Here is a 56,892-nt window from a genome sequence, read left to right on the forward strand (position 1 = left end):
TGGACCCTCGGTGGGCGGGAGGCCGTCCCCGCCTGCTCAGCCCTGACGACGAGGACTTCGTCGTCCGGACGGCCGCCACCCGCCCCACCAAGCTCGGCCAGCCCTTCACCCGCTGGTCGATCCGCAAGCTCGCCGCTTACCTGCGGAAGATACACGGACGCATCATCCGCGTCGGCCGGGAAACGTTACGCTGCCTGCTGTTGCGCCGCGGTATCACCTTCCAGCGCACCAAGACCTGGAAGGAATCGCCCGACCCGGATCGCGACGCCAAGCTCGACCGCATCGAGCAAGTGCTGGACCGTTTCCCCGACCGCGTCTTCGCCTTCGACGAGTTCGGGCCGCTGGGGATCCGGCCCACCGCGGGCTCCTGCTGGGCCAAGCAGGGCAAGCCCGACCGCCTGCCGGCGACCTACCGCCGCACCCACGGCGTCACCTACTTCCACGGCTGCTACTCCGTCGGCGACGACCGCCTCTGGGGCGTCAACCACCGCCGCCAAGGCACCGCCAACACTCTGGCCGCGCTGAAGTCGATCCGCGCTGCCCGACCCGACGGCGCCCCGATCTACATCATCCTGGACAACCTCTCCGCCCACACCGGCGCGTACATCCGCCGCTGGGCGAAGAAGAACAAGGTCGAGCTGTGTTTCACCCCGACCTACGCTTCCTGGGCCAACCCGATCGAGCCCCACTTCGGTCCGCTGCGCCAGTTCACCCTGGCCAACTCCAACCACCGCAGCCATCCCGCGCAGACCCGGGCCCTGCACGCCTATCTGCGCTGGCGCAACACCAACGCCCGCCACCCCGACGTACTCGCCGCCCAACGCAAGGAACGCGCCCGCATCCGCAGCGAGAAAGGCATCCGCTGGGGCGGACGCCCCGTCGCCGCCGCAGCCTGATCAAACGATCCCAGCGGAGAACGTCAGATCCTCGCACTACGGGCGATGCGGTACAGCACGTTCGGACGCAGTGGCCCTTCGGGCTCGGTGGGGTCGTCGAAGTCGTCGGCCGGGTTCCGGGTCATGCCGATCCGGCGCATCACCGCCTGGGAACGAAGGTTGGTGGCCGTTGTGACAGCGAGGATCTCAGGAAGCTCAAGAGCGTCGAAGCCGTGGGCCAGGACTGTCAGCGCAGCTTCGGTAGCGTAGCCCTGGCCCCAGGCCGAGCGGGCGAGCCGCCAGCCGATCTCCACTCCTGTGAACGGCATGTGGTCGTCCACTTCATCCAAGCCTGCGAAGCCGATGAACTCGCCCGTGGCCTCCTCCTCAACCGCCCACCACCCGTAGCCTCGCTGGTCGAACTCGGCCTGAAATCGCGACACGGAGGCATCGCTTTGTTCGCGGGTAAGCAGGTCACCCAAGTGCTCCCGGACCTCGGGATCGGCATTCATCGCCGCCCATGGTTCAAGGTCGGAGTCACGCCATCGGCGCAAGATGAGGCGATCGGTGCGCAGTTCAGCCATGCAGCCCAGCCAACATGAGCTCTGTGCCCGAGGCAATCACTTTTCTTCTGCGTGACACCGCCACCCAGAAACACAGATCCGCTCTCAGGGTGAACGAAGCGACCATCGACCCGGCGAACCTATGCGGTCAGAGCATTAGGCGATCGGACTTCGGGGCCTGGAAGCCACAAAAGCCATCCCCGGCCACCCCGGTTATCCACAGAGGGTCGCCTCCACAACTCCGGTTATCCACAGAACCCCGCTCGGCTCCCCGCCCCCAAGCCCGATCGCAAGATCCTGGGGCCTCCGTTCCGCACGTCGCAGGAGGCCCACATGACCCCCCACTCCGCCCCGACCCGCCGCTTCGGCCTGGCCCCCCGCTCCGCCCTGCCCCGCCGCTTCGGCTTGACCTTCCACTCTGACCTGGGTACTCGCTTCAGCCCGGCCACCCGCCCCGCCCCGACCCCTCACCCCGACCTGGGAATCCGCTCCAGCCCAGCCACCCACTCCGGCCTGAACATCCGCTCCAGCTCGGCCACTAGCCCCGCCGCGAGCACCAGCCCCGCTCTGAACACCCGCTCTGCCCTGGACCCTCGCCCCGCCCTGACTCTCCGCCCTGTTCTTACCGGGCTCGCGGTCGGAGGAGGCACGCTCGCGGCGCTCCTCGCATTCCCCAACACGGCTGTCGCCGCGAGCACCAGCGCGACCTCACTCAAGCCACCAACCAATCAGTGCTTCCACCTGATCGCCCTACCCACCAAACCCGTGAACGGCGCACGCGATACGAGCCCCGTGAATGCCGGACGCGATACGAGCCTCGCTAACGGCGGACGCAATACGAGCCCCGCGAACAGCGGACACGATACGAGGCTCTCCCAGGACGTCGCGCCAGAGACACTTTTGGCCCTGCCTCCTGAGGGCGTGGACCATTTTGATGGCGCAGACAATCCCGGTGGCGCGGACCAGCAGCCCATCTATGTCCTCATCCCCCTACCCCCAAAAGCCTGCCCCGCCCTCAACCCTCCGGCCACAATCCCCGGAGACCCCGGAGACCCCGGAGACCCCGGAGACCCCGGAGACCCCGGAGACCCCCGAGACACACCGCCCAAGCCAAGACCCACCAAGCCTGGAATCAAGCCTAGGACTAAGCCCCGGACCAAGGGCGACATCGCGGCGGCAGCCGCCATCGACCAGTTGGGCACCCCGTTCTCGTGGGGCGGCGGCACCCCGTCAGGCCCCACCACAGGCATAGGCAGGGGAGCCCACACCAAGGGCTTTGACTGCAGCGGCCTGACCCTCTACGCCTGGTCCAAAGCCGGCACAAGGCTCGGTCACTACACAGGCACCCAGTTCCGCCAGGGCCGCAGAGTCACACTCGGCGAGCTACGCAAGGGCGACCTGGTCTTCTTCGGTGGCGGCACCGGCGACCCCACACACGTCGGCCTAAACCTCGGGGGCGGCGTAATGATCCACGCCCCCAAAACCGGCGACGTGGTCAGAAGAACCCCGTTCCTGACCTCCACCTACTATCGCCCCCTATACCGAGGCGCCGTACGCCCAGGCTGACCCCGACAGCCGAGAGCACCCCCGAGCCACCCCTGGCCCTCACCACCGCACGAGGACCAGTTCTTGTTTTCGGGCCGCACCCATCCCCCGGATTCGCCGGGTGCGGCCCGGCTCCTCAAGCACGAGCGCAGACTTTGACCAACTTCTCGACCAGAGGCGCGAGCAACTCCTGATCCTCGGGCCTGCCCGGCTCATACTCCACGATCCCCAGCCCTGCCACTTCGAACCGCTCCGCCACCGCGCTGACCAGTCCAAGCAACCCATCAGGTCGCATCCCGCCCGGCGCCGGCGTCCCCACGCTGGCGAACACCTCCGGATCCAGTACATCAAGATCGATATGTAGATAGACGACCTTCTCCTCGAATCCACGCTCCTTCGGAAAGCCGCCCCGCTCCCGATCGAAACCAGCTGAAGCGATCGCATCGACCAGCGTCGCGGAGTCCGGCATGCCCAGGTGGCACACCCCACTCGCCTCAACGAACGCACCCTCGGCCGGATCGAGATCCCGCACCCCGGCGAGCACGATCTGCCACGGACGGACCGGTTCCTCTGGCACCAGCCCCTCCGGTCCTTCACCGGTGAGGGCCCGCAGCACCATCCCGTGAAACGCCCCAGAGGGTGAGGAGGACGGCGTATTGAGATCCCCATGAGCATCGAACCAGACGACCACCAGCCGATCCCCGTACGTTCGCCGAGCCGCCGCCACCGGCTCCAACTCGACCCCGCAATCACCTCCAGCAGTGACCATGAGCCCCTCGCCCACTTGCGACATCACCGCCCGCACTCGAGAAGCCGTGATAACCAGATCATCATCGACTTGCACACGCAGTCGCCGCCTCGCAGGCACCATCCCGGCCACCAACTGGGCCCCCTCCCGAAGCCGCTCCGCCGTAGCAGACCCCGACCCCCGCCACTGCGGCACCTCAACAACCGTCACTTCCGACAAAACGCCCTCTTTCTCTCCAAAAGGCCTTATTTCCCCCAATCTAACGTCGTCAAGGTCGAGTCACTTGGCGCCATACTTCACGCGGTCTGTGCCTTCCGGGTGGTGTCCCGCCGAGCAGCGAATCAACGATGTAGTGACACGTCATCTACCAGGCCGCATGAGGGGCTGGTTTTCGGTCGCTGAACACACCTGGGACCGCGATCGCCCGCGACGCGCTCACCCCGGTAACGGGCGACTGTTACGCACGGTTCCGTGGGAGCTCAAGGCTGCGATTGTTACGCACGGTTCCGTGGGAGCTCAGGGCTGCGATGTCCTGGGTCGCCCGACCTTCTGATCTTCACATCTTCTTAGTCGGCGCTGATGGTGATCTATCGCATAGTTGAGGACCGGTGGCGGGATTCGGCACGGTCGGCACCCCGCATCCGGCCTTGATCGGTGCCGCCGGGACGACTAGCCTGATCGCCGAGTTGCTGGAAGGCGGGGCCGAGGCGATCACCTCGGGCGGGAAGAGCCCCGACCACGATGAGCTGCTCGACCACGATGAGCTGCTCGACCACGACGCCATGGAGTTCGGGACCGACTGACGATGAGCGCGGAAGAGGATTTCAAGCAGGTCGGCGCCGAGCTTGCCGACCTAGGTGTACGGATCTCCAGGATGATGGGGAGTCCCGCGCTCAAAGATCAGGCGGGGAAGGTGTTCGCGAGCCTGCAGCGCGACGGCGCGATGGTGTTCCGGCTGGTCAGGGACACCCCCGAACACGCAGCCGCGCTCCAGCTGGCCGGGGCGTTCCTGTTCGACCCCTCGGAGCAGGGCAGGGTGATGAAGGACTGGGTGGTCGTGCCCCACTCCTCGGTCGAGAAATGGACGGATCTGGCCGAGGCTGCCCTCAGCCGTCCCCGCTGATCATTGGGCCACGTCGACGGTGTGGCGGCGGGCGCCCGAGTCGGGCAGGACGCGGAGCACGGCCGTCGGCGAGGTTGGCTTGCCGCTAGCGCAGCCACCTCAGAGCTGCGTCGGCGCAGTCCTCGGGGCTGCTGTTGAAGGCGATGGCCGCGTTGGGCGCGTGCTGCCGGACCAGGTTGACCGCCTTCTCGAAGAGTTCGAGCAACGGCTCGTGCTTGCGGATGCCGCCCCCGATCACCACGCAGACGTAGTCTTTGCGGGTCAGGGCCTCCACGATCGCTCCTTCGGGGTTCTCGTCAAGTGCCAACAGGCACCAGTCGGCCTCGATACCATGATCGTCGAAACGGGCCTGACCGCGTGCCATCGCCGCCTGAACTGGCTCCGGATCCCAGCCCTGGATCTTGGCGGGATCGAGGCCGACCACCAGTACTTGTGCCACTGTCACGCGTCCTCCTTCTCAAAGAACGTTCTGCCAGCGCGATGGTTGAAGGTGATGTCTGGGCGCATCCAACATTGTCGACCTCCTCCAGAGGGCGCCACGTTATCCCGATCTTGCCACGCGCTTCTCGACATGCTCTCGTCAGAGTGGCAGGACATCGCGCCAGATGCTGGGTACTGAGTCGGCTGCGGCTGTAAGCCCGCATGGACACCTCAGGCCAGGGCCGAGATCTCGATCCGGGTGTGGTCGGTGGGGTCCACCAGGCACGACAGCACGACGTTCCCCCGCTCCAGGTGTTCCCCCATGGACGAGCTGAGCCGGGCTGTGCGCTCGATCTCGTACGGGCTGCCGCCCTGAGGGGTTACGCGAAGCCGCAGCAGCCAGATGTAACGTCCGTTGAACTTGTTGGACGTCTCCTCAATCCTCAGGACCGCCGCGTTGCACGGCACCGCGACCGCGCGCTCCTCCGGCGTGAAGGTTCGCAGCGCGGCGGATTCCATGCTCGCGAACGAGATGGAGCCCATGGCGAGCAGCCCCGCGCCCAGGAGGAGGAACATCGCGCTGACGTACGCCCCGACCCGGGTGTGCGGCTTTCGCCGCAACACGAGGAACAACACCACGGCCACGATCACTGCGATCACGGCGAGTGTCCCGAAGACGATCGATGGCATCGTTCTTCCTCACGCTGAGAGGCGGAGCCTGGCAGCCGGCCTTGTCCGTTCCGATGTCGATAGTTGATCAGATGTCGCTTGCATGGTGGCTGCAGCCCGCATGATCGCGTAGCTCCTCTCGTCTGCGGCACTCGCGCGACATTCCGCCAAGCGGGCCGGAGGAGCCCTCAGCGCAATGGCAACGCCGGCGACTGGCACCGCGGTCGCGGGCGTCCGCCCCGCGAGTGAACATTTCGGCCGCCGCGCGTCTGCTGGAGCCGCACCCGTTACCAGCCGGTCTCGGCGGCGGCATCGTCGTCCTGTTCCAGGCCAGAGGAGAGCTGCCTATGTCGCGTCGATCCGAGCAGAGCGCCGCCGCATGCGCCAGCTACGCCGCCTGCCTGGCGTCCGGTTACGCCGCCTGCCTGGCGTCCAGCTACGCCGACCGCGTGGCCCAGACGCTCGCCGTGCCCGTCGATGACCTGACCGGCCCGACAGCAGGCAGCATCGTGGTGAGGTCCATCGCCGCGTACCTCGTCGATCAAAGTCCATCCCTCATCGGCGACGTCTCCACGCGCCATGGCGATGGTCTACCAGGATCGCCGACCGCAGCGCCGGAGAATCGCCCCCTCGGGTACGGGTGTTGCATCGGTCCCGTACAGGCGTCACCACTTCTGCCGAGAATCATGTGAGCGGGAAGCGAGCCCCTATAGGCTCGAGTGTCCTCGACAAGCTCGAGAAGAGTCCTCAACCTCGGCAAACGACGAAAGTGACAGAAGATCGATGAGCTCGGTTACCGTACGGGTGCCCGCGAAGGTCAACGTGCAGCTATCCGTCGGACCGCTTCGGGAAGACGGCTATCACGACCTGGTCAACGTCTTCCACGCCGTATCGATCTTCGACGAAGTGGTCGCCAACGAGTCCGAGTCGATCACTGTCACGGTGGGGGGCAACTGGGCGGACCGGGTCCCGATCGATAACGAGAACCTGGCGATTCAGGCCGCGAGAGCCCTGGCCAAGCACGCGGGCCGCACCTATGGCGCGGCGTTGGTGATCCACAAGGCGATCCCCGTGGCCGGTGGCATGGCCGGGGGAAGCGCGGACGCGGCGGGGGCTCTGGTGGCGTGCAACGAGTTGTGGGGGCTTGGCCTGCCGTTCGACGACCTCATGGAGATCGCCGGCGACCTGGGAAGTGACGTACCCTTCTCGCTGCTCGGAGGCACGGCGGTGGGGATCGGGCGGGGTGAGCAGCTCAGCGAGTTGCCGACCGGCGGCCGGTTTCACTGGGTGTTCGCGGTGGCGGAGGGCGGACTGTCGACGGCCGCCGTCTATGCCGAGTGCGACCGGCTTCGTGCCGCGACCGGTGCGGAGACCCCCTGGCCGCAGCTGAGCGACCCTCTGCTGGAGGCGCTCGGCGCCGGGGACGCCCGCAAGCTGGGCGCGTACCTCACCAACGACCTCCAGCCCGCTGCCCTGACGCTCCGCCCTCAGCTGGCCGACACCCTCGAAGCCGGTCGCCAGTACGGCGCGCTCGGCGCGATCGTCTCCGGCTCCGGTCCGACCTGCGCCTTCCTCGCGACCGACGCCGCCCACGCCGACCGCCTGGCCGCCGCCCTCACCACGTCCGGCATCACCCGCACCGCGATCCCCGCTCACGGCCCTGTCCCAGGCGCCGTGGTGGTCTGACGTCATCGTTCGGCCGGGCGGTTCGTTGGACAGCTCGATCTCGACGGCCAGGTCACCCAGAACCTCCTCCTCCAGCCCCTAGGTGCGGCGGATGCAGGCCCGCCCCTAGCCGGCTGCTGGCCCGGGGCTGGTCCGAGCTGGTCCGGGCTGGTCCGGGGCTGGTCCGGGGCTGTTGGTAATGACTTTCTCAGGTCGGGAGCCAGGGGTGAGAGGCGGATGCCTGTGCCGCGACCCAGGGCGGTCGGATGGACCGCCGCCCTGGGTCTCGCTGCCGTCAGCCTGCTTCCGAGGTGATCAGGAGCGTTGGCCGGGCTGGTTCACGATCTTGGCTTCGAGCTGGGCGGTCAGGCCCACCGTGCCCGCCTTGAAGGTCTCCTTGCTGCCGCCGGCCCACTTGTAGGTCCGGTCCTTCAGCCGCGTCGAGTTGGTGCCCAGGTAGCGGAAAGTCTCCGGGTCCAGGATCAGGTAGCTGCGCGCCTCGGCGTCGGTGAGGCTGAACGCCACGCCTCGCCGTCCGTCGGCGACGGGCACATCCTGGGTCACCGTCATGCCCTTGATCGTGGGCAGCGCGCGGAAGAGCGCGGCCCGTACATCGGGGGCGAGCCACTGCTCGGTCATGAGCTGATTGATCTCCATGAAAAGCATCTCGGGCGGGACATGGCCGTTCAGCTCCTGCGGCCCCCGGCGGTCCTCGTCGAGGATGGCCGCCTTGATCTTGGTAATCACTCCGGCCGGGGTGACAGGGGGTTTGGCCAGCTCGGCCGGGTTCATGACCGCGCTGCCCTGGAACATCAACTTGCCGCCCTGGTACCAGGCCGACCGCTTGCCGTCCACGCTGGTCCACCGTTCCCAGGTGTCGCGCTGGTCTCGGTCGACGTCCCCTTCGACGCCGGCCAGCTGCAGTTCCTTGGTGTAGAGCCACTGGCCGGGGTCCGGGGCGGGCGTGGGGTCGTTCTCGGCCGCACGGGCGGCGCGCTCGCCCAGCTCGGCCACACCGGCCACGGGCGCCATGGCCGGCTGGTCCCTGAGCGCCACGACGGTCCCGCCGACGACCAGGGCCAGCGCCGCGGCCACAGCGAGCCGCCAGCCGAGCCTTCTCGCGCGGGTCGCGGTCGGCTTCCGTACGGCCCCCGGCTCGTGGATCGCCGACACTGGTCGTGCGGCTCCCGGCTCGTGGATCGCCGTCATCAGCCGTGCCCTGGCCGCATCCGCGGCTTCGGCGGTCATCGCCGGGGTGTTCCGGCGAAACTCCTTGATCGCGTTCATCACAGCTCCTCGCCCCCGAGCACGTTCCTGGCCTTCTTCCGCGCCCGGTGCAGCCGTGACCGTACGGTCCCCACCGAGATGTCCAGCGCCCGCGCCACCTCCTCGTACGACATGTCCTCCCATGCCACCAGCAGCAGCACGTCCCGATGCCCACGTGGCAGGGACGCCAGCGCCCCCGCCAGCTCACGATCCCTGCCCTGCGCCGTCACCCGGCGCGTCACGGTGTCGGCCAACTCCTCAGGCAGAGGGTCCACCCCGGTACGACTCAGCGCCCGCAGCAGTCGCTCCTCCTGCCGCCGATGCTTGGCGATCAACGTGGTGGCGATGCCGTACAGCCAGGGCCTGGCCAGCGTGAACGACGTGTCGTACGTCCCGCGCCTGCGGAAGGCGGCCAGGAACGTCTCGGCCACGATGTCGTCGGCGGCCTGCGTGCCGAGCCGCCGCGCCGCGTACAGGTGGATCTGCTTGGCGTAGCGGTCGAAAAGCGCGGCGAACTGCTCTGGGTCGTGCGCCGAACGACGGATCAGTTCTCCGTCGTCGATCTCGACAGTCTCAGCACTCAACGCCTCTCCTCCGTGAGTAGGTGGTTCACCGTGCTGTCTCCCGAAGGGCGTCACCCAGTTCCCAAGACACGTGGTTCCCGAAAGTCGTGACGCGGCGGAGCACGTGACGTCGCCGCCCGCAGGTGCCAGGCAATATCCCTTGCGGAGATGGGCGTGTCCAACGACCGCTCGTCTTCACCATGCCGGCCTCGTCGGCCGTCATCGTCCTGCTCCTGGTCCCGTCGCACCGTGCCAACTACCGCAAGTGGCGCAGCCGAAGGCGCCTGTCAAAGAATCGCGCTCCAACTTGTCAAGATCATCCCGACGCGCAATCATGAACGCCCGTGACGAAAAAGATCATTTCCACCGGTATCGGCATCGTTCTCGGGGCCGCCGCCCTCGTCGGCGTCAACGCCTCCCCCGCAGCCGCGGCGCTCAGCTGCTCCAAGACCGCGAGCACCGACCACTCCGTGAGCGTCAAGTGCACCGGCGGGCTTGGGACCTACTTCCGGGCCTACGGCTACTTCTGCTCCACCTCGAACTGCCAGTGGCAGCCGGGCAATCTGGTCAGAATGGGCGGCACGAGCAAGGCCACCAGTAACGGTTACTACAGCGGCGAGTGGGACAGGCACCAATGCGACAAGGCTGACGAATGCTGAGCCACCGGGCCTGGGCCTGTCTTCGAGGTCCGGGCCCGAAGGCGCTCTCGACCCGCTGATCCGCGCTACGTCGAGCGCCTCGAAGCCCGCCGCGGAGGTCCGCGCGGGGTGGGTGCTAGACGAGTGTTCCGAATATCTGCGGACATGGGGGGAGTGTGTCCGTGATCGCTGTTCTTCGTCGGCTTTCACGTTGACTTGCTCGCCCCATAGGTCGGGAGCACCGGGCCGGTCTGGGGTGTGCGGGCATGGTGATATCAGTGCATTAGGGCTGTTTTCGGGTGCTGCGCCCGGCGGGTGGTGGGTGTGAGGTCGACCGGGTGGTGGGTGTGAGGTCGGGCGGGTGACGGGTGTGAGGTCGGCCTGGTGCCGTCACCACAGCGCCTTTGAGGCCGATACCCTGGTAGGGCCATGAATCTGGTAAATCTCGAGTCTGTTTCCCATGCCTACGGGCCCAAACCGCTGCTCAACGACGTCTCCCTCGGGGTCGAGGTCGGCGAGCGCATAGGTGTCGTCGGACGTAACGGCGGCGGCAAGACCACGCTGCTGTCGGTGATCGCGGCGGACGTACGCCCGGACAGCGGCCGGGTCACCCATACCCGGGGGCTGCGGGTGGGCGTGCTGTCGCAGCATGACGCGCTCGATCCGGCGATGCCCATCCGGGAGATCGTGCTGGGTGAGAAGGCTGAGCACGAGTGGGCGGGGGATCAGGGCGTCCGCGAGATTCTCGGCAACCTCATCGGCGATCTCGATCTCGACGCCAAGGCGGGGGATCTGTCCGGTGGCGAGCGGCGGCGCACCGCGCTGGCCCAGCTGCTCATCGATGAGCACGACCTGATCATGCTCGACGAGCCCACGAACCATCTCGACATCGAGGCCATCGCCTGGCTGGCCGGTCATCTGGCCGGTCGCAAGAGCGCGCTGGTGGTCGTGACGCACGACCGGTGGTTCCTCGACGCGGTCTCCACCAGGACCTGGGAGGTCGTGGACGGGAGGGTCGAGCGATATGAGGGCGGTTACGCCGCTTACGTGCTCGCGAAGGCGGAGCGGGCGCGCATCGCCCAGGCCGCCGAGGAACGCCGCCAGAACCTGATGCGCAAGGAGATCGCCTGGCTGCGGCGCGGCCCGCCCGCCCGCACGTCGAAGCCGAAGTTCAGGGTGGAGGCCGCGCAGGCGCTGATCGCCGACGAGCCGCCGGCGCGGGAGAGCGTGGAGCTGCTGAGGTTCGCGGCGGTGCGGCTCGGCAAGACCGTCTACGACCTCGAAGACGTCACCCTGCACGCCGGTGGCCCCGGCAGCGGGCCGCTGGTGCTCGACGACTGCACCTGGCAGTTCGGGCCGGGCGACCGGGTCGGGCTGATCGGCGTCAACGGCTCCGGCAAGTCGTCCGTGCTCCGGCTGCTCGCCGACTCGGTCCAGCAGGACTCGGGGCGGATGATCAGGGGCAAGACGGTACGCCTGGCGCACCTGTCGCAGGAGCTGGCCGAGCTCGACCCCACCCGCCGGGTGTTGGAGACGGTCGAGGAGGTCCGCAAGTACATCCAGGTCGGCAAGAAGGAGTGGTCCGCCTCCCAGCTGCTCGAACGCCTGGGCTTCAAGGGCGAGGCGCAGTGGAAGGTCGTCGGCGACCTGTCGGGTGGCGAGCGGCGGCGGCTGCAGCTGCTCAGGCTCCTCATGGACGACCCCAATGTGCTGCTGCTCGACGAGCCGACCAACGATCTCGACATCGAGACGCTGAACGAGCTCGAAGACCTCCTCGACGGCTGGCCCGGCACCCTCATCCTGGTGAGCCACGACCGCTACTTCCTCGAACGCGTCACGGACAAATGTGTGGCGCTGTTGGGCAACGGCAAGCTCTCCTTCCTTCCGGGGGGCGTGGACGAATACCTGTCCCGCCGGGCCCAAGGCACCGCCCTGACGGCCCGGACGACCTCACCCCAGTCGTCGGCTCCCGCACCGATCCAGCCCGCGGCCCCTCAGGAGGGCATGTCGGCAAAGGAAGAACGCGAGCTGCGCAAGGAGCTCAACCGCCTCGAACGCCAGCTCGACCGGCTGGGCGACCAGGAAGCCAAGCTCCACGCGGCAATGGCGGACGCGGCCAGCGACTACGCCAAACTGGGCTCCCTGGACACCCAGCTCAGGGAGATCCTCGACCAGAAGGACACGGTCGAGGCCGAGTGGCTCGAACTCGCCGACCGCCTGGGCGACTGAAGCAGCCTGAACCGCAATGCGGCGTCAGGAGTCGAACGGGGCGAGGAGGGTGCGGAGCAGGGCGGAGAGGGTGCGTTGGTCGGTCAGGGGCAGGCCGGCGAGGAGGTCGTGCTCGCGCCGCAACAGCCCGGCGAACGCCGCGTCCACCCGCGCCAGTCCGCTCTCCGTCAGCGACACCAGCACCCCTCGCCGATCCTCCGGATCCGGCCGGCGCCGCACCAGGCCCGCCTGGGCGAGCCGGTCGATGCGGTTGGTCATCGTGCCCGACGTGACCAGGGTGGCCCGGATCAGGGCTCCGGGACTCAGCTCGTACGGCTTGCCCGCGCGCCGCAGCGCTGTCAGCACGTCGAACTCCCAGGGCTCCAGAGCGTGCTCGGCGAACGCCGCCCGCCTGGCCCGGTCGAGATGTTTAGCCAGGCGGGACACCCGCGACAGCACCTGAAGGGGCTCGACGTCGAGGTCCGGACGCTCTGTCCGCCAGGCCGCCACCAGCCGGTCGACCTCGTCCTGCGGCTCCTCGTTCATGACACCGCCTCGCCATGAGATCGCCAGGTCGGGGGGAGCGCATCCTGCGTCATGGTCAGAGTGTACTGTCTTGACATCGAGATACATATCTCGATATCAATTATCTCTATGTCGAGAGATATCTGGGATCCCACCATATACGCCAGGTACACCGACGAGCGATCACGCCCGTTCTTCGAGCTGACCGCCAGAATCGGCGCCGACAATCCTGATTATGTCGTGGACGCCGGCTGCGGCACCGGCGAACTCACCCTCGAACTCGCCCGCCGCTGGCCCCAGGCTACCGTGGAGGGCTTCGACGCCTCCCCAGCCATGATCACCAAGGCGCGCCAGCACCAGCAGCAGCGGTTCTGGGTCTCGGATGTCACCACCTGGCGGCCCGACCGGCCGGTGGACGTGCTGGTCTCCAACGCCGTCCTGCAATGGGTGCCCACGCACCGCGACGTCCTTGAGCACTGGGTCGACGCGCTCAACCCCGGCGGCTGGCTGGCCTTCCAGGTGCCCGGCAACTTCGACGCCCCCAGCCACGTGGCGATCCGTGAGCTCTGCGCCGCGCCCGAGTGGTCCGATCGGCTCGGCGACCTCAACCGGGGCCGCCCGGTGGACGACCCCATCGACTACGTCGACTTCCTGAGCGGCTGCCGGGTCGACGCCTGGGAGACGACATACGTCCACCTCCTCCAGAGCGACAACGGCGACAACGCGGTACTGAACTGGATCTCCGGCACCGCCCTGCGCCCGGTCTTCGACCGGCTGGACCCCGACGAGCAGAAGAAGTTCACCGCCGAGCTGGGGCAGCGGCTCGACGAGGTCTATCCGGCCAGGCCGTACGGTACGCCGTTCCCGTTCCGACGCGTCTTCGTGGTGGCGCAGAAATGATCACTGGCCTGCATCACGTCCAGCTCGCCGCGCCCGCGGGGAGCGAGCCGCTGCTGAGGGAGTTCTACGGCGGAGTCCTCGGGCTCCAGGGGGTGCCAAAACCGCCTGAACTGGACAAACGCGGCGGGGTCTGGTTTCGTGGCCGCGGGGTTGAGGTGCATCTCGGCATCGAGGACGACTTTCGGCCCGCCAGGAAGGCGCACCCGGCGTTCCTGGTGGACGACCTCGGCGCCTTCAGCACGGAACGACCCGACGACCTGTTCCCCGGCTACCGCCGGATCTACCTCATGGACCCGGTGGGGAATCGAATCGAGCTCCTCCAAGGCGTGTGAAGTTCGTCCAGCGGTGGCATGATTGTCCAAATCGGCCAAGGCTGTGAGGTGCTGTGGGCATCGAAATCGAGGACAAGTTCGACGTTCCCTCCGACTACGCGATACCCGACCTGAGCAAGCTGGCAGAGATCGCGGGCCCGAAGAGTTACCAGCTCGTGGCGCTCTACTACGACACGCCCGACCTGCGGCTGGCCACCCGGGGCATCACGCTCCGGCGAAGACGCGGCGGTGACGACGCCGGCTGGCATCTGAAGCTGCCCAAGGCCAAGGGCGTACGCCAGGAGATCACCCACCCGCTCACCCGGAGCACGAAGGTAGTGCCCGCCGAGCTGGCCGAGCTCGTCCGCGCCTACACCCGCGGCGCGGAGCTCCAGGTGGTGGCCGAGCTCGACACCCGCCGGACCGTGACGCTGCTGCACGACGGCCCGACCGGGCTCGTCGAGATCGCCGACGACCGCGTCAAGGGCACGGTCTTCGATGCCGAAGAATCAGCAGGCGGGCCGCGGGTCGTACGGTGGCGTGAGGTCGAGGCGGAGCTGCTGGAAGGCGACCAAGCCCTGCTCGCCAAGGTCGGCAAACGGCTCAGGAAGGCCGGCGCCACCCCGTCGGAGTCGGCCAGCAAGCTCGCCAGGCTCCTCGAACCGCCACCTGTCGCCCATGCCCCCACGAAGGACGGCTCGGCCGGCCAGACCGTCATGGACTACCTGGCGGGCCAGGTGACGGCCCTCCTCTCACAAGATCCCCGCGTACGGCGAGCGGAACATGACGCCGTCCATCAGATGCGCGTCGCCTCCCGGCGGCTGCGGAGCGCGCTCAGGGCGTTCGGCGGCATCATCACCGGCACGAAGCGGGTCCAGGACGAGCTCCGCTGGCTGGCCACGGTCCTCGGCGAGGCGCGTGACCTGGAGGTGATCAGGGCCAGGTTCGCCCGCGAGCTGGCGGCGCTGGCCCCCGAGCTGGTCACCGGCCGCATCCTGGCCAGGCTCGGCGACGACCTGCACGCCCGCGAGCTGGAGGCGTACGAGCGCATCAAGGACACGCTCAGTGGCGAGCGCTACTACGCGCTGCTCGACGCCCTCGACGCGTTGACGGCCGCCCCGAAGCTGACCAAGGCCGCGGCGGAGCCGGCGCACGACAAGCTCAGCGACGTGGCCGCCGAGAACTGGGACCGGGTGGCCAAGATCTATGACACCGCCCAGGCGATCTCGGACCTCGAACGCCGCGAGCTCGCCATGCACGATGTCCGCAAGGCGGCCAAACGCGCCCGCTACACCGCCGAGGCCCTCCAGCCCACGCTCGGCAAGAGCATGGTCAAGCTGGCCAAGCACGCCGCGGCCGTACAGGAGGTGCTCGGCACCCATCAGGACGGTGTGGTGGCGCAGGAGACGCTGGCCAAGGAGGCGGAGGCCGCGCGGCAGGCGGGTGAGGACACCTTCACCTATGGCCTGCTCATCGGCCTCGAACGGGGCACGGCGGAGCGAGCACACGCGGACTTCCCCAAGGTCTGGGCCGAGACGGCGCGAGCCATTAGGAAACTACTATGAGTGACTTACCAGTCATACCTTTCGAACGACAGGACGCCCTGGAGGTCCCCGCGGCCTATCGGGAGCTGCGGGCCGAGAAGGGCATCACCAGGGTACGCACCCGGGTGGGCGACGAGATCTGGCTGGTCAGCGGCTATGAGGACGCCCGCAAGCTGTTCGCCGACCCCCGGCTCGGGCGTTCGCACCCCGAGCCGGAGAAGGCCGCCCGCGTCTCCGGCTCCGCGCTGCTCGGCGGGCCCCTGGGCGAGAGCGCGACCGAGAAGGCCAACAACGAGCGGATGCGCCGGCTGCTCATGCCCTCCTTCTCCGCCCGCCGGATGAAGGCCCTCAGCGACCACGTGGGCACCTTGGTGGACGAGCGGCTGGACCACCTGGCCACTCTGACGCCGCCCGCCGACCTGCACGCCGAGCTGTCCTTCCCGCTGCCCGTGCTGGTCATCTGCCAGCTGCTCGGCGTCCCCTTCGAGGACCGGGACTACTTCAGCGGCGTCTCCAGCCGGATGGGCGACGTCGCGGACGAGGCCAAGGGCATGGCGGCGCGCGAGGAGCTGGGCGCGTACATGGCCGGGCTCATCGAGCGCAAGCGGCACGAGCCCGGCGAGGACGTCTTGTCTGATCTGGCCGGGGTGCTGGACGACGACGGCAGTGTGGCGCAGCTGGCCGGCGGGCTGCTGTTCGCCGGGCACGAGACCACGGTGAACCGCATCGACTACGGCGTACTGTTCCTGGAGGCCAACCCCGACCAGCGCGCGCTGCTCAAGGCCGATCCCGGACGGGCGCCCGCCGCCGTCGAGGAGATCCTGCGCATGGCCTCGCCCAGCCTGCACGGTCTGCCCCGCTACGCCCACGGCGACATCGAGATCGGCGAGGTAACGATCCGCCGGGGCGAGGCCGTGCTGATCATGCCCGGCGCCGCCAACAGGGACGAGCGGATCTACTCCGACCCCGACACCTTCGACGTCGGCCGGAAGTCCCTGGACCCGCACCTGAGCTTCGGGTACGGCCCGCGCTACTGCATCGGCGCCAGCCTGGCCAGGGTCGAGCTCGAAGGCGTGTTCAGCCGGCTCTACCAGCGCTTCCCGGACCTGCGCGTGGCCGTGCCGCTGGATCAGCTCCGCCGCAACGAGGGCCGGATCACGGAAGGCGTTGCCGAACTGCCAGTCACCTGGTGACTGTCAGGTCGGGTATCGCTCCACGCTGACGACCCGCTCGCCCAGCCGGTGCAGGACGGCGAACGCCCCCTTGCGCAGCTGCACGTCCTTGCCGCTGAGCGAGCGGATCAGTTCGGGCAGCACCTTGCCGTGGCTGGACACGGCCGCCGCCGTCCTGAGCTCCCCGACCAGCGCGGGCGTCTTGTCCGAGTCCTGATCTTCCTCGCTGAGCAGCGGCTCGGTCCTGATGTCCCTGCCGTACGGCTGGAGCGTCTGTACGCATCGGAGGCTGGGCGAGCTGACCAGGACCTCGGGACGGTAGGCGGGCAGTACCCGGGCAATGGTCTGCGCCTGGGCCCTGCCGTCCGTGTCGAGGGGGCGCAGGGCGTCATCACCCTGCCACGCCTGCCTGGAGCCGGCGGAGCCATGCCGGACCAGGACAAGAGGGACGGTGGCCAGCGGCGCCGCCTCCAGCGAGTGGAGCAGTCCCGCGTCCCATTCCCAGGTCAGCAGCTCGCGGGCACGGTCGAGCGGCAGCCAGCGCAGCTCGTCCACCTCGTCGCCGGGGGCGAACGCCTCGCTCTCGTCCGTGGCCTGGGCCGCCCAGTAGTCGACCCGCTTGAGCCGGTCCGTGATCAGGTAGTGGACGGGCGGCAGGGCGCGGCCGAGCGTCGTGACCAGGCCGGTCTCCTCGCGCACCTCGCGCAGCGCGGCGACGATCACGTGCTCGCCCTGCTTCAGCTTGCCCTTGGGAAAGGTCCAGTCGTCGTAGGCCGGGCGGTGGATGACCGCCACCTCGGGGTGGCGCTCGTCACCGCGCCACACCACGGCTCCGGCCGCGCGGAGCGGGTCAGTCATCAACGCTCCTCCAGCGGCGGGTGCCGATCAGAATGCTCTGCAGGTCCTCGCCCGGATGTCGCACCCAGGTGCCGTCGGAGTTCAGCAGCCACGCGCTCGTCGTGTCGGCGGTGGCGCGGTCCATCAGGTCGATGAGGTACGCCCGGTGCTGCTGGCTGGTCACCTTGACCAGGGCCTCGACCCGGCGTTCCAGGTTGCGGCGCATCAGGTCGGCGCTGCCGATCCACACCTCGGGCCGCCGGCCCAGCCCGAACTCGTAGATGCGGGAGTGCTCCAGGAAACGCCCCAGCACCGACCGTACGCGGATGTTCTCCGACAGGTCCGGGATGCCAGGGCGGAGGGTGCAGATACCCCGCACCCACAGATCCACCTGCACACCGGCCCGGGACGCCCGGTAGAGGGCGTCGATGAGCGGCTCGTCCACGAGGGAGTTCGTCTTGATCCTGATGCGCGCGGGACGGCCCGCCTCCTGGTGCGCGATCTCCCGCTCGATCCTGGCCATCAGGCCGCCGCGCAGCGAGTGCGGGGCGACGAGCAGCCTGCGGTAGGCCGAGTGGTTGGAGTAGCCGGTCAGGTGGATGAACAGGTCCGTGATGTCCTCGCCGACCAGCGGGTCCGCGGTGAGCAGGCCGATGTCCTCGTAGTGCCTGGCCGTCTTGGGGTTGTAGTTGCCGGTTCCGATGTGGCAGTAGCGGCGCAGCTCGCCTGACGGCTCCTGCCGGACGACCAGGGCCAGCTTGCAGTGGGTCTTGAGCCCGACCACGCCGTAGACGACGTGGCAGCCGGCCTTCTCCAGCTTGCGCGCCCACTCGATGTTGGCGTGCTCGTCGAAGCGGGCCTTGATCTCCACCACCACGACGACCTGCTTGCCCGACTCGGCCGCGTCGATCAACGCGTCGACGATCGGGGACTCGCCGCTGGTCCGGTAGAGCGTCTGCTTGATCGCCAGGACGTTCGGGTCCTCGGCCGCCGCCTCGATGAAGCGCTGCACGCTGGTGGCGAAGGAGTCGTACGGGTGGTGCAGGAGCACGTCCCGCTCGCGCAGCGCGGCGAAGATGTCGTCGTCGGCCAGCACGGCCTCGGCGGGGACGAACGGCCGATAGCTCAGCTCGGCCCGGTCCAGGTCGGCGAGGGCGTGCAGCCCGGTCAGGTCGAGCGGCCCGGCGAGCTGGTAGATCTCGTGCGGCGCGACTTCGAGCTCCTCGACGAGCAGGTCGAGCACCTCGGGCGTGATGGTGTCCTCGACCTCCAGCCGCACGGCCGGGCCGAAGCGGCGGTTCTTCAGCTCCCGCTCCAGCGCCTGCATGAGGTTCTCGGTGATGTCCTCGTCGACGTCGAGGTCCTCGTTGCGGGTCACCCTGAAGGCGTGGTGCTGGACGATCTCCATGCCCTTGAAGAGCTGGCCCAGATGGGCCGCGATGACATCCTCCAGCGGGACGAATCTGTCCTTGGAGGCGGTGACGAACCTCGGCAGCTGCGAGGGCACCTTGACCCGGGCGAACACGGTGTGATCGTTAGCCGGATTCCGCACCAGGACCGCCAGGTTAAGGCTGAGTCCCGAAATATAGGGGAACGGGTGTGCGGGGTCGACGGCCAGCGGCGTCAGCACCGGCCGGATCCGCTCCCTGAACAGTTTGCGCAGCTCCGTGCGCTCCTCGCGGCCCAGGTCGTCCCATCTGACGATCTCGATGCCCTCGGTGGCCAGCTGCGGGCAGACCTGCTCGTGGAAGACGGCCGCGTGCCGCTTGGCCAGCGTGTGGGAGATCGCGGCGATCCGGGCCAGCTCCTCGCGCGGTTTCAGCCCGCTCTTCGTCCTGAGCAGCAGTCCGGTGGCCATCCGCCGTTTCAGCCCGGCCACGCGTACCCGGAAGAACTCATCCAGGTTGCTGGCGAAGATGGCCAGGAACCGCACCCGTTCGAGGAGAGGGAGAGAGGAGTCTTCGGCCAGTTCCAGCACACGTTCGTTGAACTGTAGCCAGCTCTCCTCACGGTTGAGGAACCTCTCCTGCGGCAGGGGAAGGTCACTCTCGGGGTGAAGCGGTTCCGCGGACATATGAGAAATATGCCCCATTTGGTTGAACAGAACGTGAACTAAGCGGCAACGGCTTATTCCACCTGGTCAGGTTGCTCCAACCGGGCCGCGCGCTCGACCAGCCGGGCCTCCCGCTGGCGCAGTTTCTCCTCGCGCTCGCGGGCCTTCTCGGCCTCCTTCAGCACCCGCTCGCGCTCCTTCAGCTCGCGGACCCTGGCCTTCTCCGCCTCTTTGAGCTCCCGCTGGCGGGCCTTCTCGGCCTCCTTGAGCTCCTTGTCGCGGGCCTTCTCCAGCTCGCGCAGCTCCTTCTCGCTGGCGCGTGGCACGGCGACGACGGGGTGGGCGCGTCCTGTCGCCGTGATGGCCGGCTGCGGGTTGAGCCCGGTCAGGCCGTTCCAGGCCAGGTTCACCACGTGGGCGGCGACCTCCTCGCGGCCCGGCTTGCGCACGTCGAGCCACCACTGGCCGGTCAGGGCCACCATGCCGACGAGCATCTGCGCGTACATCGGCGCCAGTTTGGGGTCGTAGCCGCGGGAGACGAACTCGTCGGCGAGTACGTCCTCGACCTGGCTGGCGATCTCGCTGATCAGGCTCGCGAACGTGCCCGTGCCCGAGGCGGCGTGCGAGTCGCGCACCAGGATGCGGAAGCCCTCGCTGCTCTCCTCGATGTAGTGGAGCAGCGCCAGGGCCGCCCGCTCCAGCTTGATCAGCGAGTGGGAGGCGGAGAGCGCCTCGGTGATCATGCTGAGCAGCTTCTGCATCTCCCGGTCGACCACGACCGCGTAGACGCCCTCTTTGCCGCCGAAGTGTTCGTAGACCACCGGCTTCGAGACCTGGGCCGTTGCCGCTATCTCCTCGATGGAGGTCCCGTCGAACCCCTTCTCGGCGAAGAGGGTGCGGCTGATCTGGATCAGCTGCTCTCTTCGCTCTCTGCCGGTCATCCGCCTGCGAGATCTGGGTTCGGTCACGGTTTCCATAATGGCGGTGCTCGAAGAAGAGCCCGTCATCAACGGACTGGTCATCAACGAGCCGGAATCAGCCAATGCGCTTCGCCGCCAGGCGTTCGGGGGTCGGCCAGCGCACGTCGTGGACCCAGCCGAGCCGCTCGAAGATCCTGATGACGCCGGCGCTGAGGTCGATCTGACCCTTCAGCGCGCCGTGCCTGGCGCAGGTGGGGTCGGAGTGGTGCAGGTTGTGCCACGACTCGCCGAAGGAGGGGATGGCCAGCCACCACACGTTGCGCGACTTGTCGCGGACCTGGAAGTCCTCCTCACCGAACACGTGGCAGATCGAGTTGATCGACCAGGTCACGTGGTGCAGCAGGCCGATGCGGACCAGCGAGCCCCAGAACAGCGCGGTCAGCGCGCCCTGCCAGGACCAGGTGACCAGGCCGCCGAGGATGCCGGGCAGCAGGAGCGAGGTGAGGGCCAGCGGGCCGAACCACTTGTGCAGCTTGACGACGTCTTCGTCCTTGACCAGGTCGGGGGCGTACTTCTCGCGGTTGGTGCGGTCGGCGTCGAACATCCAGCCCATGTGCGCGTACAGCAGGCCCTTGGACAGCGACTTGAAGCCGGGGCCGAAGCGCCACGGCGAATGCGGGTCGCCCTCCTTGTCGGAGAACTTGTGGTGCTTGCGGTGCGTGGCCACCCAGTCGAGCACGGACATCTCCAGCGAGAGGCTGCCCGCGATGCCCAGCGCGATCTTCAGGGGCCGCTTGGCCTTGAACGAGCCGTGCGTGAAGAAGCGGTGCAGGCCGACGGTCACGCCGAGCCCGCTCACCACATAGAAGACGAACGCGATGACGATGTCGCTCCAGCCGAGACCCCATCCCCACGCGAACGGCACCGCGGCCACGATCGCGATGAGGGGGAGCCCCACCACGAGGGCGAAGGTGATGAGTTCGGCCTTGGTCCGGGGCTCGGGTTCGACGTCGGGCTTCGGTCCTGGGGAGGTGCGCTCGGTGATAACGGTCATGGGCTACCTCTCACGACATGTATGAGGATGAATGTCCTGGCTACGCCACCGTAACCTACGCCATCGTAAGTTAGTAAGACCTAAGCGGCGAGTGTGGCGAAGGCGACTTCTGTCCTATGAGAGGAGTAGCTTCTGTGCCTTGCGGCTTTTCGGGCGGTCTGTTATGTGGCGCGCGCGTGGGCCAGGGATCGGTATCGTAGGAGTGCGTCGGACGCTCAGGTGTCCGATTTAGTCCCGGATCGTCTAATCGGCAGGACAAGTGGTTTTGGTCCACTTTGTAGGGGTTCGAGTCCTCTTCCGGGAGCTTGGAGGCACTCCCCGCCGCTAGCGCGCGAGTGTCGGTTGGGTATCCTCACGGTGTCGGGAGGGTGGCGGTGCGACAGCTGCCGCCCCGAACCGCCCAGCCACAGGGAGCCCCAGTCCGTGAGTGTGCCGCGCCCGGCCGCAGTCATCGTCCTCGCCGCAGGCGAGGGCACCCGGATGAAGAGCCAGACCCCCAAAGTCCTGCATGAGATGTGCGGCCGCACCCTGGTCGACCACATGCTCACCGCCGCTCGCGACCTCGGTCCCGAACGGCTCATCGTCGTCATCGGCCATGCCTCCGAACGGGTCGGCGCGCACCTGGCGGAGACGAGCCCCGACGCGCGCGCCGTCGTCCAGCGTGAGCAGCGCGGCACCGGCCACGCCGTCCGCACCGTGCTCGAAGAGCTCGGCACGATCGCCGGCACCGTCCTCGTCACCTACGGAGACGTGCCGCTGCTGCGTACGGAGACCCTCGCCGAGCTGCTCCACCGGCACACGGGTGACGGCAACGCGGTCACCGTGCTGACGGCCGAGGTGCCCGACCCGACCGGCTACGGGCGCATCATCCGCGACTCCGGCGGCGCCGTCCTGGAGATCGTGGAGGAGAAGGACGCCACCCCGGAGCAGCGCGCCATCACGGAGATGAACTCCGGCATCTACGCCTTCGACGGTCTGTTGCTCGCCGACGCCATCAAGCGGGTCTCGACCGACAATTCGCAGGGCGAGGAATACCTCACCGACGTGCTGGCCATCCTGCGGGAGGACGGCCACCGGGTCGGCGCGCACGCCGCCGCCGACTTCACCGAGGTCGAGGGCGTCAACGACCGGGTGCAGCTGGCCGTCGCCCGCAAGGTGCTCAACCAGCGGCTGCTCGAGGGCCACATGCGCGCCGGAGTCACGATCATCGACCCGGCCAGCACGTGGATCGACGTCGGCGTCGAGATCGAGCCCGACGCGGTCGTCCACCCCGGCACGCAGCTGCACGGCCATACCGTCATCGAGGCCGGAGCGGAGGTCGGGCCGGGCTCCACGCTCACCGACACCAAGGTCGGCGCGGGCGCGGTCGTGCGCAACGCGGTCTGCGACCACGCCGTGGTCGGCCCGGAAGCGAGCGTCGGCCCCTACGCCTACCTGCGCCCCGGCACCGTGCTCGGGCACAAGTCCAAGGCGGGCACGTTCGTCGAGATGAAGAACACCCAGGTCGGCGACCGGTCGAAGGTGCCGCACCTGTCGTACGCGGGCGACGCCACGATCGGCGAGGACGTCAACATCGGCGCGGCCGTGATCTTCGTCAACTACGACGGCGTCAACAAACATCGCAGCACGGTGCGCGACGGCGCGTTCGTCGGCTGCGACTCCATGCTCGTCGCCCCCGTGACCGTGGGCGACGGCGCGTACACCGCGGCCGGTTCGGTCATCGACGGCGACGTCCCTCCGGGCGCTATCGGCGTGGCCAGGGCGCGACAGCGCAACATCGAGAAATGGGTCTTGCGCAGGCGCGCGGGCACGAAGTCGGCTGCGGCGGCCGAAAAGGCGCTGGCCGAGCAAGAACAGCAGGAGAGTGGCGCATGACCGAGCTTGCCGAGGTCATCAGTAACAACCGCACCGTGGTCACGAGACCGACGAAGGAGATCTCATGACCAGCATCAAGCAGCCAGGCGAGAAGAACCTCATGCTCTTCTCCGGCCGGGCCTACCCGGAGCTCGCCGAGGAGGTCGCCGAGCACGTCGGCGTCTCCCTCACGCCCACCAAGCTGATCGACTTCGCCAACGGCGAGATCTACGCCCGCTACCTCGAATCCGTCCGCGGCTGCGACGCCTTCGTGATCCAGAGCCACACCGGGCCCATCAACCAATGGATCATGGAGCAGCTCATCATGGTCGACGCGCTGAAGCGGGCCTCCGCCAAGCGCATCACCGTGGTCATGCCGTTCTTCGGCTACGCCCGGCAGGACAAGAAGAGCCGGGGCCGCGAGCCGATCACGGCCCGGCTGATGGCCGACCTGTTCAAGACCGCGGGCGCCGACCGGCTCATGTCGATAGACCTGCACACCTCGCAGATCCAGGGCTTCTTCGACGGCCCGGTCGACCACCTGTTCGCCATGCCGGTGCTCGAGAGCTACCTGAAGAACCGGCTCGACCTGGCCAACACCACGATCGTCTCGCCCGACACCGGCCGGGTCCGGCTGTCGGAGCGCTGGGCCGACACGCTCGGCACGCCGCTGGCCTTCATCCACAAGCGCCGCGACCTCGACGTGGCCAACTCGGTGAAGGTCAACGAGGTCGTCGGCAAGGTGCGGGGCCGCACCTGTGTGCTGATCGACGACATGATCGACACCGCGGGCACCATCTGCAAGGCCGCCGACGCCCTCTACGAGCAGGGCGCCACCAACGTGATCACCGCCGCCACCCACGCGGTGTTCTCCGATCCCGCGGTCGACCGGCTGAAGAACTCCCGGATCTCCGAGGTCATCGTCACCAACACCCTGCCGTTGTCCCAGGCCAACAGGTTCGACAAGCTCACCGTCCTGTCGATCGCACCGCTGATCGCGCGCGCGATCACCGAGGTCTTCACCGACGGGTCGGTCACCAGCCTGTTCGAGGGCGACACCTGAGCCGGTAGACTTTTACGGTTGCGTTCGTAACGCCTTCCGCTAGGGCGGGTGAGGGGGAACGCAAATCCCGCAAAGCATCCCTAGGAGATGTCGTGTCTGAAGTACGTATCGCCGCCGAGCCGCGCACCACGTTCGGCAAGGGCGCCGCTCGCAAGATCCGTCGTGACAACAAGGTGCCCGCGGTCCTCTACGGCCACGGCACCGACCCCAAGCACCTGACGCTGCCCGGCCACGAGGTGCTCCTCGCGCTGCGCACCGCCAACGTGCTGATCCACCTCAAGGGCGACGGCGTCGACGAGCTCGCGCTGCCCAAGGGCGTTCAGCGCGACCCGATCAAGGGCTTCGTCGAGCACGTCGACCTGCTCCTGGTCCGGCGGGGCGAGAAGGTCACCGTCGACATCCCGGTCACCACGGTCGGCGCCGTCAACTCCGAGGGCCTGCTCGACCAGCAGCTCGTCTCCGTCTCGGTCGAGGCCGAGGCCACCCACATCCCGACCGGCGTCGAGGTCGACGTCGAGGGTCTGGTGATCGGCACCGTGATCACCGCCGCGGACCTCAAGCTGCCTGAGGGCTCCACGCTGATCGCCGAGGGCGAGACCGTCATCCTCCAGGTCATCCCCAAGCCGGTCGAGGAGCCCACCGAGGCCGAGGCCGAGGCCGCCGAGGCTGCCGCGACCGCCACGGTCACCGAGGAAGCCGGCGAGTAACCACCGCTGTTCGGCGACGGGGCAGCCGGTTGGCTGCCCCGTTTCGCTTGAGGGAGACACATGGACCGCTGGTTGATCGTCGGGCTCGGCAACCCGGGCGCCGAATACGCCGGCAACAGGCACAACGCGGGCTTCATGGTGCTCGACGAGCTGGCCGCCAGGGCCGGCGGGCGGTTCAAGGCGCACCGGAGCCGGGCCGAGGTCCTGGAGTCCAGTCGCGCGGTGCTGGCCAAGCCGCTGACGTACATGAACCTTTCGGGCGGCCCGCTCAAGGCACTGTCCGACTTCTACAAGCTCGGCCCCGACCGGCTGATCGTGGTCCACGACGAGCTCGACGTCCCCTACGGCGCGCTGCGCGCCAAGTTCGGCGGCGGCGACAACGGCCACAACGGGCTGAAGTCGATCACCAAGGTGCTCGGCACCCGCGACTACCTGCGGGTCCGCTTCGGCATCGGGCGCCCGCCCGGCCGCATGGACCCAGCCGCGTACGTGCTCAAGGACTTCGCCACAGCCGAGCGCAAGGACCTGGGCTTCCTGGTCGACCGGGCGGCCGACGTGGTGGAGTCGCTGATGGAGCGTGGGCTCGAGACCACGCAGAACGAGTTCCACCGCGCCGATCTGCACATTTCCGGCCCTCCTCGCTGACCATCGCATAGAGGCGTTCGCGGTTTCCCACGCGTCGCTCAGCGCTACGATCTGGTGACTGTCTGTTGATCATCGGTCACGTGGAGGATTCGTGCGCGACGGCGATGGGCTGCTGACCGCTGTCCGGTCCGGCCACGCCAGGTCCGGGCGGCCCAGTCCGCACCTGCCCCCTTGGATACGCGCCTACCGTGTGCGCACCATGCTCGGCGACTTCCTGTGCGCGGGGGCGGCGTCCGGGTTCGCGTTCTTCGCCAGGTTCGGCGGTGTCACCGCCTACGCCGCGCCGTACCTCATGGTCAGTATGATCCTGCCGGTGCTGTGGATCTGCACGGTCGCCTTCAACCGGGCCTACGAGCCGCGCATGCTCGGCATCGGCTCCGAGGAGTTCCGCCGCGTCGTGCAGTGCGGCGTCGCGCTGACCGCCGCGACGGCCATCGGCTCCTACGTGACCAAGACCGACATCGCCCGCGGCTACGTGGTCCTCGCCCTGCCGCTGGTGACACTCCTCACTCTTTTCTGCAGGTACGCCCTGCGCCGCTCGCTCCACCGGCGCCGGGCGGCGGGCGCGTGCATGCGCAAGGTGGTGGCCGTCGGGCACGCCTCCGCGATCGCCGAGCTGGTCCACCTGTTCCGCAGGGAGCCCTATCACGGCATGGAGGTCGTGGCCGCCTGCCTGCCCGACGACGCGCCCGGTGAACGGGTCGGGGAGGTGCCCGTCGCGGGCGGCTTCAGCGACGTGTCGATCGTGGTCGACCAGTCCGGCGCCGACACCGTGGCCGTGCTCGCCTGCCCCGAGATGGACGGCCAGGCGCTGCGGCGGCTGGCCTGGCGGCTGGAGCGCACCCGCACCGACCTGGTGGTCGCCCCGGCGCTGATGGACGTGGCCGGGCCGCGCACGATGATCCGGCCGGCCGCCGGGCTGCCGCTGCTGCACGTCGAGCACCCCGAGCTGGCGGGGGTCAGGCAGCTGGTCAAGAACGGTTTCGATCGGGTGGTGGCCGCCCTGCTGCTGGTGTGCCTGGCTCCGTTGCTGGGCGGGCTGGCGCTGGCCGTACGCGTGACCAGTCCCGGGGCGGCGCTGTTCAAGCAGATCAGGGTCGGCAAGGACGGCCGGCCTTTCATGATCGTGAAGTTCCGCACGATGCGGCGCGGCTCGGAGCAGCAGAAGATCACCCTCGTCAGCGACAGTGATGGTGTGCTGTTCAAGGTCCGCAACGATCCCCGGGTGACGCCGCTCGGCACGCTGATGCGGCGGCACTCGCTCGACGAGCTGCCGCAGCTCATCAACGTCGTGCTCGGGCACATGTCGCTGGTCGGGCCGCGCCCGCCGCTGCCGGAGGAGGTCGCCCGCTACGGCGACGACGTCCGCCGGAGGCTGCTGGTCCGACCTGGTTTGACCGGTCTATGGCAAGTCAGCGGAAGATCCGACTTGTCCTGGGAGGAATCGGTCCGCCTCGACCTGCGTTACGTGGAGAACTGGTCTCTCATGCTGGATCTACAGATTCTTTGGAAAACCTGGTCGGCCGTCGCCCGCGGGCAAGGAGCTTATTGATGACGATTCGGGACGACCATGCCCTCGCTGCCGATCTGGCGACGGAGGCTGGCGAGCGGTTGCTGGAGGTTCGCCGGCGTACCGGTTTCGCCGACGCGTCCGCGTTGCGGGCCGAGGGCGACCGTAGCGCGCACGTCTTCCTGATGGAGTCGCTGGCCCGGCTGCGGCCGAGCGACTGCGTGCTCTCCGAGGAGGCCACCCGCGAGGAACGCCTCGACCCACGCAGGCAGAGCGCCTCACGGGTGTGGATCGTCGACCCGCTCGACGGCACCCGCGAGTTCTCCGAGGAGGGCCGGTCCGACTGGGCCGTCCACGTGGCGCTCTGGGAGCAGGGCGCGCTGAGCGCGGGCGCGGTGGCGCTGCCCGCCCAGGGCCGCACCCTCACCACCGCCGAGCCGCCCACGCTGCCCACCTTTGACAAGGGCCGCTTCCGCATCGCGGTCAGCCGCACCAGGCCGCCCGAGTTCGTCCAGAAACTGGCCTATCTGGTCGGCGCCGACCTCGTGCCGATCGGGTCGGCCGGGGCGAAGATCTCCGCCGTGCTCACCGGAGAGGTCGAGGCGTACGTGCACGCCGGCGGCCAGTACGAGTGGGATTCGGCCGCGCCCGTCGCCGTCGCGCAGGCGGCCGGGGCCCACGCCAGCCGCATCGACGGCTCGCCGCTGACCTACAACCAAGCCGACCCCTCACTACCAGATATCCTTGTTTCCCTACCTGACTTGGCGTCTGCCCTGCTCGCCGGGATTCGGGACCTGCATCGCTGAAGGCCGGAGGAAGCCCCTATGCTCCAGCGCGACTACACGACGTCGCAGCTCGACGTACTCGAAGCCGAGGCCATTCACATCATGCGTGAAGTGGCGGCGGAGTTCGAGCGCCCCTGTCTGCTCTTCTCGGGCGGCAAGGACTCCATCGTCATGCTGCGGATCGCCGAGAAGGCGTTCTGGCCGGCACCGATCCCGTTCCCGCTGATGCACGTCGACACCGGCCACAACTTCGACGAGGTCATCGAGTTCCGTGACCGCCGTTCCGAGGAGCTGGGCGCCCGCCTGGTCGTGGCCAGCGTGCAGGATTCGATCGACGCCGGGCGCGTGGTCGAGGAGACGGGCCGCCGCGCCTCGCGCAACCGCCTGCAGACCACCACGCTGCTCGACGCGATCGAGGACCAGGAGTTCGACGCCGTCTTCGGCGGTGCCCGGCGTGACGAGGAGAAGGCCCGCGCCAAGGAGCGGGTCTTCTCCTTCCGCGACGACTTCGGCCAGTGGGACCCCAAGAACCAGCGCCCCGAGCTGTGGAACCTCTACAACGCGCGGATCCGCAAGGGCGAGCACATCCGGGTCTTCCCGCTGTCCAACTGGACCGAGCTCGACATCTGGGACTACATCCGGCGCGAGGGCATCGAGATCCCGTCCATCTACTTCTCCCACACCCGCAAGGTCTTCGAGCGCGACGGCATGCTGCTGCCCGACTCCGAGGTCGTCAAGCGGGGCGATGACGAGCCGCTGTTCGAGGCGGTGGTGCGCTATCGCACAGTGGGCGACATGACCTGCACCGGGGCCGTGCAGTCCACGGCCGCCACGGTCGAGGAGATCATCGAGGAGATCGCGGTCACCCGGATCACCGAGCGCGGGGCCACCAGGGCCGACGACCGCGCCTCGGAGGCCGCCATGGAGGATCGCAAGCGGGAAGGCTACTTCTAAACCCATGGACATTCTGCGTTTCGCGACCGCGGGAAGTGTCGACGACGGCAAGTCCACCCTGATCGGCCGCCTGCTCTTCGACTCCAAGGCGATCTTCGAGGACCAGCTGGAAGCGGTCGAGCGCACCTCGCGCGACCGCGGCACCGAATACACCGACCTGTCGCTGCTCACCGACGGCCTGCGGGCCGAGCGGGAGCAGGGCATCACGATCGACGTGGCCTACCGCTACTTCGCGACGCCGCGCCGCAAGTTCATCATCGCCGACACGCCCGGCCACATCCAGTACACCCGCAACATGGTCACCGGCGCCTCCACCGCCGACCTGGCGATCATCCTCATCGACGCGCGCAAGGGCGTCCTTGAGCAGTCGAGGCGGCACGCCTTCCTGACCACGCTCCTGCGGGTCCCCCACCTGGTCCTGGCCGTCAACAAGATGGACCTGGTCGACTACTCCGAGGAGCGCTTCGAGGAGATCCGCGAGGAGTTCACGGCCTTCGCCTCGAAGCTCAACGTGGCCGACCTGACGTTCATCCCCATCTCGGCGCTCAACGGCGACAACGTGGTCTCCCGGTCCGAGAACATGCCCTGGTACCACGGCTCGTCCCTGCTGCACCACCTGGAGAACGTCCACATCGCCTCCGACCGCAACCTGGTCGACGTGCGCTTCCCCGTCCAATACGTGATCCGCCCGCAGCGGGCCACCGACCACGCCTTCCACGACTACCGCGGCTACGCGGGGCAGGTGGCGGGCGGCGTGCTCAAGCCCGGCGACGAGGTCGTCCACCTCCCCTCGGGCCTGGCCACCCGGATCGCCTCGATCGACACCTTCGACGGGCCGGTGGAGGAGGCGTTCCCGCCCATGTCGGTGACGCTCCGCTTCGAGGACGACATCGACATCTCGCGCGGCGACATGATCGCCCGGCCCAACAACCAGCCGCAGGTCGCGCAGGAGATCGACGCCATGATCTGCTGGATGGCCGACAGCGCCAAGCTGGCGCCGCGCTCCAAGCTCGTGATCAAACACACGACGCGGACCGCTCGGGCGCTCGTCCGTGACCTGCACTATCGGCTCGACGTCAACACGCTGCACCGCGACGAGACGGCCACCTCGCTGTCGCTCAACGAGATCGGGCGGGTGTCGTTGCGGATCACCCAGCCGTTGTTCGTGGACGACTACTCGCGTAACCGGCTGACCGGTGGGTTCATCCTGGTGGACGAGTCCACGAACGCGACCGTCGGGGCCGGCATGATCATGGATCTGCGGTAGCCGACTGATTCATGGCGGGCGTCCGGCGGGCTGGGCGCCCGTGTCGGCGCGCCTGCGGCTAAGGGTTTGGCACAAGCGTCCGGTGGGCCGGGCGCTCGCATCCGCGCCCGTGGCTGAGGGGCTGACGCGGGTGTCCGCCTGGGCTGTGACGGATTGGCGCAGGTGACTCGGGGGCTTAGGTAGATCCTTTGTCGTTTCGCGGATGCGATGATTACTCTCCGCGCTAGCCTCTCCACGTTCCGTATCCGTGACGTGAAGGCCATTCCCCCGTGACGCACCGTTCGACCGCCTACCAGGTGGTCTACCTGGGCGGCCTCGGCCGTAGCGGCACCACGCTGCTCGAGAGACTGCTCGGCGAGATCCCCGGCGTGGCACCCCTCGGCGAGGTCGTACACCTCTGGGCCCGAGGCGTACTGGCCGGCGAGCCATGCGGCTGTGGCGAGCCCTTCCCCGCCTGCCCGTTCTGGCGCGAGGTCGGCGAGACCGCGTTCGGCGGATGGACGCAGGACCTGGCCGAACGCGTCCTCACCCTGCGACACCGCGTCGACCGCACCCGCAGGATCCCCCGCATCGCTCACCCGGAGCTGGCGGAGTACGCCGGCACCTACCAGCGCCTCTACGACGCAGCGGCCAAGACCGCCGGCGCGACGGTCGTGATCGACTCCGGCAAACACGCCTCCCTGGCCTTCTGCCTGGCGGCGGCCGGAGTGGACGTGCAGGTGGTCCACGTGGTCAGAGACCCGCGAGCCGTCGCCCACTCCTGGCGCAAGACCGTCGAACGCCCTGAGGACGGCCGCCCGATGACCCGCTGGGGCTCCGCCCGCACGGCAGCCCACTGGACGGCCCAGAACCTCGCCCTGGACCTCCTCGCCGCCCGCGGGGTCCCGGTGACGAGACTCCGTTACGAGGACCTCCTGGCCGACCCAGCGGCCGCTCTGGCGACATTGGCCGACATCCTGGGCCTGGGCACGGCGCTGCCGTTCCTGACCGGCACGACCGCCCACCTGACCACCGCCCACACCGCCTCGGGCAACCCCATGCGCTTCACCGTCGGCCCGGTCGAACTGCGACGGGACGACGCGTGGCACTCCGGCCTCCCGCGCCACCACCGGCACCTGGTCACGGCCCTCACCTGGCCGCTCAGGTCTCGGTACGGCTATGGGGAGGCGGCGGCATGAGCGGGCCTGGTGCGGACGGGCCTTGGGTGGTCGGTATTCGTGCGGTCGGGTCTCGTGCGGACGGACCTTGGGTGGTCGGTATTCGTGCGGTCGGGTCTCAGGTGGTCGGGTCCCGTGCGGTCGGGTCTCGTGTGTTCGAGTCTCGTGAAGCCGAGCCCTGGATGGTCGGGCCTCGTGAACTGGTTGCCGACGCGGCAGCGTGGGCCGTACCTCTCGAAGTGGGGGTCGCATGAGTGCGTCCGTCGGCGTGGTGATCCCCACTCGGGGTGACCGGCCCGAACAGCTGCGGGCGGCCGCCCGTGCCGTCCTGACCCAGGACTACCCCGGCCGGATCTCGCTGGTCATCGTCGTCGACGGTGGCGATCCCGCCGCAGTCGCCGAGCAGGTGGCCGACGTGGTGACGCCGGGCGCCGCCACGAACGCCCGCCACCGCGTACTCGTCCTGCCCAACGCTCTCAGCGCCGGGCTGCCGGGCGCGCGTAACACCGGCATCTCCGCGTGCGACACCGATCTGATCGCCTTCTGCGACGACGACGACGTGTGGCTGCCGGGCAAGCTGGCCGCGCAGCAGCAGGCGATCGAGGATGGCGCCGAGTTCGTCAGTTGCGGCATCGAGGTCGAGTACGGCGTGCGCCGGGTGCCGAGGCTCGCGGGCAGCGACACGGTCACGGCGGCCGACCTGGTGCGTTCGCGCATGGTGATGGTGCACTCGTCGACGTTCTTGTTCAAGCGTGGCGCCCTGTGGGTGGACGAGAGCGCCCCGGCCGGCCAGAACGAGGACTGGGATCTGGCCCTGCGCGCGGCCAAGCGGCATCCGATCGCGAACGTCGATCGCCCACTTGTACGTATCCGTTGGGGCAATTCCCACTATGTCGCCTGCTGGGCCGACCGCATCGCCGGGCTGGAGTGGATGCTCGCCCGACACCCCGAACTGGCCGTGGATCCGCGCGGCGCGGCGCGGGTCTACGGCCAGCTCGCCTTCCACCACGCCGCGCTGGGGCGGCGCCGTGAGGCCGGTCGCTGGGCCCTGCGCACGTTCGCCGAGCGCATCGGCGAACCACGCGCCCCGATCGCCCTCGCCGTCGCCGTCGGGCTGATCTCCGCGCCGGCGGTGCTCGCCCTGCTCCACGATCGGGGGCACGGCATTTGAGCGCGGTTACGGCGGGCGTCGTTGCAGCGGGCGTCGTCACGGCGGCCAGGGTCTCGGCGGGCGTCCTCTCGGGGGATGTGTTCTCGGCGGGCGTGGCCGCGGCGGGTGTCGTCACAGAGAGCCCCGGCGCAGGGCTTGATGCAGGGAACCGCGATGTGGGGTTCGGTGCAGGGAGCCGCGGCGCGGGGCTCGGTGCAGGGAGTCCCGATGTCGACCCCGTCACACGGGGGCCGGATATCGGGGTTTGACACGGGTGGGGTTCATGGGGACGCGGGGAAAGGGGCCGGGGATGGTTGGGGAGCAGGCGAGGCCGGTGCGGGTGCTGGTCGGGGGTGTTGCCGTCGATCCGCTGACCGAGCGCCAGGTCGTCGAGCACGTCGATGGTGAGCTGGGCGCGGGGAGGGGTGGGCGGATCGTGACGCCGAACGTCGACATCTGCCGCGCCGTCGCGAAGGACGTCAAACTCCGTCACCTCGTCAACTCCGCGGACCTCGTCGTGGCCGACGGGATGCCGCTGGTGTGGGCGTCGCGGCTGCTCGGCACGCCGATACCCGAGCGGGTCACCGGGGCCGACCTGATCTGGTCGTTGAGCAAGCTGGCCGCTCGCCGAGGGTGGCCCGTCTATCTCCTGGGTGGCCCGCCGGGGGTGGCCGCGTCCGCCGCTCATGAGCTCACCGCCTGCTATCCCACGCTTCAGGTCTGCGGAGTGGACGCGCCGCCCTACCGGTTCGAGAGCGGTGCCGGTGAGCGTGAGCGGGTGCGACGGAAGGTCGTGGGGGCGGAGCCGAAGATGGTGTTCGTCGGGCTCGGGTTTCCGCGGCAGGACCGGCTGATCGCGCGGCTTAGCAAGGATCTGCCGGGGGCGTGGTTCGTGGGGTGCGGGTCGGCGATCGCGTTCGCGGCCGGTACGGTGCCCAGGGCGCCCGAGTGGATGCGGGGCGCGGGGCTGGAGTGGGCGTTCCGGCTGGTGAGCGAGCCCGGTCGGCTGGCCAGGCGCTACCTGGTCGACGACCTGCCGTTCGCGGCCCGGTTGCTGGGCGACTGCCTGAGAGCACGGGCCTCGTCGGGAAATACCCAGGACTCGTCGGGAGGCGCACGCGACTCGTCGGGGAGCGCACGCGAATAGGTCGGCCAGGCGACGGTCTCGCTTCCTCAGGGACCCGTACAGACCGCACAGACCTTTCAGGCCCGTCTTACGCCCGGTCCGGTCCCGCGCAGACCCGTCCAGGACACCTTGGTTCGGCCCAGACTCGCCGAGACCAGGCCCGCCCAGACCGGCCCAGACCAGACCCGCCCAGGCCCGCTCAATGGCAGGAGCGGTGGCTGGCTGGCCCACGGTTCCGGCGGGACGAGTTCGCCGGTGGGCTCATTCAGCGCAGGTGAGCTCCCGTACGCGGGCCGCTTCCGCCCGCGTCAGGCCGAGGGTGGCCGTTTCGAGGGCGCGGCGTGAGTTCATGGGCCGGAAGGCCGTGCGGGACAGGCCCGACCAGGCGAAAGCGCTCCCCACGCCGACGGGGGCCGTGCATGCTCGGGTGATGCGGCGCTCGGCCGTGGGTGACCAGGCGAGGCCCGCGTACTCGTACAGCTGCCGGAAGCCCTGGACCGGCGCGGAGGCCAGTTCGTCGTAGGAGGTCAGCAGGATGCCGGGGGTACGGGCGAGGATCGCCTGAGTGACCCGCCACAGCGCCGCCGCCTTGGCGATGCGGTCCTGGGAGCCGACCAGGGCGCGGAGGTCCAGGAGTTCGGGGTGGTCGCGGACGAGCAGGGGTTGTTCGAGGAGCTCGTGGAAGTAGACGGTCCAGCCCAGGCGCTGCCAGCTGGCCACGAACGCCACCGGGTCCCGGGTCAGCGCGATCACCTTGCAGCCCAGCCGCTTGGCGAACCAGCCTGCCGAGAGCACCGCGAACGGGTCGTCGAGCAGGGCCCGCCGTCCCAGCAGGCGGCCGAGGGTGAAGGCCGTGCCATAGCGGGTCATGCGGGCCAGGTCGTACGGCGAGCGGTTGGTACGCAGTTCGGCCAGGTACCGGTAGCGGAGCGCGACCGTGTCCTGGAAGGCGGGCAGCCAGTCGGCGGTGTTGTCGTCGCAGATGTACTGGAAGCGGTGGGTGACCTGGGCCCGCAGGACGCCGGGACAGCGGCCGGGCGGGTGCTGGGGGTTGAGCGGCTCGTTGACATAGACGAGGTCGCCCCCGGCCGCCAGCATCTTGCCCGTCCAGCTCGTGCCGCTCCTGGGCAGGCCCGTCACCAGAATGGGACCGCTCATGCCACGACCGAGGACTGCGGGAAGGGCGCGCTTGCGAGGCGCGGGACGGGGCTGCTCATGCCGTGGTCCTGGAGTGCGAGAAGGGGCGCGCTCGCGAAGCGCGGGGTGCGGCCGGTCACGCTGTGGTCCAGGAGCGGAAGCGGAGTGCGGGGAGGCTGTGGCGGCCGAAAGGGTGCAGGCCGTAGCGGTGGTGCAGTTGCCAGAGCGGGAGCAGGTTCTTGGCGATCATCCCGCCCGCCCAGCCGAGCACCGCGCCGAACGCGCCGTGGACCGGGATGAGCGCCACGTCCAGCGCGACCGTGCAGGCGATGGCCGCCACCAGGTTGAGCAGGCTGGCCGTGGTGTGCCCGGCGGCGGTCAGTACGACGTCGACCATGCCGCACGCGGTCGCCAGCATCATCGTGCCGGCCAGCACCAGCGCCACCGGCACGGCGGCGCCGTAACCCGGCCCGAACAGGCGCAACAGCCACGGCGCCAGCGCGGCGTACCCGAGCCAGATCGGCCAGGTGAGCAGCACCAGCCAGATCGTCGCCGCCTGGTACAGCTCCCGCGCCCGGCCCATCTCGCCGTCGGCCAGCGCCCTGACCAGGCGCGGTTGTACGGCCTGTGCCAGCCCCTGGTTGGCGAGCTGGCCGACGACCTTGAACCGGGTGGCGGCGGTGTAGACGGCGGCCTGGACCGGGCCGCCGAGCAGTGCGACGACCACGATGTCGAGCCGCTGGAACACCGCCTGGATGGCACCCGCCACCGAGCGCGGCGCCGTGTAAAGCCACAGGTCACGGGTGGTGCCCGGCAGGTACAACGTACGCGGCAGCCGTTCGCGCAGCTGGATCGCGGCGAGCAGCGCCACCGGCACGTACGGCAGAGCCCAGAGGAACGGCAGCCACTGCGGCCTGGCGGCGACGGCCGCCGCGGCGACGAGCAGGAACTGGAGCGTCGGCAACGCCATCCCGTCGAGCAGCACGGTGGGCCGCATGGCGCCGAAGCCGCGGGTGGCGGCGAGCAGGAGGTCGGTGGCGACCATCACGGGCAGGGCCGCCGCCAGCAGGCCGAGCCGCGGATAGAGGATCGCTCCGCAAGCGGTGGCGAGCAGGACCGCCGGGACCAGAGCTACCCGGATATATCCGGAAATGCCGTGGTAGTCGTAGGTCTTGGCGCGGGCGATGAAATAGATGAGGCCGTTGCCCGCGTCGAGCTTGGCCACGCCGGCCACCATGAGGGCCAGGGCGGTGGCGGTGAAGAAGGTGCCCGCCTGGTGCGCGCTGAACGCCCTGGTGACCACCACGACCAGCAGAAACTGAGCCCCCGCGCTGATGACGGCCCCGGCGATGCCCGCGATGCCGCCCCTGGCCACCTGACCGAGCGGCCCCGTGGTCAGCGACGCCACGACGGCTCACCGCCCAGCCAGCGGGCCAGCCGCGTGTCGTACACCTCGAAGTGGTCCCTGAGCCGCTGCCTGACCGAGTCGGGCAGCGGCCGGGGGAGCGGCCGCCCGTTGTGGCGTTCGAAGACCGGGTAGCCCAGGTGGGGCAGGCCGAGGAAGTCGAGGACCCGGTCGTAGGTGCGTTCCGGCTCGGCGAAGAAGCGGTGGCTGTCGAGCACCAGGACGCGTTCGCGGCCGAACAGCGGCTCCAGCCGGTCGAGCTGCTCCGCGTAGCGCCCGCGCGCCAGGTAGGCGTGGTGGCGGTGCGCGTGGTGGACGGTGTGGGGCCGCTCGCGGATGGCCTGCTCGGCGCCCGCCAGCCGCCGCTCCTCCAGCTCCAGGGCCCGTTCGAAGTCGGACTCGGTCTCGTAGCCCCTGGCCAGCTCGTGGGCGTGCGCGGAGCACGCCCGCTCGACCGGGTCGCGCACCAGCACGATGAGCCTGACCCCGGGCAGGTCGGCCGCGATGCGCTCCCCGGCCAGCGGATGGAACAGGTAGTAGGGCGAGGACTCGAACGCCTGCGGATGCGTGCCGTGGCGGCGAGCGAGCCGCGCGGCGGCCACCCGGAGCGGAAAGTGCCCCTGGTACCAGGACAGACCCCGCCCGTAGTCGGCGTCGAAGTAGTGGACGCCCTTGTGCAGCACCGGTTTGAGCAGCAGCGGGTGCCGCGCCAAAGCCCGGTAGAGCGACGTGGTGCCGCACCGCTGCGCTCCGGCGATCAGGAACGACGGCAGCATCCGTACGCTCGACGTGAACCTCCCGGTGGTCCGGGAGACGGACAGGACCGACTGCTTCATCGTGTTCACGTCAGCGGCTCCTGGTGATCGACGAGGGGATTGAGCCATATGCCCGGTGGCCCGAGGGGTTCGTGGCCGTCGGCGGCGTGCCGGTCGGCCAGCGCGATGAGGTAGTGCAGGGCCGTCCGCCTGGCCTCCGCCGCCGATAGCCCGAGCGGGGCGAGCACGGGTACGGCCTGCGCCAGGCAGGCCCGCGCGGCCGTGGCCGGGTCCATCCGCCGCAGCGCGCGCTGGAAGAAGTGGTGCACGGCGTCGAACCCATAGGGCACGCCGACCGCGTAGCGCTCCCAGTCCCAGACGAGCAGCCGCCCGTCATCGGAAGGGGCGATGTTCCAGGGCGACAGGTCGCCGTGCCAGGCCGCTCCCTCGGAACCGCCGGTTCCCGCGATCTCCTTGACGGCCTCGGTGAGCAGGGCGGCGGGGACCCGGCCGCGCCTGATCGGTAGCGGCGAGAGGACCAGGACCGAGTACTCGCCCCAGCGCTCGTGGCGCAGCACGGTCGGCGCGACGACCGTCTTGAGCGCCAGACTGCTCAGCTTCTTGAGCGTGGCGGCCTCGCCGTCGACCAGTTCGCGGGCGCGCGGGGTGTCGCCGATCTTCACGAAGGCCAGGCGGGAGCCCTCGCCGTACGCCTCCAGGATGGGCTTGCGGTTGGCCCGGCGAGCCGGCCGTACGTGGAGGACGGTCTCGACGGGTACGCCGAGGATGTCGCTCAGGTACGTCTCGATCGAGCCCTCGACCGGCACCATGACCGGACGGCCCAGGAGCCCGTGCCAGCGGCGCCGGGGGGCCAGGCGGCGCGGCAGCAGCCGGTGCGGCAGCACGCTGTAGGCGCGCGGCGAGCCGGGGCCGGGGTAGAGCGCCCGCACGGTCTGGTCGAGGTAGCGCAGCCGCACCTTCGCGTCGTTCACGCGCTCTCCCCGGTGTTACGCCACAGGAGGGCGAAGGAGATGAGGTAGAGGCTGAGCGGCGTGACCAGGCCGTCGTACACGAACATGTAGAGCAGCACGAGGATCATGACGAGCACCCCCGCGAGCCCGATCGGGCTGCGGTCGGGCCAGTGGCGCCGGATCGCGCCCAGGAAGAACGCCACATACAGCGCCGCCCCCACGAAACCCTGGGTGATGATCAGCAGCCAGAGCTGCCCGTCGCTGCCCAGCGGCGGATGGCCGCAACCGCCGCACCACTCGGTCTTGCCGGTGGTGATCGTGCGGTGGTTGCCCATGGCGTTGCGGGTGTTGCCGTAGCCGATGATCGGCGAGTGCGTGGCCGCCGAGATGGTCGCCGACACGGTGAAGGCCCTGATGTCGTTGGAGTGCGGGTTGTCCAGGCGCTGGCCGACCAGCGAGGCGAGCGGGCTGAGCGCGAACGCCAGCGCCGCCGCCACCGCCGTCGCGCACAGGGCCAGCCTGGTGCGTCCGCCGACCCGGACGATCAGGTAGAGCCCGGCCAGCCCCAGGCCGATCCAGAGGCCGCGGTTGAGCGAGTAGACGATCGGGATGGCGGCCACGGCGGTCAACGCGATGGCGACCGCCTTGCGACCGCCCCCGCCGTAGACCCACCAGCCGACCACGAACCAGATGAGCAGCACCGACACGTTGCTGCCCCACGCGTTGGCCCACTCGAACGGCGCCTCGGGGCGCGGCGAGGCGTAGCCGAGCACCTTCTGGGTCTGGGCGGCCGTCGGGTGGATGAGGTTCTGGACGAAGGCGTTGTCGCTGATCCACCCCGGCAGCACCATCTCCACCGGCGAGGTGAACTCCAGCCGGGGGAAGAACACGCCGAGCAGCCCGCCCGCCACGGTCGTGACGAACAGCACCCCGAGCATCCGTACGAGCCTGAGCTGCGGCAGCTCCCGCTCGGTCAGGTTGCCCAGGTAGAGCACCATGATCAACAGCGCCGCGTAGAGCGCGAACCGTATGAGGTAGCCGATGACCCGCCCGGCGTTGAACGCCCCGTACGTGTCGGGCGGCATGTCGGCCAGCATCAGCGCGCTCACCGCGTAACCGGCCAGGAGCAGCAGCCACAGCCCGAACCCGCGCGGCACCCGGATCGGCCGGCGCCGCCAGAGCACGATGGCCATGGGCACCGCCAGGACGATCACCGACAGCCCGCCGAAGCCGAGCGCCCACCACACGGGATAGCCGATGAGGAGCGCGCCGATCGGCCATGCCGGACCTCTCATGCCGAGGTGCCCGGCGGGCGGGGGAGCGAGGTCATGGGCGCCGCCTCGCCGGACTGGCCGGGCTCCAGCTCGCCGCTGGCGACCAGCTTGCCGAGCGGGTTGCCGTCGACCGGCTCGGGCCGCGGGGTCAGGTCCCTCGTCGTCACGACACCGATGATCGGTACGTTGTGCCTGCCCAGATGGCGTACGGCGGCGGCCACCTGCGCTGAGGTGGCCCGGCGCAGCCCCACCAGCAGCAAGGCCGCGTCGGCTCGGGCCAGGTCGCCCACGTCGGAGCCGGTCAGCAACGACAGCGGGGCAGTGACGGCCAGCGGCCCGACCACCGGCGTCGCGCCAAGCTCCGCCGGGATCGCCCTGACCAGCAGCCGCTTGCCCGGGCAGGCGGCGAGCACGGCCGAGGCCAGGTCGTGCGGCACTCCCTGGCGGAGCGGGTCCGACAGGTCGCCGAGCACGGGCAGCCCGGTCAGCCGCTCGACGTCGGCGGCGGTGCGCAACCGGGTGTCGAGCCGGTCGCGGGCGTAGGCGGTGGCCGTGCCGAGGAGCAGGCCGATCATGAGCCCGGTGCCGAGGTAGAGCGGCAGGCTGGGCGAGCTGGGCACGGTCGGCGGCGTGGCCTGGCTGATGACCGACCCGGGAGTGATGGCGACGGTCCGCAGCGCGTCGTACTTGAGCGTGAGGCTGTAGGCCTGCCGGTTGAGCACGCTCTGCCGGTGCGCGGCGATCGTGTGCTCGATGCTGCCCTTGCTGGCCAGGGCGAGCTCCTTGATCACGGTGTCGAGCGCGGTGTTGACCTGCTTGAGCTTGACCAGCATCGCCTTCTGCTGCGCGGTCATCGTCGCCTGCGCGTTCTCGGTGCGGTTGGCCAGGTAAGCGTGCGCGTACGCCCGCGACTGGGCCGCCGCGACGGCGGGGTCCGCGGCGGTGACCGAGATCCACAGCACGGCCGAGTTGGGCGGCACCGAGACCTCGACGGGCTCGGGCGTGCCCGTCTTGAGTTCTTTGGCGGCCTTGTCGGCCACCACGGACGACTGGGCGATCTGCGCCTCGGTGTCGAGATTGAGCGGCTCGCGCTGCCGGTTGGTCACCTGGTTGTTCTGGTCCTGGACGCCCACGGGCGCGACCAGGACCTGGGTGGTCGCGGTGTAGGCGGCCGGGGTGAACCGCAGCAGCGCCAGCCCCGCCGTGCCGCCGGCCAACAGGAACCCCAGGAACAGCAGCCAGCGCCTGCGCACCAGCGACAGGTGGTCCGCCAGGTCGGTGGCGTGGCGGCGGCCCGGGAAGTCCGGCGACAGGCTCATTGGAGCGGATCTCCTTCGAGTGTGTGCGCGGTGTCGCCGATCGGCGACTGTGCGTCACAAGTCGCGGCGTCCGCCCACTATAGGCCGGACAGATATTACCCAGGCTGAATCCAGAAGATTTTCTCTGGTACGGTCAGCAATTCATCCCACGATAGCCCGAAATAATGTGAAATAGAGGGCTGGTCGGATGGTTGTTGACCTGGCGATACACCCGCTCCGGCTGAAGTTCTGGGAATGGCATGGCATGGTTCAGGTTTGATAGGACGGGGGTCCTTGGTTGAGGGGGTTGAACGGCCTTGAACCGGTGGGGAATTTCTCATAAAGCGGTAAATATCAGCGTCAAAGGTGTGGCGCTGTTGGTCGTCGCCGTGCTCGCGGGCTGCTCAGCTGTGCAGGGTTCGGGGAGTCCGGCGCAGGTCGCCCAGCCGAGCGCCAGGCCGAACGTGGAAACTTCGCCGGCTTGCGCGGTCACTGCCCGGCTCATCCCATCTTGTGGCGCTTGGTGGGGGATCGCCCCGGAGGTCTTCACCGGCGCGGGCATCGAAAGGTCGCTCCACGGCGCCGAGTCCCGCATCGGTGGCACCGCCGACGTGCTGCACGTCTATCACCGGGGCAAGGAGGAGTTCCCCACCAGCGAGGAGGTCGCGCTGGCCCGCGACCCGGTCCGGCCCAGGCTGCTGCTGATCAACTGGAAGCCGTCGCTCGACTACACCTGGGCGCAGATCGCCCGCGGTGCCATCGACCGCAGGATCGACCGGCTGGCCGACTACATCAGGCGCACCTTCCCCGAGCGGTTCTTCCTCACCCTCCACCACGAGCCGGAGAACGACGTCGACGCCGCCCCCGGCTCGGGCATGCAGGCCACCGACTACGCGGCCATGTACCGCCATGTCGTGCTCAGGCTGCGCGACGAGGGCGTCAAGAACGCGGTCACCGTCATGACCTACATGGGCGCGCCCAACTGGGCGGCCAAGCCCTGGTTCGAGCAGCTCTATCCGGGTGACGACGTGGTCGACTGGGTGGCCCTCGACCCCTATGCCGACGGCCGGGTCCGCGACTTCGACGGTCTGGTCAACAAGACCCGGCCCGACTTCGACCAGTGGCCGGGGTTCTACCGGTGGATGCAGTGGCGCTTTCCCGGCAAGCCGGTCATGGTCGCGGAATGGGGGGTGTTCGAGCGGGCCGACGACCGTACGGCCAAGCGCTCGTTCTTCGAGTCGGTGCGTACGCAGATTCAGCGCTATCCGCAGATCAAGGCGCTGATCTACTTCGACTCGCCACACGCGCCGCGCGGCGACACGAGCTTCGACTCCGATCCCGCCGCCGGGCGGGCGTTCAGCGAGCTCGCACGAGATCCTTACTTTCACTCGACGCCCGTGCCGCGGCCCTGACGCGCCAGCGCCAGCCCACGACGGTCGCGACCGAGGCGCCCGCCAGCGCCCACACCGTCACTGTGTTGCTCACGTCGAGCAGTTTGAGCGCGGAGGCGAGCAGGACGATCCCGAGCAGCGCCCTGATGAGGCCGCCCGGCGCCCTGGAGGAGATCCGGGCGCCGAGGTAGACGCCCGGGATCGAGCCGATGAGCAGCGAGACCGTCAGGGTGAGCTGGAAGTCGCCGAAGAGCAGGTGGCCGAGCGCGGCCGAGGCGACGAGCGGCACCGCCTGCACCAGATCGGTGCCGACGAGCTGGTTGGCCTTGAGCGCCGGATAGAGGGCCAGCAGGGCCACGATGATCAGGGAACCCGAGCCGACCGAGGAGATGCCGACGACGAGTCCGCCTACCGTACCGACCAGTACGGTCGGGATTGGGCGCACGACAATGTCGTGGGCGCTCGACGTACCGCCCTTCCCGGCCAGCCACGTCTTGGCGACCAGGCCCGCGACGGCGAGCAGCAGCGCCACGCCGAGCGCGTACTTCACCGCGTCTCCGACCGCGAACGCGCGCGCGATGAACACCCCGCAGAACGCCGCCGGCACCGACCCCACGCAGAGCCAGCCGACCAGGCGCAGGTTGACCGTGCCCCTGCGCAGGTGTACGGCGCTGCCGACGGGTTTCATCACGGCGGAGGCGACCAGGTCGCTGGAGACCGCGGCCAGCGGCGGAACGTTGAAGAACAGCATCATCATCGGCGTCATGAGCGCGCCGCCGCCCATGCCGGTGAGCCCGACGACGATCGCGACCAGAAAGGACCCGGCGATCAGGGGGAAGTCGATCAACGAACCCAGCCTCCGCTCCGCAGCGCCCCCAGCACCTGGGTGACGGCCGCCTCGATAGAGATGTGCGTCGTGTCGATGATCAGATCGGCGTCGTCCGGCTCCTCGTAGGGGTCGGAGATACCGGTGAACTCGGGGATGAGCCCGGCGCGGGCCTTGGCGTACAGGCCCTTGCGGTCGCGGCGCTCACACTCCTCCAGCGGGGTGGCCACGTGCACGAGCAGGAAGTCGGCCCCGACCGACTCGACCATCTCGCGCACCTCCTCGCGGGTGGCGGCGTAGGGGGCGATGGGGGCGCAGATCGCCAGCCCGCCGTGGCGCGCGGCCTCGGCGGCGACGAAGCCGATGCGCCGGATGTTGAGGTCGCGGTCGTCCTTGGAGAACGTCAGGCCCTTGGACAGCAGGTGGCGGACCACGTCGCCGTCGAGATAGGTGACCGGACGGCTGCCCAGTTCGAGCAGCGAGTCGCGCAGGCCGCGGGCGATCGTGGACTTGCCGGAGCCGGACAGGCCGGTGAAGAAGACCACGAGCCCGCGCCGGTGCGGCGGTCCTGGGATGCGCACCGGCTCGGGGCCCGCCAGGTGCTCGGTCGCGCCGTAGGCGGTGGCGACGTGCTCGCGCAGCTCCAGATCGATCTCGGGCTCCGCGCGCGGCGCCAGCGGCACCGAGACCACCAGGGTGCCCTCGGGCAGCTGCTCCTTGGCGCGCAGCGCGGCGCGTACGACGGCCGGGCCCGTCTCACCGTACGAGAGGGGGAGCAGCACGATCACCGCGTCGAGCTCCTTGGCGGTGGCGACGATCTCGGTGAGGTCGTCGAGCGGTCCCCGCATGGTGACGGCGAGCGCCGCCCGCCCATCGAGCTCTTCGCGTATCTGCGCCGGAGTACGGCGAAGCCGGGCGAACGGCCCGTGCTCCGGGGCGCCCAGGCCCTTGACCGGACCGGAGGCCAGCCCGTCGGGCTCGCGCTCGGCGACGGTGAGCACGGCCAGCGGCACGCCCTCGGGGTCGAGCAGCGTGACCTCGGTGCCGGGAGTGGCCGCTTCCGGAAGGTGGAGTGTGACGGGAGCCGGCCACGGGGTGCCGTCGGCGAGAGTGCCGCGCTCATGCACCGTGTGCAGGTCGTCGTGCCCGAGGAACCCACTCAGCGGCTGGAACGCGCCGGAGAGCAGCAGCTCCAGGTCGGCCAGCTCGTACGCCCCTGGGGTCCACTCCACGGTCTGCCATCCCAACTATTCCGATTGACTTGGTAGGAAAGGAGTCTAGCCTTTGGTACAAGTGTGTCGCTAGTGCGGTGTCCCCGAACCTTCGCCAGACATTCCGCTCTCCCGGAGTGAGTGTCCCTCTATGGGCGCCTCTGTCGCGGCGGCCCGCCTACTACGGGACCGTCCCTCCACGGGGACTTCTTCCGCTCCCCGGAGGGGCCCTCTATGGCGACCTCGGTCACGACGGGCCGTCTTCTTCTTCGCCCCCGGAGGGGGTAGCCCACCCAAGGACCTCGGCCACGACGGACCGTCTTCCTCTCGCCCCCGGAGGGGGTATCCCTCCCAAGGACGTCAGCCACCACAGACCGTCGCGGTGCCCGAGACGGTCGTGACGAACCACGCCTAGATGAGCCGAGCGAAGTGATTCTGCGGCTTCTTGATCACCATGGCGATCTCATCATGCGTCGACGGAAACCGGTCGCGGGTCAGCTTGGCCGTCATTCGGACGGCCAGCCGGCCGACACGCCCCATGGCCGGACCGCTGGTAGCCGTGTGGTCGTCGGTGATCATGAGCCCGCGCGTGAGACAGAAGGTGTGGATCCCGTCGCGCGAGGTCACCGGCCCGTAGACGGCCGGTAGCGGACCCGGCGTGCCGGCCGACACCAGGTGCCGCCAGATGAGCCGCCGCAGCCACCACGGGGTGATCCGGTCGAGCAGGCCGTAGGCGGATTTCCGGTCGCGCATGCGCAGCAGGATGAGCCCGCCGGGGCGCAGCGCCTGCAGCAGCCGGTCGAAGACCAGCTCGGCGTGCTGGATCCGCTCCAGCAGGAACGACAGCTGGATCACGTCCACCGACCTCGGGGGCAGCGGGACGCAGCGCAGGTCGCCCAGTGACCACATGGCGAGATCGGCTCGCTCGCCGACCACTCTCCTGATCGGGGGCAGGTCCTCGTCGACGCCGGTGGCCCTGGTGTCGATCCGGTCCAGGACCAGTGGCTCGTCGTGCGCGCATCCGGCGACGAGCACGTCGAGCCGCCTGCCGAGCCGTCCGGCCCACTGCTCGCGGATGCGCTGACCAAAGAGATCGCCCCTTGGGGCTACCGACCGCACCTCAGACATGTCACCCAGAGTAATCAATCGACGCCAATTAGTAAGCCATTTCCCTGCTAGCGTCCTGCGCCGTGAGTGATCTCGTGTACGTGGGCAACGCGAATGTCGACGCCGCGATGGACCATGGCTGGCTCCTGGGCCATTTCAAACCCTATGGCGACCCGAGACACAGCGACGGGGTGGAGATCAAATGGGGCACCCACTCCCCGGGTGACGAACGCGCCGAGTGGGTGCGGGGCGAGGAGCGTACGGCGCTGCTCATCCTCATCTCGGGTCGCTTCCGCGTCGAACTACCGGGCAGGAGCGTGCTGCTCGCCGAGCGGGGCGACTACGTGGTCTGGGGCAAGGGCGTGGACCACTCCTGGCACGCGGAGGAGGAGTCGGTGGTCCTGACGGTCCGCTGGCCGTCCGTCCCGGGCTACAAGGTCCGGCGGCCGGACGAGGTCCTGAAGCCGTACGAGGTCCCGGAGCCGGACGAACTCCTGGAGCCAGGCAAGGTCCCGGAGCCGGACGGGGGCGTGGGCTAGATGCGAATAGGCTTGTAGCACAACCCCCACGCCCGCCGGCTGGGGGTAATCGTCGTGGGGCTGTCGAAAATGAGTCTGTCCGGGCTGCTTGATCTTGTCGTCACCGATCCCAAGCTGACCGCCGCTCTCGAAGAGGGCGGCGACATCGCGCTGGTGGCGCCGTCCGCGCTGCGGCCGTTCGGGGTGGCCGCGCTGGCCGGGCACGATCAGCGGACCGTGCTGGCGATCACCGCCACCGGCCGCGAGGCGGAGGACCTGGCGAGCGCGCTGACCAGCCTGATGGAGCCCAGCTCGGTGGCCGTCTTCCCCGCCTGGGAGACGCTGCCGCACGAGCGGCTCTCCCCGCGCAGCGACACCGTGGGGCAGCGGCTGGCCGTGCTCAGGAGGCTCGCGCACCCGGTCAAGGACGACCAGGCGGCCGGGCCGCTCAGCGTGGTGGTCGCGCCGGTCAGGGCGCTGCTCCAGCCGATCGTCAAGGGCCTGGGCGACCTGGAGCCGACCCGCCTGCGCGCGGGCGACGACGCCGACCTCGACGGGGTCGTACGGCGGCTGGTCGACAACGGCTACCACCGGGTCGACATGGTGGAGAAGCGCGGCGAGGTGGCGGTCCGCGGCGGACTGCTCGACGTGTTCCCGCCGACCGAGGAGCATCCGCTGCGGCTGGAGTTCTGGGGCGACACGGTCGAGGAGATCCGCTGGTTCAAGGTGGCCGACCAGCGCTCGCTGGAGGCGGCGGACGGCGGGTTGTTCGCGCCGCCGTGCCGCGAGCTGCTGCTCACCGCGGAGGTCAGGGAGCGGGCGCGCGAGTTGGGCCGGGAGCACCCGGCGCTGGCCGAGGTGCTCGACCAGCTCGCCGAGGGGACGCCGGTCGAGGGCATGGAGGCGTTCGCGCCCGTGCTGGCCGGGGAGATGGACCTGCTGCTCGACCACCTGCCCGGCAACGCCGCGGTGTTCGTCTGCGATCCCGAGCGGATCAGGGGCCGGGCCGAGGAGCTCGTACGTACCTCGCAGGAGTTCCTGGAGGCGTCGTGGATCAACGCGGCGGCCGGTGGCGAGGCGCCGATCGACCTCGGGGCGGCGGCGTTCCGCTCGCTCGACGACATCCGTGGCCACGCCGACGTGCTGGGGCAGGCGTGGTGGACGATGGCGCCGTTCGGGGCCGGGGTCGAGCTCGACGCGCAGGACTCCGAGGCATACCGGGGAGACACCAGGAAGGCGCTCGAAGACGTCAAGGGCTGGCTGGCCGAGGACAAGGCGGTCGTGCTGCTGAGCGAGGGACACGGCCCGGCAGAGCGAATGGTCGAGGTCCTCAAGGGCGTGGACGTTCCCGCCCGGTTGGTGAAATATCTGGATAAGTCGCCTGAGGCGAAGGTTGTCCATGTGTCGACGGGGTTGATCGAGCACGGGTTCATCACCCCCAACCTGGCCGTGCTCACCCACCTCGACCTCGTCGGCCAGAAGGCGTCCACCAAGGACATGCGCCGCCTGCCCTCCCGCCGCCGCAACATGGTCGACCCGCTCCAGCTCAAGGTCGGCGACAACGTGGTGCACGAGCAGCACGGCGTCGGCCGCTACATCGAGATGGTGCAGCGCACGGTCCAGGGCGCGACGCGCGAATACCTGGTCATCGAGTACGCCAAGGGCGACCGCCTCTACGTCCCCACGGACCAGCTGGACGAGGTCACCCGCTACGTCGGCGGCGAGGCCCCGACGCTCAACCGGATGGGCGGCGCCGACTGGGCCAAGGCCAAGACCAGGGCGAAGAAGGCGGTCAAGGAGATCGCGGGCGAGCTCATCCGCCTCTACTCCGCCCGCATGGCCTCGCCCGGTCACGCCTTCGCCGCCGACTCCCCGTGGCAGCGGGAGATGGAGGACGCCTTCCCGTACGTCGAGACCGGTGACCAGCTTGAGGCCATCGACGAGGTCAAGCGCGACATGGAGCGCGGCGTCCCGATGGACCGGCTGATCTGCGGCGACGTCGGCTACGGCAAGACCGAGATCGCGGTGCGGGCGGCGTTCAAGGCCCTGCAGGACGGCAAGCAGGTCGCCGTGCTGGTGCCGACGACGCTGCTGGTGCAGCAGCACATGTCGACGTTCACCGAGCGCTTCTCCAGCTTTCCCGTCTCGCTCAGGGCGGTCTCCCGCTTCCAGACCGACGGCGAGGTCAAGGGCACCCTTGAGGGCCTCCGTACGGGCGCCGTGGACCTGGTGATCGGCACCCACCGGCTGCTCAGCCCAGAGGTCCGGTTCAAGGACCTGGGGCTGATCATCATCGACGAGGAGCAGCGGTTCGGCGTCGAGCACAAGGAGGCCATGAAGCACCTGCGCACCCAGGTCGACGTGCTGGCCATGTCGGCCACGCCGATCCCGCGCACGCTGGAGATGGGCCTGACGGGCATCAGGGAGATGTCGACCATCCTCACCCCGCCGGAGGAGCGGCACCCGATCCTCACCTTCGTCGGACCGTACGACGAGAAGCAGATCGGGGCCGCCATCAGGCGCGAGCTGATGCGCGACGGCCAGATCTTCTTCGTCCACAACCGGGTGGCCTCGATCAACCGGGTCGCCGCCCGGATCAGGGAGCTGGTGCCCGAGGCGCGCATCGCGGTGGCGCACGGGCAGATGAACGAGCACCAGCTGGAAAAGATCATGGTCGGCTTCTGGGAGCGCGAGTACGACCTGCTGGTCTGCACCACGATCGTGGAGTCCGGGCTCGACGTGCCCAACGCCAACACGCTGATCGTCGACCGGGCGGACAACTACGGACTCTCGCAGCTGCACCAGCTCAGAGGCCGGGTCGGGCGAGGCAGGGAGCGGGGTTACGCCTACTTCCTCTACCCGCCGGAGAAGCCGCTCACCGAGACCGCCCACGAGCGGCTGGCGACGATCTCGCAGCACACCGAGATGGGCGCGGGCATGTACGTCGCGATGAAGGACCTGGAGATCCGCGGCGCGGGCAACGTACTCGGCGCCGAGCAGTCGGGCTTCATCGCGGGCGTCGGCTTCGACCTGTACGTCCGGCTCATGGCCGAGGCCGTGCAGGAGCAGAAGGCCAAGCTGTCGGGCGTGGAGGTGACGGAGGAGCACCCCGACGTCAAGGTCGAGCTGCCGATCAACGCGCACATCCCGCACGACTACGTCACCTCCGAACGCCTGCGTCTGGAGGCGTACAAGCGGATCGCCACCATCTCGGCCGAGATCCACATCGACGAGGTGCGCGCCGAGCTGACGGACAGATACGGCAAACCGCCCGTCGAGGTGGAGAACCTCCTGGCCGTCGCCCGCTTCCGCATCAGCGCCCGCCAAGCCGGGCTCACCGATGTCACACTGCAGGGCCAGAACATCAAGTTCGGTCCGGTCAGGTTGCGGGAGTCGCAGCAGGTACGCCTCGACCGCCTGTACAAGAAGGCCATCTACAAGCAGGCGGCGGAGACGCTGCTGGTGCCCGCGCCGAAGACCAAGCCCCTGGGCGGGCAGCCGTTGCGCGACCTCGACCTGCTCAAATGGTGCGGTGACCTGGTCGAGGCCATGTTCTTGGAGCCCGCGAGGGTAAGCTAGCCGCGGTTTTGTCGGGAAAGGACGCACGTGAAGTCGATTCGAGTGGCAGTGGCCGCTGCCGTGGTGGGTGTCGCGCTGACCGCCTGCTCCTCGCCTATGGAGGCCGGAGCCGCGGCCGTCGTGGGCAGTGAGCGGATCTCGTCGCGCGACCTGAACAAGAACGTCCAGGAATACGAGGCCGCGCTGCGGAAGGTCAACATCGAGCCGTCGCAGCTCGGTGTGTCGGTCAACCAGTTCGTTCTGTCCAGGATGGCGGAGCAGAGCCGGCAGCAGCAGCTGGCCGACAAGTTCGGCGTACAGGTCAGCGATTCGGAGATCGACGCCGCGGCCCAGGACAAGGGCGAGCAGCAGACGGCCGAGATGAATCTGCTGTCCAAGGCCGTCTCCCCGGCCAACCCGCGCGGTTACCTGCGGGCGGCGCTCGGCGTGAACAAGGTGCTGGAGAAGCTCGGCGGGCCGCAGAACCAGCAGGCCGTGGAGAAGTTCAAGGCCGCCTACAACGCGATCGCCCCGGTCTTCAGCCCGCGCTACGGCAAGATCAGCCAGCAGGGCTTCGTCGACGCCGGCCGGTTCGGCAAGCCGTCGGCGACGACCGAGCAGGCCGGCCAGGGCGAGCAACAGCAACAGCAGCAGTCGCAGGGCTAGCCGTGCCGCTGATCATCGTCACCACCTCACCGCGGGTCGCGCCGGGTCTGCTGAGCCACCAGGCGTGGCAGGCGTTCGGCTCGGGTCATGTGCTGACCGGGTCCGCGGATCATCCGCAACTGCCCTACCTGGCCGAGGCCGGGGTCGAGGTGGCCGTCGTCACGCCTGTCCCCGCCGACCTGGCGCGGCGGGCGGTTACGGAGACGGTGGTCTGGCTGGCCGCCCAGGATTCCGAGGACTTCATGCGGGCGGTCGGCCACGCGGCCATCGCGATGGCCGAGCCGCCGCTGATCGAGGTGGTGCCGGGCTCCTACGACCTGCCGGGCGCGCGGGTGCTCGACCTGGTCGCGGTGATGGAGCGGTTGCGCACCGAGTGCCCGTGGGACCGCAAGCAGACGCACGAGACCTTGGTCCCGTACCTGCTCGAAGAGGCCTACGAGGTGCTGGAGACGATCGAGCAGGGCGACTACCCGGCGCTGCGCGAGGAGCTGGGCGATCTGCTGCTGCAGGTGGTCTTCCACGCGCGGGTGGCCGACGGGTTCGACATGGACGACGTGGCCGAGGGGATCGTCGAGAAGCTGGTGCGGCGGCATCCGCACGTGTTCGGCTCGGTGCGGGCGGAGACCGCCGACGAGGTGAACGACAACTGGGAGGCGATCAAGGCGGCCGAGCGGGCGGCGAAGGACGAGCGTCCGTCGGTGCTCGACGGGGTGCCGATGGGGCAGCCCGCGCTGTCGCTGGCCGCCCAGCTGATGCGTCGGGCCGAGCGCGGGGGCGCGCCGGACGGGCTGGCCGCCGCGATCTCGCAGGGGGTGGGGCGCGAGCTGTTCGACCTCGTCCGCCGCGCCCAGGAGGCGGGGATCGACGCCGAATCCGAGCTCCGCGCCGCCGCTCGCGACTACCGTGACCGCGTGCTCCGCTGGGAGTCGGAGCACCGATAGGCTCTGAAGGCATATTGCCTTTCGATTTAGGAGCGCAAACCCGTGGCTACCATCGAGGTCGTATACGCGCGCGAGATCCTCGACTCCCGGGGCAACCCGACCGTCGAGGTCGAGGTGATCCTCGACGACGGCGGCAGGGGGCGCGCGGCGGTGCCCAGCGGCGCGTCGACCGGCCAGTTCGAGGCCGTGGAGCTGCGTGACGGAGACGAGCGCTACGGCGGCAAGGGCGTGGAGAAGGCCGTGCTCGCCGTCACCGACGAGATCTTCGAAGAGATCAACGGCATCGAGGCCGAGGACCAGCGCATCATCGACCAGATCATGATCGATCTGGACGCGACGCCCAACAAGTCCAAGCTGGGCGCCAACGCCATCCTGGGCGTCTCGCTGGCCGTGGCCAAGGCCGCCGCCGACAGCGCCGACCTGCCGCTGTTCCGTTACCTGGGCGGCCCCAACGCCCATCTGCTGCCCGTGCCGATGATGAACATCCTCAACGGCGGCGCCCACGCCGACACCAACGTCGACATCCAGGAGTTCATGATCGCGCCGATCGGCGCGAGCACGTTCCGCGAGGCCGTGCGCATGGGCACCGAGGTCTACCACGCGCTCAAGGGCGTGCTGAAGGAGAAGGGCTACGCCACGGGGCTGGGCGACGAGGGCGGCTTCGCGCCCAACCTGCCGTCCAACCGCGACGCGCTCGACCTGATCCTGGTCGCCATCGAGCGGGCCGGCTACACGCCGGGCGACGACGTCGCCCTCGCGCTCGACGTGGCCGCCTCCGAGTTCCACAAGGACGGCGTCTACACGATCGACGGCAAGGGCGTCTCGGCCCAGGAGCTCATCGCCTTCTACGCGGACCTGGTCGACAACTACCCGCTCGTCTCGATCGAGGACCCGCTCGACGAGGAGGACTGGGCCGGCTGGAAGGCCATCACCGAGGCCCTCGGCGACAAGGTCCAGCTGGTCGGCGACGACCTGTTCGTGACCAACCCGGAGCGGCTCGGCCGCGGCATCGCCGAAGGCACCGCCAACGCGCTGCTGGTCAAGGTCAACCAGATCGGCACCCTGTCCGAGACCCTCGACGCGGTCGACCTGGCCCACCGCAGCGGCTACCGCTGCATGATGAGCCACCGCTCCGGCGAGACCGAGGACACGACGATCGCCGACCTGGCCGTGGCGGTCAACTGCGGCCAGATCAAGACCGGCGCGCCCGCCCGCTCGGACCGCGTGGCCAAGTACAACCAGCTCCTGCGCATCGAGGAAATTCTCGACGACGCCGCTCGCTACGCGGGTCGCGGCGCTTTTCCGCGTTTCCAGCGCTAGTTTCGGGTACGGCTCGCGGCATGGCGGGTATGCCGCGAGCCGGTCAGAAGGGTGCAAATAGCACCATCCGCTAAGTTCGGCCACCGAACTGGACACGGAGGTGTGAACCGTTGGCTAAGAGGCCGCAGCTGACCGGGCGGGCCGCCATCCTGGCGATCGTGGTGTGCGCGATCGCGATGAGCCTGGCCTACCCTGTACGCGAGTACATCGCGCAGCGCCGCGGCATCGCGGAGTTGCGGGCGGAGAAGGCACGGGTCGAGGCCGACCGCCAGGCGCTGGCCGAGCAGGCGCAGCGGATCCGCGATCCCAACTGGATCAAACGGACGGCCAAGGAACGGCTGCACTACTGCGGGCCGGGCGAGAAGTGCTACGTGGTCATGGACGCCAAGCCCGACAAGACCACGACGACGGTCAAGCAGCCCGCCGCGACGCCGCCGTGGTACCAAACGCTGTGGGAATCGGTCGAAGCCGCCGACACGGGCCAGGGCCGCAAGGCCGGATGAGCACCGGCGCGGAGGGGCGTCGGCGGCGTGTGAGGGGAGAGCGTTGGACAGCAGAGACGTCGACGCGGTGCAGCGGCAGCTGGGCCGCCCGCCGAGAGGGCTGCGCGAGGTGGCGCACCGCTGCCCGTGCGGCAACCCCGACGTGGTGGAGACCGCGCCGAGGCTGCCCGACGGCTCGCCGTTCCCCACGCTCTACTACCTGACCTGCCCCAAGGCGGCCTCCGCGATCGGCACGCTCGAAGGCTCGGGGCTGATGCGCGAGATGCAGGCCAGGCTGGCCACCGATCCGGAGCTGGCCGCCGCCTACCAGGCCGCCCACGACGACTACGTGGCCAGGCGCGACAAGGCGGCGGAAGAGCAGGGCACGGAGCCGCTGCCGCGTGACATGCAGAGCACCGGCGGCATGCCGCTGCGGGTGAAGTGCCTGCACGCGCTCGTCGCGCACGAGCTGGCCGTGCCCGGATCCAACCCGTTCGGCCGGGAGGCGCTGGATGCCCTCCCCGAGTGGTGGAGTGACGGACCATGCGTGTAGCCGCCGTTGACTGCGGCACCAATTCCGTACGCCTGCTGATCGCCGACGTCGGCGACAACGACCTCACCGAGATCGAGCGGCGGATGGAGATCGTACGACTGGGCGAGGGGGTCGACCAGACGGGGCGGCTGGCTCCTGAGGCGCTGGAGCGGACGTTCACCGCGATGCGCACCTACCGCAAGCTCATCGACCAGCACGGCGCCACGGCGACCCGGGTGGTGGCGACCAGCGCGACGCGCGACGCCGCCAACAGGCAGGAGTTCGTCGACGGGGTGCGCGAGATCTTCGGGGTGGAGCCCGAGGTGGTGACGGGCGCGGAGGAGGCCGAGCTGTCCTTCGTCGGCGCGACCAGGGGGCTGGTCCGGCTGTCGCGGGAGACCGGGGTGCCGCAGGGGCCGCTCCCGCCCTACCTGGTCGTCGACATCGGGGGCGGCTCGACCGAGTTCGTGGTCGGCTCCGAGCACGTCATCGGCGCGCTGTCGGTCGACATCGGCTGCGTACGCCTGACGGAGCGGCACCTGCGCGACGCGGGCGATCCGCCGTCGGCGGAGGCGCTGGAGGCCGTCGTGGCCGACATCGAGGCCGCGCTCGACCGGGTCGCCGAGGCGGTGCCCGTCCACGAGGCGCACACGCTGGTGGGTCTGGCCGGCTCCGTCACGACGGTGGCGGGCATCGCACTGGACCTGCCCGCCTACGATTCGGAGCGGATCCATCACTCGCGGATGACCGCCGAGCAGGTCCACGAGGTCACGCGACGGCTGCTCGCGATGACCCATAGTGAGCGTTCACAGATTCCAGTGATGCACCCAGGTCGAGTCGACGTGATTGGCGTGGGTGCCCTGATTCTGGACCGCATCGTGCGGCGTTTCGCGTTTACGCAGGTCGTCGTGAGCGAACACGACATCCTCGACGGAATCGCCTACTCCATGGCCTGATTTTTCCGGCGAAAATCGGACAATTCTGGGATTCGGCTGTGTTGAGTGTGCAATCAGTTTTATGCTTAGGTAAAGGGGCATTGCGGGGGCTTTGTCATATTGCCGGACACGGGTGGTGTCGGCGTGGCGACCGTTCCCGGAGCGCATCTTTTCCCTAACGGAATGGAGCACTCTCACATGAACTCATCTCGTCCATTAGCGCGTAAGGCGGCGGCGTTCGGCGCCTCCGCCGCCGTGCTGGGCGCCATGGTCGCGGGGCTGGCAGCCGCTCCCGCGCAGGCGTCCACCCAGGCCACCGCGGGCAAGGCCGGCGCCGCGGCGACCTCCACCAAGGCCAGGCCCAAGGTCTCGGTGTCCACGCCCAAGGCGTCGAGCCGCGACAACGACGGTTCCTGCCCGGTGAAGGTCGACATCTCGGCCAACATCAACGTCAAGCTCGACGGCAAGACCGAGCTCGCCTACCGCTGGCTCCACGGAGACGGCTCCAAGGGCAAGGTCAAGGTGCTGAAGCTCAAGGGCCACGGCACCAAGTCGGTCAAGATCGGCCAGACGCTCACTTTCAACGAGGACGTCAAGGGCTGGGAGGCCGTGCAGATCCTCGGTCCGCGCAAGGTGACCTCCAAGAAGGGCTACTTCTCGGTCACCTGCCAGGACGCCGTCGTCATCGACAAGGATCAGCTGAGCGGCAGCAAGAGGATCTCGGTCAGCGCCTGGGCCGACCCCAGCTCGTACGTCGGGCCCTGTACCCCCGGCGACAAGGTCAACTTCCTTGGCCGGATCAAGGTCAACGACCCGACGTGGGTCAAGTACCGCTGGGTGCTGAACGGTCGCGTCGTCGACTATGGCCGGACGAAGGTCTACCACTCGAAGACCGTCTCCTTCGGCTACTCGCCGCGTGACAGCCAGCGGGGCTACGCCGACCTGCAGGTCGTCGGGCGCGGCGGCTCCTCCTCCGACCGGGCCTACTACAAGGTCTGGTGCAAGGACGAGGCTCCCTCGGTGCGGGTGTCGGCCACCAACCTGGTGACCGCGACCAACAACGACGGCTGCAAGGTCGGCGCGCACGCCACCATCAACTCGACCGGCCGCGCGCGGGTCGAGTACACGTGGTACGTCAACGGCCAGTCCGTTGACCGTGGTGAGGTCGGGTTCGGCCGCGAGGGCTCGCGTACCGTCGAGCTGTCCGACCGCGTTCTCTCCGGTTCCGCGACGAAGGGTGGCCGGATCACCCTGGCCATCTCCGGGCCGAAGAACAACGACTCGATCAGCCAGTCCTACGCCGCCTGCGAGGCGCCGAAGCCGAAGATCTCGGTCTCGAGCCTTTCGGTCTCCGGCCAGCGCAACGAGTTCTGCGCCGACAAGCGCGGCCCCGGCGTCGACTTCAAGGCGACGATCTCCAGCACCGCCCCGACCACCGTCAAGTACTACTGGGTGATCGACGGCAAGCGGGAGAACCCGGACCTCGAGCGTCAGGTCAACGGCAGTGTCGACGTGACCTGGGGCGTCGCGGGCGCGCAGAGCGCCAGCGAGACCAAGGGTTCCGTCCAGCTCGTGGTCTTCAGCCCCGACTCCGCTTCCGCGGCCACCAGCTTCTCGGTGAGCTGCCCGAAGCCGGCCGGCGCCTGATCAGTTGAGTTGAGTTGAACCGGGTGGTGCCCTCGTGGCGCCGCCCGGTTTTTCTGTTTGCCACTACTGTGTGGCCTCGGACGAGGGACCCCATCGCAGTTGGCCGCCTACGGGGGCCGGCCTGCGAGCGGCCGGAAGCCCCGCCGCCGGACGAAGGAGCGGATGGCGACCTTGCACTCGCGGCTCCTGCGCCAGGCGCCCTACCGGGGCCTCACGGGCTTCCTGCCCGAATTACCGGAATCCTCGCCTCTTCGGGCCGAGGAGCGCGTGCCCACGCCGAGTCCTTCGGCGACCAGGTGATGGGGCACCATCGGTGCCATGAGCTTCGTACCTCCAGGCACCGGCTGGCCCGGCGATCCGGCGACCGCTGACACCCCGGTCGCCCACGACCCCGCGGACGTGCGCCGCCTCGCCGCCGCCGGCAGCACCCTGGCGGAGCTCACGGCCGCGCAGTCCGTCTGCCGGGCCTGCCCGCGCCTGGTGGAATGGCGCGAGGAGGTGGCCGAGGTGAAGCGGCGCGCGTTCGCGGACGAGACCTACTGGGGGCGGCCGGTCGCCGGGTGGGGCGATGACCATCCGCGCGTCCTGCTCGTCGGCCTGGCCCCGGCCGCGCACGGGGGTAACAGGACGGGGCGGATCTTCACGGGTGACCGCAGCGGAGACTGGCTGTTCGCCTCGCTGTATCGCGCCGGACTGGCCGTACAGGAGACGAGCACGCACGCCGGTGACGGGCAGCGGCTGATCGGTGCCCGGGTGGTGGCCTCAGTGCGGTGCGCGCCACCCGCGAACAAGCCCACGCCCGAGGAGCGGGCCACCTGCTTCCCGTGGCTGTCGCGGGAGCTCACGCTGACCGCGCCGAGCGTGCGGGTGGTCGTCGCGCTGGGTGGGTTCGCCTGGCAGGCCATGTGGCCCGCGCTGAAGGACGCGGGCTACACGCTGCCGCGCGTCAGGCCGCCGTTCGGGCACGGCGTCGAGGTCCAGGTCACGTACGGGCAGGCGCCGGTGACCCTCATGGGCTGCTATCACCCCAGCCAGCAGAACACCTTCACCGGCAGGGTGACCGCCCAGATGCTCGACGACGTCTTCGTCAGAGCCAGGGCG

Annotated in this window: 54 protein-coding genes and 1 tRNA gene (2 of these 55 cut by a window edge); 35 read left to right on the plus strand and 20 right to left on the minus strand. The window is 69.3% G+C overall.

Going from position 1 to position 56,892, the window contains the following annotated elements; all coding sequences use genetic code 11:
• Positions 1–896, plus strand: partial view of an IS630 family transposase gene (locus AB0C30_RS15970; RefSeq protein WP_357943879.1) — the 3' portion only. It extends 226 nt beyond the left edge of the window; only the last 896 of its 1,122 coding nucleotides appear in the window; the start codon falls outside the window, past its left edge; the stop codon is at positions 894–896.
• A 23-nt stretch (positions 897–919) separates the two neighbouring features.
• Here the strand turns inward: AB0C30_RS15970 and AB0C30_RS15975 are convergent, their stop codons facing one another.
• Positions 920–1,459 (minus strand): GNAT family N-acetyltransferase, encoded by a 540-nt coding sequence (locus AB0C30_RS15975; RefSeq protein WP_357943881.1) that lies wholly within the window; start codon positions 1,457–1,459, stop codon positions 920–922.
• Positions 1,460–2,632: 1,173 nt separating this feature from the next.
• Here AB0C30_RS15975 and AB0C30_RS15980 point away from each other — a divergent pair.
• A complete protein-coding gene (locus AB0C30_RS15980; RefSeq protein ID WP_357943883.1) occupies positions 2,633–3,004 on the plus strand; it encodes an NlpC/P60 family protein in 372 nt (123 codons plus the stop codon).
• A 115-nt stretch (positions 3,005–3,119) separates the two neighbouring features.
• Here the strand turns inward: AB0C30_RS15980 and AB0C30_RS15985 are convergent, their stop codons facing one another.
• Complete coding sequence (locus AB0C30_RS15985; protein WP_357944591.1) at positions 3,120–3,854, minus strand: arginase family protein; 735 nt, start codon at positions 3,852–3,854, stop codon at positions 3,120–3,122.
• A 485-nt stretch (positions 3,855–4,339) separates the two neighbouring features.
• On the opposite strand from AB0C30_RS15985, the gene AB0C30_RS15990 reads away from it, so the two are divergent.
• Positions 4,340–4,534 carry a hypothetical protein gene (locus AB0C30_RS15990; RefSeq protein WP_357943885.1) on the plus strand — a complete coding sequence of 65 codons (195 nt, stop codon included), beginning with the start codon at positions 4,340–4,342 and terminating at the stop codon, positions 4,532–4,534.
• Between the two features lie 2 nt (positions 4,535–4,536).
• Positions 4,537–4,854 carry a hypothetical protein gene (locus tag AB0C30_RS15995; protein ID WP_357943887.1) on the plus strand — a complete coding sequence of 106 codons (318 nt, stop codon included), beginning with the start codon at positions 4,537–4,539 and terminating at the stop codon, positions 4,852–4,854.
• A gap of 85 nt (positions 4,855–4,939) precedes the next feature.
• Here AB0C30_RS15995 and AB0C30_RS16000 read toward each other — a convergent pair whose 3' ends face one another.
• Both AB0C30_RS16000 and AB0C30_RS16005 read right to left on the minus strand, forming a co-directional pair.
• A complete protein-coding gene (locus tag AB0C30_RS16000; RefSeq protein WP_357943888.1) occupies positions 4,940–5,299 on the minus strand; it encodes a hypothetical protein in 360 nt (119 codons plus the stop codon).
• A 206-nt stretch (positions 5,300–5,505) separates the two neighbouring features.
• A complete protein-coding gene (locus AB0C30_RS16005) occupies positions 5,506–5,964 on the minus strand; it encodes a hypothetical protein (protein ID WP_357943890.1) in 459 nt (152 codons plus the stop codon).
• A gap of 326 nt (positions 5,965–6,290) precedes the next feature.
• On the opposite strand from AB0C30_RS16005, the gene AB0C30_RS16010 reads away from it, so the two are divergent.
• Positions 6,291–6,635 (plus strand): hypothetical protein, encoded by a 345-nt coding sequence (locus AB0C30_RS16010; RefSeq protein ID WP_357943892.1) that lies wholly within the window; start codon positions 6,291–6,293, stop codon positions 6,633–6,635.
• A 91-nt stretch (positions 6,636–6,726) separates the two neighbouring features.
• Positions 6,727–7,629: a 4-(cytidine 5'-diphospho)-2-C-methyl-D-erythritol kinase gene (locus AB0C30_RS16015; protein ID WP_357943894.1), complete on the plus strand. Its 903-nt coding sequence runs from the start codon at positions 6,727–6,729 to the stop codon at positions 7,627–7,629.
• Positions 7,630–7,923: 294 nt separating this feature from the next.
• Here the strand turns inward: AB0C30_RS16015 and AB0C30_RS16020 are convergent, their stop codons facing one another.
• Both AB0C30_RS16020 and AB0C30_RS16025 read right to left on the minus strand, forming a co-directional pair.
• The gene (locus tag AB0C30_RS16020) at positions 7,924–8,895 is read right to left on the minus strand and encodes a CU044_5270 family protein (RefSeq protein WP_357943896.1); all 972 of its coding nucleotides are present in this window, start codon (positions 8,893–8,895) and stop codon (positions 7,924–7,926) included.
• Entirely contained in the window at positions 8,895–9,458 is a 564-nt protein-coding gene (locus tag AB0C30_RS16025) for an RNA polymerase sigma factor (RefSeq protein WP_357943898.1), read from the minus strand. The genes AB0C30_RS16020 and AB0C30_RS16025 overlap by 1 nt, the downstream gene beginning before the upstream one ends.
• 323 nt (positions 9,459–9,781) lie before the next feature.
• Between AB0C30_RS16025 and AB0C30_RS16030 the strand changes: the two genes are divergently transcribed.
• The gene (locus tag AB0C30_RS16030) at positions 9,782–10,096 is read left to right on the plus strand and encodes a hypothetical protein (protein ID WP_357943900.1); all 315 of its coding nucleotides are present in this window, start codon (positions 9,782–9,784) and stop codon (positions 10,094–10,096) included.
• 408 nt (positions 10,097–10,504) lie between these two features.
• Positions 10,505–12,304, plus strand: a complete 1,800-nt coding sequence (locus tag AB0C30_RS16035; protein ID WP_357943902.1) for an ABC-F family ATP-binding cassette domain-containing protein — start codon at positions 10,505–10,507, stop codon at positions 12,302–12,304.
• Positions 12,305–12,328: 24 nt separating this feature from the next.
• Here the strand turns inward: AB0C30_RS16035 and AB0C30_RS16040 are convergent, their stop codons facing one another.
• On the minus strand, positions 12,329–12,829 hold the full coding sequence (locus AB0C30_RS16040) for a MarR family transcriptional regulator (RefSeq protein WP_357653720.1): 501 nt from the start codon (positions 12,827–12,829) through the stop codon (positions 12,329–12,331).
• A 108-nt stretch (positions 12,830–12,937) separates the two neighbouring features.
• Between AB0C30_RS16040 and AB0C30_RS16045 the strand changes: the two genes are divergently transcribed.
• The 4 genes from AB0C30_RS16045 to AB0C30_RS16060 are packed head-to-tail and all read left to right on the plus strand — an operon-like array spanning position 12,938 to position 16,756.
• Positions 12,938–13,708: a trans-aconitate 2-methyltransferase gene (locus AB0C30_RS16045; RefSeq protein WP_357943904.1), complete on the plus strand. Its 771-nt coding sequence runs from the start codon at positions 12,938–12,940 to the stop codon at positions 13,706–13,708.
• Positions 13,705–14,040 (plus strand): glyoxalase, encoded by a 336-nt coding sequence (locus AB0C30_RS16050; RefSeq protein ID WP_357943906.1) that lies wholly within the window; start codon positions 13,705–13,707, stop codon positions 14,038–14,040. Before AB0C30_RS16045 ends, AB0C30_RS16050 begins: the two co-directional genes overlap by 4 nt.
• Before the next feature lie 53 nt (positions 14,041–14,093).
• Positions 14,094–15,584: a CYTH and CHAD domain-containing protein gene (locus tag AB0C30_RS16055; RefSeq protein ID WP_357943908.1), complete on the plus strand. Its 1,491-nt coding sequence runs from the start codon at positions 14,094–14,096 to the stop codon at positions 15,582–15,584.
• Positions 15,581–16,756 carry a cytochrome P450 gene (locus tag AB0C30_RS16060; protein WP_357943910.1) on the plus strand — a complete coding sequence of 392 codons (1,176 nt, stop codon included), beginning with the start codon at positions 15,581–15,583 and terminating at the stop codon, positions 16,754–16,756. The genes AB0C30_RS16055 and AB0C30_RS16060 overlap by 4 nt, the downstream gene beginning before the upstream one ends.
• A gap of 3 nt (positions 16,757–16,759) precedes the next feature.
• Here AB0C30_RS16060 and AB0C30_RS16065 read toward each other — a convergent pair whose 3' ends face one another.
• From AB0C30_RS16065 to AB0C30_RS16080, 4 genes are all read right to left on the minus strand, one after another.
• Positions 16,760–17,593 (minus strand): NUDIX hydrolase, encoded by an 834-nt coding sequence (locus AB0C30_RS16065; RefSeq protein WP_357943912.1) that lies wholly within the window; start codon positions 17,591–17,593, stop codon positions 16,760–16,762.
• Positions 17,586–19,646 carry an RNA degradosome polyphosphate kinase gene (locus AB0C30_RS16070; RefSeq protein ID WP_357943914.1) on the minus strand — a complete coding sequence of 687 codons (2,061 nt, stop codon included), beginning with the start codon at positions 19,644–19,646 and terminating at the stop codon, positions 17,586–17,588. Before AB0C30_RS16070 ends, AB0C30_RS16065 begins: the two co-directional genes overlap by 8 nt.
• Before the next feature lie 53 nt (positions 19,647–19,699).
• Complete coding sequence (locus tag AB0C30_RS16075; protein WP_357944594.1) at positions 19,700–20,566, minus strand: TetR family transcriptional regulator; 867 nt, start codon at positions 20,564–20,566, stop codon at positions 19,700–19,702.
• 94 nt (positions 20,567–20,660) lie between these two features.
• Entirely contained in the window at positions 20,661–21,599 is a 939-nt protein-coding gene (locus AB0C30_RS16080) for an acyl-CoA desaturase (RefSeq protein ID WP_357943915.1), read from the minus strand.
• 232 nt (positions 21,600–21,831) lie between these two features.
• On the opposite strand from AB0C30_RS16080, the gene AB0C30_RS16085 reads away from it, so the two are divergent.
• The 12 genes from AB0C30_RS16085 (at position 21,832) to AB0C30_RS16140 (ending at position 33,838) form a co-directional block, all read left to right on the plus strand.
• A tRNA-Gln gene (locus AB0C30_RS16085) sits at positions 21,832–21,903 on the plus strand.
• A gap of 119 nt (positions 21,904–22,022) precedes the next feature.
• A complete protein-coding gene (gene glmU, locus AB0C30_RS16090; RefSeq protein ID WP_357943917.1) occupies positions 22,023–23,474 on the plus strand; it encodes a bifunctional UDP-N-acetylglucosamine diphosphorylase/glucosamine-1-phosphate N-acetyltransferase GlmU in 1,452 nt (483 codons plus the stop codon).
• A gap of 64 nt (positions 23,475–23,538) precedes the next feature.
• Positions 23,539–24,516 carry a ribose-phosphate diphosphokinase gene (locus tag AB0C30_RS16095; RefSeq protein WP_357943919.1) on the plus strand — a complete coding sequence of 326 codons (978 nt, stop codon included), beginning with the start codon at positions 23,539–23,541 and terminating at the stop codon, positions 24,514–24,516.
• A gap of 92 nt (positions 24,517–24,608) precedes the next feature.
• Positions 24,609–25,223 (plus strand): 50S ribosomal protein L25/general stress protein Ctc, encoded by a 615-nt coding sequence (locus AB0C30_RS16100; RefSeq protein ID WP_225296327.1) that lies wholly within the window; start codon positions 24,609–24,611, stop codon positions 25,221–25,223.
• A gap of 60 nt (positions 25,224–25,283) precedes the next feature.
• A complete protein-coding gene (gene pth, locus AB0C30_RS16105) occupies positions 25,284–25,868 on the plus strand; it encodes an aminoacyl-tRNA hydrolase (protein ID WP_357943921.1) in 585 nt (194 codons plus the stop codon).
• A gap of 199 nt (positions 25,869–26,067) precedes the next feature.
• Positions 26,068–27,420, plus strand: coding sequence for a sugar transferase (locus AB0C30_RS16110; protein ID WP_357944595.1), 1,353 nt, complete (start codon positions 26,068–26,070; stop codon positions 27,418–27,420).
• Positions 27,420–28,184 carry a 3'(2'),5'-bisphosphate nucleotidase CysQ gene (locus AB0C30_RS16115; RefSeq protein ID WP_357943923.1) on the plus strand — a complete coding sequence of 255 codons (765 nt, stop codon included), beginning with the start codon at positions 27,420–27,422 and terminating at the stop codon, positions 28,182–28,184. The genes AB0C30_RS16110 and AB0C30_RS16115 overlap by 1 nt, the downstream gene beginning before the upstream one ends.
• Positions 28,185–28,202: 18 nt before the next feature.
• A complete protein-coding gene (gene cysD / locus AB0C30_RS16120; RefSeq protein ID WP_357943925.1) occupies positions 28,203–29,117 on the plus strand; it encodes a sulfate adenylyltransferase subunit CysD in 915 nt (304 codons plus the stop codon).
• A gap of 4 nt (positions 29,118–29,121) precedes the next feature.
• Complete coding sequence (cysN, locus tag AB0C30_RS16125) at positions 29,122–30,384, plus strand: sulfate adenylyltransferase subunit CysN (protein ID WP_357943927.1); 1,263 nt, start codon at positions 29,122–29,124, stop codon at positions 30,382–30,384.
• Between the two features lie 269 nt (positions 30,385–30,653).
• Positions 30,654–31,562 (plus strand): sulfotransferase, encoded by a 909-nt coding sequence (locus AB0C30_RS16130; RefSeq protein WP_357943928.1) that lies wholly within the window; start codon positions 30,654–30,656, stop codon positions 31,560–31,562.
• Between the two features lie 229 nt (positions 31,563–31,791).
• Entirely contained in the window at positions 31,792–32,712 is a 921-nt protein-coding gene (locus tag AB0C30_RS16135; RefSeq protein ID WP_357943930.1) for a glycosyltransferase family A protein, read from the plus strand.
• Between the two features lie 289 nt (positions 32,713–33,001).
• A complete protein-coding gene (locus AB0C30_RS16140; RefSeq protein WP_357943932.1) occupies positions 33,002–33,838 on the plus strand; it encodes a WecB/TagA/CpsF family glycosyltransferase in 837 nt (278 codons plus the stop codon).
• 240 nt (positions 33,839–34,078) lie between these two features.
• Here the strand turns inward: AB0C30_RS16140 and AB0C30_RS16145 are convergent, their stop codons facing one another.
• From AB0C30_RS16145 to AB0C30_RS16170, 6 genes are all read right to left on the minus strand, one after another.
• Positions 34,079–34,975, minus strand: a complete 897-nt coding sequence (locus AB0C30_RS16145; RefSeq protein WP_357943934.1) for a sulfotransferase — start codon at positions 34,973–34,975, stop codon at positions 34,079–34,081.
• A gap of 115 nt (positions 34,976–35,090) precedes the next feature.
• The gene (locus tag AB0C30_RS16150) at positions 35,091–36,362 is read right to left on the minus strand and encodes a polysaccharide biosynthesis C-terminal domain-containing protein (protein WP_357943936.1); all 1,272 of its coding nucleotides are present in this window, start codon (positions 36,360–36,362) and stop codon (positions 35,091–35,093) included.
• Positions 36,350–37,195, minus strand: coding sequence for a sulfotransferase domain-containing protein (locus AB0C30_RS16155; RefSeq protein WP_357944598.1), 846 nt, complete (start codon positions 37,193–37,195; stop codon positions 36,350–36,352). The genes AB0C30_RS16150 and AB0C30_RS16155 overlap by 13 nt, the downstream gene beginning before the upstream one ends.
• Positions 37,196–37,200: 5 nt before the next feature.
• The gene (locus AB0C30_RS16160; RefSeq protein ID WP_357943937.1) at positions 37,201–38,106 is read right to left on the minus strand and encodes a hypothetical protein; all 906 of its coding nucleotides are present in this window, start codon (positions 38,104–38,106) and stop codon (positions 37,201–37,203) included.
• Positions 38,103–39,380, minus strand: coding sequence for a hypothetical protein (locus AB0C30_RS16165; protein WP_357943939.1), 1,278 nt, complete (start codon positions 39,378–39,380; stop codon positions 38,103–38,105). Before AB0C30_RS16165 ends, AB0C30_RS16160 begins: the two co-directional genes overlap by 4 nt.
• The gene (locus AB0C30_RS16170) at positions 39,377–40,678 is read right to left on the minus strand and encodes a Wzz/FepE/Etk N-terminal domain-containing protein (protein WP_357943941.1); all 1,302 of its coding nucleotides are present in this window, start codon (positions 40,676–40,678) and stop codon (positions 39,377–39,379) included. Before AB0C30_RS16170 ends, AB0C30_RS16165 begins: the two co-directional genes overlap by 4 nt.
• A 347-nt stretch (positions 40,679–41,025) precedes the next feature.
• Here AB0C30_RS16170 and AB0C30_RS16175 point away from each other — a divergent pair, with 347 nt between their 5' ends.
• Positions 41,026–42,069: a hypothetical protein gene (locus tag AB0C30_RS16175; RefSeq protein WP_357943943.1), complete on the plus strand. Its 1,044-nt coding sequence runs from the start codon at positions 41,026–41,028 to the stop codon at positions 42,067–42,069.
• Here the strand turns inward: AB0C30_RS16175 and AB0C30_RS16180 are convergent.
• From AB0C30_RS16180 to AB0C30_RS16190, 3 genes are all read right to left on the minus strand, one after another.
• Positions 42,014–42,895, minus strand: a complete 882-nt coding sequence (locus AB0C30_RS16180) for a sulfite exporter TauE/SafE family protein (RefSeq protein WP_357943945.1) — start codon at positions 42,893–42,895, stop codon at positions 42,014–42,016. The two genes, AB0C30_RS16175 and AB0C30_RS16180, sit on opposite strands and share 56 nt — an antisense overlap.
• Positions 42,892–44,106, minus strand: coding sequence for an adenylyl-sulfate kinase (cysC, locus tag AB0C30_RS16185; RefSeq protein WP_357943947.1), 1,215 nt, complete (start codon positions 44,104–44,106; stop codon positions 42,892–42,894). Before cysC ends, AB0C30_RS16180 begins: the two co-directional genes overlap by 4 nt.
• 390 nt (positions 44,107–44,496) lie before the next feature.
• Complete coding sequence (locus AB0C30_RS16190) at positions 44,497–45,213, minus strand: methyltransferase domain-containing protein (RefSeq protein ID WP_357943949.1); 717 nt, start codon at positions 45,211–45,213, stop codon at positions 44,497–44,499.
• 62 nt (positions 45,214–45,275) lie between these two features.
• On the opposite strand from AB0C30_RS16190, the gene AB0C30_RS16195 reads away from it, so the two are divergent.
• The 10 genes from AB0C30_RS16195 to AB0C30_RS16240 form a co-directional block, all read left to right on the plus strand.
• Positions 45,276–45,731: a signal peptidase I gene (locus AB0C30_RS16195; protein ID WP_357943951.1), complete on the plus strand. Its 456-nt coding sequence runs from the start codon at positions 45,276–45,278 to the stop codon at positions 45,729–45,731.
• A 69-nt stretch (positions 45,732–45,800) separates the two neighbouring features.
• Entirely contained in the window at positions 45,801–49,289 is a 3,489-nt protein-coding gene (gene mfd, locus AB0C30_RS16200) for a transcription-repair coupling factor (RefSeq protein ID WP_357944601.1), read from the plus strand.
• A 27-nt stretch (positions 49,290–49,316) separates the two neighbouring features.
• Positions 49,317–49,934: a SurA N-terminal domain-containing protein gene (locus AB0C30_RS16205; RefSeq protein WP_357943953.1), complete on the plus strand. Its 618-nt coding sequence runs from the start codon at positions 49,317–49,319 to the stop codon at positions 49,932–49,934.
• Between the two features lie 2 nt (positions 49,935–49,936).
• Positions 49,937–50,875 carry a MazG family protein gene (locus AB0C30_RS16210; RefSeq protein WP_357943955.1) on the plus strand — a complete coding sequence of 313 codons (939 nt, stop codon included), beginning with the start codon at positions 49,937–49,939 and terminating at the stop codon, positions 50,873–50,875.
• Positions 50,876–50,917: 42 nt separating this feature from the next.
• Positions 50,918–52,195, plus strand: a complete 1,278-nt coding sequence (gene eno / locus AB0C30_RS16215; protein WP_357943957.1) for a phosphopyruvate hydratase — start codon at positions 50,918–50,920, stop codon at positions 52,193–52,195.
• Positions 52,196–52,305: 110 nt separating this feature from the next.
• Entirely contained in the window at positions 52,306–52,698 is a 393-nt protein-coding gene (locus AB0C30_RS16220) for a septum formation initiator family protein (RefSeq protein ID WP_357943959.1), read from the plus strand.
• 43 nt (positions 52,699–52,741) lie between these two features.
• A complete protein-coding gene (locus tag AB0C30_RS16225; protein ID WP_357943961.1) occupies positions 52,742–53,230 on the plus strand; it encodes a DUF501 domain-containing protein in 489 nt (162 codons plus the stop codon).
• Positions 53,221–54,165, plus strand: coding sequence for a Ppx/GppA phosphatase family protein (locus tag AB0C30_RS16230; RefSeq protein ID WP_357943962.1), 945 nt, complete (start codon positions 53,221–53,223; stop codon positions 54,163–54,165). The genes AB0C30_RS16225 and AB0C30_RS16230 overlap by 10 nt, the downstream gene beginning before the upstream one ends.
• Before the next feature lie 177 nt (positions 54,166–54,342).
• Positions 54,343–55,791: a hypothetical protein gene (locus AB0C30_RS16235; RefSeq protein ID WP_357943964.1), complete on the plus strand. Its 1,449-nt coding sequence runs from the start codon at positions 54,343–54,345 to the stop codon at positions 55,789–55,791.
• Between the two features lie 318 nt (positions 55,792–56,109).
• On the plus strand, positions 56,110–56,892 hold the 5' portion of the coding sequence (locus tag AB0C30_RS16240; protein ID WP_357943966.1) for a uracil-DNA glycosylase. It continues 12 nt past the right edge of the window; the window shows 783 of its 795 coding nt (coding positions 1–783); the start codon lies at positions 56,110–56,112; its stop codon lies beyond the right edge, outside the window.

The sequence above is a fragment of the Nonomuraea sp. NPDC048901 genome (assembly GCF_040649695.1).
In the GTDB taxonomy this organism is placed as follows: Bacteria; Actinomycetota; Actinomycetes; order Streptosporangiales; family Streptosporangiaceae; genus Nonomuraea.

Excerpts from the sequence above, each read along its gene's own strand:
- AB0C30_RS15975 (WP_357943881.1), bottom strand. The coding sequence starts at position 1,459 with ATGGCTGAACTGCGCACCGATCGCCTCATCTTGCGCCGATGGCGTGAC.
- AB0C30_RS15985 (WP_357944591.1), bottom strand. The coding sequence starts at position 3,854 with ATGGTGCCTGCGAGGCGGCGACTGCGTGTGCAAGTCGATGATGATCTG.
- AB0C30_RS15995 (WP_357943887.1), top strand. The coding sequence starts at position 4,537 with ATGAGCGCGGAAGAGGATTTCAAGCAGGTCGGCGCCGAGCTTGCCGAC.
- AB0C30_RS16005 (WP_357943890.1), bottom strand. The coding sequence starts at position 5,964 with ATGCCATCGATCGTCTTCGGGACACTCGCCGTGATCGCAGTGATCGTG.
- AB0C30_RS16010 (WP_357943892.1), top strand. The coding sequence starts at position 6,291 with ATGTCGCGTCGATCCGAGCAGAGCGCCGCCGCATGCGCCAGCTACGCC.
- AB0C30_RS16015 (WP_357943894.1), top strand. The coding sequence starts at position 6,727 with ATGAGCTCGGTTACCGTACGGGTGCCCGCGAAGGTCAACGTGCAGCTA.
- AB0C30_RS16020 (WP_357943896.1), bottom strand. The coding sequence starts at position 8,895 with ATGAACGCGATCAAGGAGTTTCGCCGGAACACCCCGGCGATGACCGCC.
- AB0C30_RS16035 (WP_357943902.1), top strand. The coding sequence starts at position 10,505 with ATGAATCTGGTAAATCTCGAGTCTGTTTCCCATGCCTACGGGCCCAAA.
- AB0C30_RS16040 (WP_357653720.1), bottom strand. The coding sequence starts at position 12,829 with ATGAACGAGGAGCCGCAGGACGAGGTCGACCGGCTGGTGGCGGCCTGG.
- AB0C30_RS16045 (WP_357943904.1), top strand. The coding sequence starts at position 12,938 with ATGTCGAGAGATATCTGGGATCCCACCATATACGCCAGGTACACCGAC.
- AB0C30_RS16050 (WP_357943906.1), top strand. The coding sequence starts at position 13,705 with ATGATCACTGGCCTGCATCACGTCCAGCTCGCCGCGCCCGCGGGGAGC.
- AB0C30_RS16060 (WP_357943910.1), top strand. The coding sequence starts at position 15,581 with ATGAGTGACTTACCAGTCATACCTTTCGAACGACAGGACGCCCTGGAG.
- AB0C30_RS16065 (WP_357943912.1), bottom strand. The coding sequence starts at position 17,593 with ATGACTGACCCGCTCCGCGCGGCCGGAGCCGTGGTGTGGCGCGGTGAC.
- AB0C30_RS16070 (WP_357943914.1), bottom strand. The coding sequence starts at position 19,646 with ATGTCCGCGGAACCGCTTCACCCCGAGAGTGACCTTCCCCTGCCGCAG.
- AB0C30_RS16075 (WP_357944594.1), bottom strand. The coding sequence starts at position 20,566 with ATGACCGGCAGAGAGCGAAGAGAGCAGCTGATCCAGATCAGCCGCACC.
- AB0C30_RS16080 (WP_357943915.1), bottom strand. The coding sequence starts at position 21,599 with ATGACCGTTATCACCGAGCGCACCTCCCCAGGACCGAAGCCCGACGTC.
- AB0C30_RS16095 (WP_357943919.1), top strand. The coding sequence starts at position 23,539 with ATGACCAGCATCAAGCAGCCAGGCGAGAAGAACCTCATGCTCTTCTCC.
- pth (WP_357943921.1), top strand. The coding sequence starts at position 25,284 with ATGGACCGCTGGTTGATCGTCGGGCTCGGCAACCCGGGCGCCGAATAC.
- AB0C30_RS16110 (WP_357944595.1), top strand. The coding sequence starts at position 26,068 with ATGCTCGGCGACTTCCTGTGCGCGGGGGCGGCGTCCGGGTTCGCGTTC.
- AB0C30_RS16115 (WP_357943923.1), top strand. The coding sequence starts at position 27,420 with ATGACGATTCGGGACGACCATGCCCTCGCTGCCGATCTGGCGACGGAG.
- cysD (WP_357943925.1), top strand. The coding sequence starts at position 28,203 with ATGCTCCAGCGCGACTACACGACGTCGCAGCTCGACGTACTCGAAGCC.
- cysN (WP_357943927.1), top strand. The coding sequence starts at position 29,122 with ATGGACATTCTGCGTTTCGCGACCGCGGGAAGTGTCGACGACGGCAAG.
- AB0C30_RS16135 (WP_357943930.1), top strand. The coding sequence starts at position 31,792 with ATGAGTGCGTCCGTCGGCGTGGTGATCCCCACTCGGGGTGACCGGCCC.
- AB0C30_RS16140 (WP_357943932.1), top strand. The coding sequence starts at position 33,002 with ATGGTTGGGGAGCAGGCGAGGCCGGTGCGGGTGCTGGTCGGGGGTGTT.
- AB0C30_RS16145 (WP_357943934.1), bottom strand. The coding sequence starts at position 34,975 with ATGAGCGGTCCCATTCTGGTGACGGGCCTGCCCAGGAGCGGCACGAGC.
- AB0C30_RS16155 (WP_357944598.1), bottom strand. The coding sequence starts at position 37,195 with ATGAAGCAGTCGGTCCTGTCCGTCTCCCGGACCACCGGGAGGTTCACG.
- AB0C30_RS16165 (WP_357943939.1), bottom strand. The coding sequence starts at position 39,380 with ATGAGAGGTCCGGCATGGCCGATCGGCGCGCTCCTCATCGGCTATCCC.
- AB0C30_RS16170 (WP_357943941.1), bottom strand. The coding sequence starts at position 40,678 with ATGAGCCTGTCGCCGGACTTCCCGGGCCGCCGCCACGCCACCGACCTG.
- AB0C30_RS16190 (WP_357943949.1), bottom strand. The coding sequence starts at position 45,213 with ATGTCTGAGGTGCGGTCGGTAGCCCCAAGGGGCGATCTCTTTGGTCAG.
- mfd (WP_357944601.1), top strand. The coding sequence starts at position 45,801 with ATGAGTCTGTCCGGGCTGCTTGATCTTGTCGTCACCGATCCCAAGCTG.
- AB0C30_RS16230 (WP_357943962.1), top strand. The coding sequence starts at position 53,221 with ATGCGTGTAGCCGCCGTTGACTGCGGCACCAATTCCGTACGCCTGCTG.
- AB0C30_RS16235 (WP_357943964.1), top strand. The coding sequence starts at position 54,343 with ATGAACTCATCTCGTCCATTAGCGCGTAAGGCGGCGGCGTTCGGCGCC.